Raw genomic sequence first — 55467 nt, 5'->3', positions numbered from 1 at the left:
TCAACCGGGTGCAAGAAGTACAAGAGGAACACATGTATCGCAAGGAACGGTTTAGCGGCCGCTTTCAACGCACTGTTCCCCTGCCGGCACCTGTCTCAGCAGAAGGGACCAAAGCCACATACAAACAAGGGATTTTGGAAATCCGCATGCCTAAGCAGGAACGGACCAACCGGAAGAGAATTGATGTGGAATTTCATTAAGACGTATAAATACCCATCCTATTATAGATTTTAAAAACCAATAGCGACCCTTTATCAACGGGTCGCTATTGGTAGTGAGAGGAATGTGAAAGCGAACATTATAAACATTATTAAGTGAACATTAATCGAGGATTTCCACTTTCACCCCAGTGACACGCCCCAATGATAAAAGATCACTGTCTGGCGCATCCTTGTAAATATCGATTTTTCGTCCCCGGATGGCTGCGCCAGTATCATCGGCCCGCCGTTTTTTAACCGTACCGTCCGGAAATGTGATTTTCACCCATGTTCCAAGCGGGATGATGTTTGGATCAACGGCGATGGTTACCCCGTCTTGGGTTGGGCGGCCACTCGCTGTGATGCCGTTAATGTTATACCAAGTTACTTCAAATCCTGTTAAGACGCGTGAATTGGAGGACTGGTTACTGCTTGTGTCTTGTTTAGAAGCAGCAGGTTGACTGCTGCCAGAATCACGGCTGCGGCTGGCCACTTGAACCTGGCGCTTTTCTTTTCTGGATTGAAGTTCACGTTGAAGCCGCTTGTTTTCTTGTTCTTTTTGCTGGTTGATCTGTTGAAGTTGCTGTATCTTTTCATTGGATTCTTCCAAATCTTTTTCCAGTTCTTTAATGGTGTTCTCCAGTTCTTGTTGGGTTTCTTCAAAACGTTTCTCTATAGATTGAAGTTCTTCTTTGAGATCGGCCAATTCAGACTCCATTTGGGTGTTTTCTTGCTCCAGTGAGGCTTTCTCGGTCTCCAGGGCTTCTTTTTCTTGTTGGATGGCCTTTATTTCTTCCGCATAGGACCGGGGAATCTCATACAGTGCATACAGTTGGAGACCGATGATGGTGAGCAAGATCAATCCGATCAACACCCATTTGGTGTTTGAACTCATGACATCACCTCTGGCTATTTTCTATCTCTAGCATTATAGCGGATCAAGAAGTGATGTCAATGATAAAAAAGGTTAATACAGTTAATAAATGGTAAATTAAGGCGGCCTGTCTACCAGGTAAACGCAAGCAGGCATCATGGATTTAAGTGTTTCTTCTGCTCAGGGTTTACGCTCCATAATTTTTTTATCTGGCTTCAAGAAAAATACTGTAACTGCCAGTCAAATCATCGTGCTGTCCCCAGTTAAGATGAAAAGTATATAGGTAGAGTCCTTTTTCACTAGGGAGCGTGAACTGGTTCCCCTTTATCGTTTTCCAGGTATGTGTGCCATTGTGCCACTGTTGCAGGCGTATAAGGGAATTTTGCGGGGCGTATTTAAATTTAATTTCTAGTGTTCCTCCTGCTTTAACAGGGGCAGGCTGAGTGTTTCCCAATTGTTCAGGGCGGATCTCACCCCTTAATACAGGCACTTTCTGACCATCAACCGTGATGGTGGGGATCTGACTTCGTTTCAGCTCAGTTTGGGATTCGGCAAAATATTCCATACCTTCATTCATGTTGTTCAGTGTACATCCTGTGAAAAGGGTCAGCATGACGAAGATAAAACACCAGCGTTTCATTCTTATCCACCTCGACCGTCTTTTGTTCCTGCTGTGTTTTTATAGGGTCCCACCGATCAGCTGTGATATACATGAACAGGTATAGTCTTGGATTAGAGATCTGTTTGCATGCCCGTGCGACGGATTTTAACATCATAAGTCACGTTAATGGTGGCATTCGGAAATTCCTTTTCCCAATCTAATTGTTGCCATGTTTTGTAGTGAAATGCTTTCAGTTTCAAACCCAGTCTGAGTGCATCCACGCCGTAATTTTTCTGCACTTTGCGGATCAGTTCCTGGGCCTGTTTTTCAAGCTGTTCCTCAGCCTTTTGGGCCACATTCTCCAACACAGCTGGATCATCCAACTTAACATCGGCGTTTTTCTCTTTCACCTCAGCCTCGATTTCCACATGATAATGGGCTCTGATCTGGCCTTTGTTGGTATTAATGGTGGTCCGTGTCCGTACGTTTTCCGGATTAAGCAGGACTGGACTCCTCAGCTCATTCTCGTCCAATGAGACAAGAACCTCTCCACCTGGTGCCTCGCCCTGGAGTTGTAACAAAATCCATGTTTCACTTTCGGTGAGGGTGCCGGTCATTTTTGTTCCTTTAAATAAAGCAACCCCTTTCCACGCAACATCGTTTTTATGGGCCATGACATAGTTGGTCATGGGGTCCAGTGTACGGGTTGAAAGGGAAATATAAAAGTCCCCCAGTGAAATGTCAGGTATTTCCCCCATCCGGGCTCCGTTTTCCATCATGAGCATAATGTACACGATTGGCACTTGCTCAAGATCGTTGTAGACACGTAAGACATCCTCTGCTTTTCCCTCAGAAATTAAAAGCCACAGAATGCGCCGCATTTGGGGATTGCGCCGGAAGCCATCGATGATTTCTTTCATCCCTTCCCGGGCTACTTCCTCACTGATGACAATTACGCGGGTGTGTCCAAAAAAAAGCTGTTGGTTCAAACGTTTTTCCAGGTTGTCCATAGCTTGGCCAATGGAGAAGCCGGTAGAACTCATCACATTGACTGATTCTGCACCCCCTCCTCCCCCGCCATCACTTACTCCACCCGCAATCCGGATGGGGACAGGGATCTGAATCGTCACCTTGTACTCTTGATTGGCGTGTTCCTCCTCCCTATTGCTTGGCTTATCAACAGCAATTGCTACGACTGAGACCCGTTCTTCAAGATCACGCCGGTCCCAGCAGCCGGTAGCTGAAAATAGAAGAATGACAGATAAAATGAGACAGAAAAGACGCTTCAATGGCCGCATGGTGTCACCTTCTTCATCAGTTTAGCGGGAGTTATTCTCATTGTTATTGTTGGTTTTGTTTTGGCTATTCTGGTCAGGGGTTCCGTTTCTTTGCTGGTCAGCATGATCTCCCGGTTGTTGGGAGTTCAGTTGATTATGCTGATTGTGTCCGTTCTGGGGAATAACATATGGCGGCGGAGACAGTCCGATTTTCCTGATGCGGGCCAAAATGGACAGCAGTATTGGCACAGCACCGCTGGCCATTAACCCCGCATAACCCGCATAAGTTTGCCACTCAAACACGATATGTACATTTTCAGGAAGAAGCGCAAGCCAGTATACAAGAGGAATAAAGAACAGCGCACAGATATGGGTTTTTCCTTTGCCGACAAATTTTTTGGCCAGAAAAGAAGCAGCATAGATCAGATTGGCAGAAGAGGTGAACACGGCGGCGACCCATACACCCAAAAAGGCGGACTCTACCCTTTCCAAAATCACACCTGGCACTTCTGTGACCCTCACCAGCTCAAATGTGGGCCAAAGGAGCTTTTGCAACTCTTCTACTCCAAAAGATCCCACAGCAACGATGACAATGGCGGTATAAATGAAGAAAGGGGTGAGAAAACCGCCCACATTGGCTGGCAGCGTTTTTTTCGTCACAAACGTATAACCCCCGAAAACGGTGATAATTTCATAGCCGAGATAGGCAAAGACAGAGATAAGGATGCCTTGCAGCAAATCCTTCATGTGTAAATCTGGCCAAAGGGGCAAAAAGTATTCTAATCTGAAGCTCTGGAGAGAGAATAAGATGATTAAAACAACAGGGATTACAATAAGGGGTAAAACTAACTCATTAACTCTAGCCACCACATCCACCTCATACAACGTTAACATGTAGGCAAGAAATAACATGGTTAAAATGATCACTTCCAGCGGGGTATTAACCAGAACAGTGGTCACTACTACTTCGCCAAAGGAACGTAGCACCACGGCCACCGTAAACAACCAGTATCCAATAAACCCTATAATTAAGGGGGCAGCCACGATTTTCCCCATTATATTTGAAGCGTTTTTGGGGCCTAAAATCTCCGGAGCATAGGAAGCCATACTTTTTAAGGGAAAACGAAAACTGAGACGGGTCCAGATGATCAACAGAGCCAAAGTGACCAATCCGCCCAGGATAGTGCTAAGCCAAGCCCCCTCCCGGGCCACTTCAGACAAGGAGCGGGGAAGAGTCAGGATCCCCACACCGATCAGTGTGCTGGCAATCAGGGAGCCAGATTCTCTGGGAGTGATCACAATTCTCTCTGTTTCTGTTTGGGAAGCTTTAGCCGTTGTTGGTTTGACCATTGTTCTGCGCAGTAGCATGCGGATCGCCACCTTGCTCCTCAATTGTAGGTTGACGGTAGATGTTCTTTTGGTTAAAGGGGGTGGGTCGTTTATTCAGGTTGTTTAAGGGGGAACGAATGACTGAGTCCTTAAAGTCTGACAGACGTGCTGGCGAAAACCCCGCCGTATAAGGAACATTAAAAGATTTTAAAGAGCAGAGATGGATGATGATCATAATGACAAAGACCATGATGCCGTACAACCCAAACGTCCCAGCTATAAACATCATCGGAAAGCGGAGCATGCGCAGGGCGATGGCGGCACTGTAGTTGGGAATAACAAAAGAGGAGATGGTCGTTAACCCCACCACAATCACCATGATCGGACTGACCAGTCCGGCTTGCACAGCTGCTTCGCCAATCACCAGCGCCCCCACAATCCCGATGGTTGGACCAATCAAGCCCGGCAGGCGGACACTGGCCTCCCTCAAAATTTCAACCGCTATCTCCATCAGGACAGCTTCTACAATAGCCGGAAAGGGAACAGTAGCCCTCCCGGCTGCCATGGCAATCACCAGTTTGGACGGAATCATCTCCGGGTGAAAAGAGGTAAAAGCGATGTACAGAGAAGGAAGCAAAAGGGCAAAAAAGAAGCTGAGCACACGAATGAAACGTACTAAGCTTCCAATAATAAACCGTTCATAGTAGTCTTCAGGACTGTGATAAAACTGGATAAGGATAGCCGGGACAATCAGTACAAAAGGGGATCCGTCGACGAGGATGACCACTTTCCCTTCCAGGAGGTGGGAAGCGGCTTTATCAGGCCGTTCCGTGTATTGCACCTGGGGGAAAGGAGACCAGGGATGATCTTCAATAAACTGCTCAATATATCCGCTCTCCAGGATCCCATCGAAGGTAATGTTCTCAATTCTGTTTTTCACCTCTTGCAAGGTGTTATTGTCCACCAAACCCTCGATATACATGAGGCCTACATCTGTTTGGGTGCGTTCCCCGATTTTATAATGAATCAGACGCAGTTGGGGATCCCTGATCCGCCGGCGAATTAAGGCTGTATTGACCCGCAATGTTTCGGTAAAACCATCGCGGGGGCCTCTGATCACTTGTTCGTTATTGGGCTCTTGAACCCCTCTTGTTGCCCAGCCTTTGGTATCCACAATTAAAGCCTGGTTGATCTGATCGAAAAATAAAACACTGTCCCCGCTTAATATACTTTGCACAATTTGTTTGAACTCTCGTGTTTCTTCTATTTCACTGGCATGAAGACCTACTTTTTTGACCCACTCAAATATTTGTTGATGATCTGTCAGCAGGTGATCAGGCAATCGGTTCACAATGTCTTCTGTCAAAGCAGCAATCACATATTCATCGGTGACAAAAGGATTGGTCAAGCCGTCAATGAAACACATGGCTGCTTTGAGATGCTGGTAACCCCCTATATACAACTCGCGAATCACAAGATCTTCAGTGTTTTGGAACAGCTCTTCCATTCGCTTGACGTTGATGTCCAAAGATTCGTGCACAGAGATCCCCTGCAATGGTTCCAGTTGCTGTTTCTCGTATTCCTGTTGCAGCCTTTTCTTCTTCAGCTCCGCTACGCTTAACGGTTTGATAAATTTCCTCTTCATCATCAGGTCTCCTCAAAGCATGGTAAAATGTAAGCAAGGAAATGAACAGGGGTTATTGACTTTAAATAGTTTTTGAAGTTGCAACCATTTTATGCGTCTTGGTTTTCGGCACTGAGATTGGGTACAAAGAGGAGATGGGATATGATGTGGACAAGCATCATCTTGGCAGGAGGAGCCAGCCGGCGGATGGGGCAGCCAAAAGCATTGCTGTCCATTGAAAATAAAACCATGGTTGAACGATTAGTGGATCTTTTACGACCTTTCTCATCCGTGGTGGTGATTGTTGTTCGTGAACAGGAGCAGGAGACCATATCCGCTCTCTTGCAGAAAGAAACGGCTGTGCATATCGTGACAGATGATCCGCGTTATAAAGGAGAAGGCCCATTAGCCGGCATGTACACGGGAATGAAAACAGCACCAGCGCAATCCTATTTTGTGTGTGCCTGTGATATGCCATGTTTGGATGGGGATTATCTGCAGGGATTAAAGCAGTTCATCCAGGATAAACCGGGCTATGAGGCTTATGTGCCGTTTGCGGGTGGGCAGTATCAACCGTTTGCAGCGGTATATGGGGAGCTGGCCGCAGAAATCGAGGGACTCTTGCAGCGTTCGAGGAAACGATGGATCGATTTGTTTTCTGTACTGAAAAACGGCTATTTGATCCCAGAAGAAGAATGGCGATCATGGACCAAACAGCCGGATCCTTTTTTTAATATGAACACGCCGGAGGACTATAAGAGGATGCGCTCAGGATGGGTGTAAATGTTCATTTGATTGCCACGGATGAAACCGACTGTGGTGATATTGAGCTCGTCCGCCATCCGTAGGGCCAATTCAGTCGGGGCGGATTTGGAGAGCAGGATTCCAATGCCCATCTTGGATACTTTTAACAACACTTCTGAAGATATTCGGCCGCTGAAGGTGATGATTTTATCCCGAACAGGAATGCGGTGCACCAAACAATGCCCGTATAATTTGTCCAAGGTGTTGTGTCGGCCGATATCCGTCCGTGTGATCAGAATGCCCTCTGTGGAACATAAAGCAGCATTGTGCACCCCGCCGGTTGTTTTAAAGGTCTTGCTTTGATTTTGCATCTCAGCCATTAAAGCCAGGCATGTCTCGGCCGTAATCTCAAGTTTGGTGACAACAGTTTTAGCTGTGCGCACATCATTGTAAAAATAAAATGACTGGCGGCTTTTCCCACAGCAGGAGCCGATAAAGCGCTTGGAATGGAGCGTCTGGGCAGACGAGGTGGGGTGATGCAATTCAACATAGGCCAGGCCTTGGTCATCATCGATATTGAGTGATTTGATTTCATCGTAGCGGCGGATGACACCTTCTGAAGCCAAAAACCCGACGGTCATTTCCTCCAGATGGGTTGGTGAGCACACCAAAGTGGCAAACTCTTCCCCGTTTAAGTAAATGGTTAAAGGAAATTCGGTGACAATCTGATCCTCATAAGAGACAAACTGCTGGTCCTTGTATTTCGTCAACCGCCAGGCAGTGGTAAGCTTTGGTGTGGTCATCTTTTACTCTCCTTTGCAGGCGATTTCAGTTAAACAGAAATTGACAACCAACTTTAAAAAACGAATCTTTAAAAAACAAAAAATATATTGTCATATATACGTTACCATGATAATATTGTGTCAGACAACGTGGTTTAATGTATTTGTCATCATGAAATGGAAAATAAATTTGGTTACGCATACACTCACTATTGGCTCTTTGGTAGCGAGGGAGAGGATTGTCATGGGTAAAACCAAACATACAGGACCGATCAAACTGGACACATCCCTGACCCCTTCCCTGTGGGTCAGCAAGGTGCCGCTGGGACTGGGCAAAATCAAACCGAAACATATTCGGGACACCCTTAAAGTGGTGTGGGAAAACCGGGATAACCTGCCTTATGCCTACAGGATCCTGACCCAAGGCGTGTGCGATGGCTGTGCCTTGGGGGTGGGGGGGTTATACGACCAGACCCTGACAGGGCCCCATTTGTGCACTACTCGCCTCAATTTGTTGCGGTTAAATACAATGCCGCCTTTGGACCCGTCCGTACTAGAGGATGTCGAGGCTTTAAGAAAGCTGGACAGCACTGCGTTGCGCAAGCTGGGCCGGATTCCGTTTCCCATGTCCAGAAAGCCGGGAGAAAATAAGTTTACCCGCCTCAGCTGGGATGAGGCCCTGAACCGCATTGCAGCCAAAATCAGAAGCATTAACCCCAAACAGCTGGCCTTTTACCTCACATCCCGCGGCATGACCAACGAGGTCTATTACACAGCAACCAAAGTAGCCCGTTTTTTGGGCACTAACAACATTGACAATGCTGCCCGCATTTGTCATTCGCCCAGCAAAACAGCCCTGAAACGCTCCTTGGGCATCGGGGCTTCCAGTTGCAGTTACAAGGATTGGATCGGTACTGATGTGCTGATCTTTTGGGGATCCGTCCCTTCCAATAACCAGCCTGTCTCCACCAAGTACATGTATGCCGCCAAGAAAAAAGGGACAAAAATCATTCTTGTCAACCCTTACAGAGAGCCGTCAATGGAACATTACTGGATACCGTCTATTCCCGAGAGCGCTTTGTTTGGGACAAAGCTTGTGGATGATGTTTATCAGGTGAACATTGGCGGCGACATTGCCTTTATGAACGGGGTGATGAAACACTGGTTTGAAATGGAAGAGAAAGGAGCAGGCTCAGCCATTGATCATGCCTTTGTGCGGGAGCATACCAACGGTTTCGACGAATTGAAAGCCCATGTGTTAAAACCAGATTGGGACTTGCTGGAGAAGTCGGCCGGTGTGTCCCGCGAACGGATGAAAGAGTTTGCCGAACTGTTAGCTAAGGCCAAGTCAGGCGTCTTTGTGTGGAGCATGGGCCTGACTCAGCACCGTTTTGGAACGGACAATGTGACCCAAGTGGTCAATCTGGCTTTGTTACGGGGATTTATAGGTCGGGAGCATTGCGGAGTCATGCCCATTCGCGGCCATAGCGGGGTCCAAGGAGCCGGCGAGATGGGGGCCGAACCTATGTCACTTCCAGGCGGCGTTCCTTTGGATGAGGAGAATATCAAGCGCATGGAAGAGATCTGGGGCTTTGAGATTCCAAGATGGCCAGGCGATATTGTGGGTGTCTCCCTGGAAAATGCCTTGCTGCCCGATGACCATGAGCGCAAAACCAAAGTGTTTTATACCAGCGGTGGCAATTTCTTAGAAACCATGCCTGACCCTGATTTTGTTAAGCAGTGCCTGGAGGCTGTCGAGTTACGGGTTCATCAGGATATTATTCTTAATACCTCCACACTGGTGGATGCCAAAGAAGAAGTGATCGTGCTGCCGGCCATGACACGCTTTGAGCAACCGGGGGGAGGCACTTCAACCAGTACGGAACGCATGGTTTACTTCAGCCCGGAAATCAAAGGCCCGCGCATTGAAGAGGCCAGAGCCGAGTGGCAGATTTATATCGATCTCGCTTCCCGGGTATATCCGGAAAAAGCGCACTTGATCCAGTTTAAGGATGCACAGGCCATCCGGGAGGAAATTGCCAAAGCCAACCCCAATTATGACGGTATTCAGCATTTGAAAAAACAAGGAGATGTTTTTCAATGGGGCGGGGCCTGGCTGTGTGAAGGCGGGGTTTGCCCCACCCCGGACGGGAGAGGCAATTTAATTCCCATAGAGATTCCGGAGTTGCGCAAGACAGAAGGACAATTCTACGTTACCACCCGGCGGGGCAAGCAGTTTAACTCTATGATTTTCAGTGAACGGGACCCGGCCACCGGCGGTGAACGCCACGACATCTTTATCAATCCGGAAGATGCCAAAAAGCTGAATATCGAAGAAGGTGAGGCCATTGTGGTCTATAACCAGTTTGGCCAGTTGCAAGGCCGGGCTAAATACGCAGATGTCCGCTCCGGTAATATTCAGGTTTACTGGCCGGAAGGCAATGTGCTCCTCGAAAAAGGAGTCTATGAAAAATTCGCGGGTGTGCCCGAATACAATGTGGCTGCCGTAGTGGAAAAAGCAGACACGTACTATGCTCATAAAGACACCCGTTATGTAGAGAAGCGTATTGAGGATCTGGAAACAGAAGTGAGTTAAACGAGCTGAGACGGACAAACTGCTGACATGGGTAGAGGGAACATAGTGCTGTAAAAACAAGAGCTCCACAAAACGCCCCATGCGTCATAGAGACGTACGGGGCGCTAACATAAGGAGAATTAACCTACATAAGAGGGCTCAACCTTGAATCAATGCTTCGATCCTGGCATTGCGGGCTTGTTGTTCTTCAGCTGAAGCCAGATCATATTTTTTTAATAAATGAAATGCTTCGTTTAAAGTCGCTTGATCCACATCGGAAGTTAAGAAGGCTTTGAACCGGCTGTACAAGTCCTCAGGTAAAAACGGCGCTTGTTCTTCCAGCTTTTTGTGCACATCCTCCAAAGAATGGTCCAGTTTACATTCACTCATCTGTGACACCCTCCCACTCTTTTTCTCTATCATAATATAAAAAATATTGAAAGAAAATATTAAATGTGAAATATAAATGGTGACCTAAGGTTGTCAATTTTTTTAATCATACCTTTCCAGAATATACGGAGGGGAGTTTGTATTCAACAATATAGACACCAAACTCCCCTTTTCCTAACTACTAGACACCATTCATTAAAAGAAGCCTCTGCGGACGAAGGGCCGGCGTGGGAAAAAAGGACGGCGGAAGAATGGTCTTCTAAATCCAACAAACGCAAACGGGAAAAAGGCAGCCGCAAAGGCAATAGCAGCAATCGCAGCAAGAGCTATCGCCACTGCAAAGAAAAAGCACCAAACTTCTTCTCCTTTTTCCTTTGATGTGGTTGTTATGGCGTGCTTAGCGTCAGGTGTCCCTTCCTCAACTTTCTGCTCAAGTGAGACACCGTGTCCGAAGGGGGTAATATAAACATGGGTAGGTGTAACCCTGACAACACGGCCGGTTATTCTTCTCCCATCTCTTGTCCGGATATACGCGATACGCCCTATATTAGCCCGGAAAAGGTGATAATAACGGTGGGCCATAAGCATCCCTCCCTTTAGTTAAGGTAAAAAGCAGATTCAAAATTAGTATATGTATTTTAATTCTTGAAAGATTGGACTTGTGTATATAGACTCTCAAAAAGATTATTTAAGGAAAAGGTTGTCCAATTATTAGTTCTACTTTCTTGGTACAGGCCATAAGATGTACTAATGGATGTGTGAATGAGTAAATATAAGGAGCGGTGCGTATGGATAGTGCGATTGCTTGGACAGACGGGATATTAGCGTTTCTATTGTGGGCCAGCGGTTTGTCTGTGTTGGTTATGTTGTTCAGGGATCAACCTCACTTAACGGAGTAGATGTTTCTACTCCGTTTGTTTGTTGTTGGCCGCTTGGGATTGGTTTTCCTCCAAATCATTAATTTGAACCCCTTCCTTGCCATCTCCATTGAACCACTTTTGAACCTCTTCAGCATCCGCTTCTGCCGTAAGGCCAATATTGAGTGTTCCGCTCAGTTCCTGGACCACCAATTCTTGAATCTTGTAATTGATGTTTTCAATATGGACCGGCTTGATATTTTCCAGCTTTTGTTTCAATTCCTCATTGTCTTTCTCTAGTTTATGAAGGCGTTCTTCCAGGTGTTGGATATATTCCGGGGGTAAATAAACGTACATGTGGACCACCTCAACGGATAGTGTTAGCCACAGCCATGTGACAGAGGCCAGCTTATACCATCAGGCTCATACTATAGCGTATGACAAAATAGGTGGGGGGTTGCACATGATTAAGCCATTTGACCAATTATGAACGTGCAAGGCAGGTGCCTCGTCCATATGAATTCCCCTGACATATCTATATAGTAAGCCTTAGACACAGACGAATGTCGATGTAGCTAGGCTAAATTTGAACTAATTTCGTCATTATATGCATGTGTACAATCCCATGGTGAATAAGTGTCATAAGATATATGACATAAGTGAATAAAATAAGGTTTTGTGAGGAGGATCAATTGTGCCGTGCACTCTGTATCGGTTGTGTTGCTCCTGCATCGGAAGAACGGTAAGGATATGGACTCGAGACGGTCGGGTATTGACGGGGCGTATATGTTGGGTGACGCCATCCAGCGTTCACCTCATTCCTGTTGGGAGGCCGGTTAATCAGGAGGATGAACAGGTTACGGTTCAGTATGCCCTAGCGGATAATACTCTGCAACGGGGAACCGAAATATGGCTTTTTGGTGGCCGAATTATTGTCCCCTTAATAGCAATAATGGGTTTAACGATTGTAGGCACAGCACCGTTTTGGGGAGTCCGTTTTAAGGGCCCTTATGATAAACCATACTGATAAGGATTAACACGTAGCCCCTTGTTAGCTCACCGTTTTAATACTTGAAAAGACCTTTTCCCAGGAGGTCTTTTTTTGTGGCTCATGATGATGGATAGAATAGTTATGTGTCAAGCGTCTTTGAAGAAGCGGTGAGAAAAATGTTTCAGCTCATCTAAGTCATCAATTTCTATCTTTGTGCCTTCCTCATAGGGAGACATAATCAACCCTGTTTTTTTAAATACAGTAGGAGAGCCACACTGGGCGCAAAACGCAGCCTGGGGATGATTGACCTTGTTGCAGGGATCCCCCAGAGGACCTCCGTCATTGGTACATTTGTTTTGTAAGGGAGCTCCACAATAAGTGCAATACTTATCTTTCTCATCCGGCTTGCGTCCACAGCGGATACAATTTTCCAGCTTCATGTGTTTACCTTCCACCTCTCACTCACCAATTGCATACGGGTTCATATGATAAGATATGAACACCATATGTGGAGGGTTCATGGCGATGGTATCGAATGACCTGGATCTCAATCAATGGAAGGCCTACGCACAAAGGTTGCTGGGCAGGGATTTTTTTACCGATTTTGTGCCTGATTTAAATCTGCAAAGTACTGAGCCTAGACATAATATTTACCGTAATGCTTCTGAGGTTATAGTGTTAATCAACATTCCCTATGTGCGGGATCTCTCTCAAATCAAATTAAATGTCCGGGAACAGGAACTCTTTATAAAAGGGAAAATTGATCTGGGTTATGAGCACATGGAGACGGTCCAGAACCAGATCTTTTCAGGCAGTTTCGAAAAAACAATTCCACTTCCTGCATTGGTCAATACTAAAAGAGTGAATGCCCAGTATCAACGGGGAATTTTGAAAGTACAGCTGTTCCCTAAGTTAAAAGGAGAGGGAACAGCTGTTAACATTCAAGACATTTAATATACGGCTATTTTACTTTATACAAGTCCTAAAAAATCCCACCAGGTGTGGGATTTTATCTATAGTTGGACTTGAGGCTGATCAACAAGATCAGGATCCTTGACCACATTTAAATCAAATTTTGTGACAGGTCTGTTAAAAGCGTTACCAAAAACTTCTTGTCCTCCAACCGATTGCCCATTTGCGCTAAATCCTTTAAAAATAGCATTACCAAAGTTGACGGTTCCATTAAAGGATACATTGTGAACGCTTATAAAGCAGATGCGGTTAAAATGGGTGAACAACTCTTTATCCCTCCTTGTGCTGGATACAATAGGACAGCGTATTAAGGCAACCCATCCGATTCGGATGTTGGCCCAGGGGATAGATCTTCATCATCTGCTGCCGGAAGCGGGGCTGCCACCTGTCCGGGGTCAGGCACTTCCCCCAGAGGCACCTCTTCATCCGCGCGTGTCTCAAACTGTCGATAATAGGCGGTGGCAGTGGCCCGGTTTTGGCAAATAATCGTTTTGCCAATGTTAAGTGAGCCAATATTCGTGATCGCATTCACTCTGATATTCGTAATCCTGATGTTCATCAGCGACAGTCCTTCCCTCAAGCTTCTCCGTTCCTAGGTTTACAATTGTTTTTGAGGCTGATCAATCAGGTCAGGATCTTTGACCAGATTTTTATCAAAGTTGGTGGCCGGCCCATTCACAGCATCCCCGATAACCCTTTGCCCGCCGACTGCTTTGGCGTTGGCCGAGTGCCCCTTATGGATAACATTGCCGAAGTTGACCGAACCGTTGCTGGAAACGTTGTTGATTCTGATTCCAAATATATTATTGATATGTGTCACTGGAATCACCCGAATCACCTTTTTGGCATGTTTGATTTATTGTATGTTTAAGGGTTTGACGCGTGAGTTGTTTTTCTTTGCTCTCTGCTTTCTAAGGTCGAATGAAAGACCGGGAGCCCATTCCCCCGGTTTGAGTAAGATTGGCTTATATTGCAAGACTTCATTTAGGCCTTGATAGGCCTTGACACTACATTCTATGCACAGAAGGGAGAGATGCCATCATTAAGGGAGCTAGTTCCTTTCAAAATTTTATAATAATGCCTGTCTTTTTGTGCGGTTCGCAGACTTGATGAAGGAATAAAAATTTAAAAAAAGCTCTTGTTTTTTTGACCTCTTTTTACTACAATGAAGGTATAGAACATAAAACATAGTTGTTTAATAGGAAAAGGAGGAATATCGATGTCCGGTCAAACTCTTGAAACGGTTCAAACCGCACCAAGTTTGCCTCGTATCGGAGATCCTGCTCCCCAGTTTGAGGCACCTACTACCCATGGTCCTGTAAAATTGGAAGATTACAAAGGATCCTGGCTGGTCTTGTTCTCCCATCCGGCTGACTTTACACCGGTTTGCACGACAGAATTTATTGCTTTTCAAGAGATTTATCCCCGTCTGAAAGCACTGAACACCGAACTGCTTGGTTTAAGTGTTGACAGCTTGCCGGCTCACATTGCCTGGGTGAGAAACATTGAGGAGAAAACAGGGGTCAAAATTGAATTCCCGGTCATTGCTGACTTGAGCCGTGAAGTAGCTACCAAATACGGCATGATCCATCCTAATGAAAGCACCACAGAGACGAACAGGGCTGTGTTTGTGATTGATGACAAACAAATCATTCGTGCACTGATCTATTATCCGCTGACCACCGGCCGCAACACGGAAGAAATCGTCAGACTGGTGGAAGCTTTACAAACCACAGATAAACATCAAGTATCCACTCCGGCCAACTGGAAAAAGGGCGACAAAGTGGTTGTGCCACCGCCTCAAACTCAAAATGCTGCTGAAGAACGCGTAAAAGATCCTAACCTTGAAGTGATTGACTGGTATTTGACTAAAAAAGAGCTGTAAGGAGGCAGGCTGATGCCTTGCACACAGCCTGAAAGTTTTCTTTCTTCAACTGAGATTAGGTTCTATTTGCAAACCCTTCTTGATCAACCCCTGACAGAAACGGAATTGTCGAAGCAGGTACAGCACCCCCTGTTTAAAGTGCGCAGTACGGTGCGTGAACTGGCTAGACTGGGGTATGTGCAACAGGAAGAACACGTTTCTCTGACGGAGAAAGGATTAACCTATTTACGGGAGGCACAGGAAACACAAGACACTTAATAGGTTCTTTTATTAGCCGTGCAAACCACTTGCACGGTTTTTTGTCTGTACTATAATGGAAGAGAGATTTTTGTGACTAGACCCAGGCAAGGAGGAAATAATGATGAAAATGATGGATGCCAATGAAATTATCAGCTACATCCAAAACAGTGAAAAAACAACCCCAGTTAAGGTACATATTAAGGGAAACCTGGAGGATATTAATTTTGGTGAAAAAACAAAAGCTTTCATCACCGGCAATGTAGGGGTTTTATTTGGCGAGTGGAAAGAGATCCAAGCTGCGATGGAAGCTAATAAAGACAAAATTGAAGATTATGTAGTGGAAAATGACCGCCGCAACTCCGCCATTCCACTGCTGGATTTAAAGCATATCCACGCCCGGATAGAGCCCGGCGCCATTATTCGCGACCAGGTTGAGATCGGTAAAAATGCTGTGATTATGATGGGGGCTGTCATTAATATCGGTGCTGTAATTGGTGAGGGCACGATGGTCGACATGAATGCAGTGATCGGCGGCCGGGGGACTATTGGAAAAAATTGTCATATTGGGGCAGGAGCAGTTATTGCCGGTGTCATTGAGCCTCCTTCAGCTAAGCCAGTCGTCATCGAAGATAATGTGGTCATTGGCGCCAATGCGGTCATTCTAGAAGGAGTGCGTGTAGGCAAAGGTTCCGTTGTAGCGGCCGGCGCCGTTGTCACTGAGGACGTCCCTGAAAATGTTGTCGTAGCCGGTACACCTGCCCGCATTATTAAGCAAATTGATGAGAAGACAAGGGCAAAAACTGAAATTAAACAGGAATTAAGACAACTGAAATAAGAGTAACGGAGCATGTCCACTCACCGCAGCCTTCCCTATTATTATTGAAGAGGGGGAAGGCCCTTATTTATATCATAGGTACCGTAAAGGAGTAGTTAGAGATGGATCTCACTCAATTTGTTCAGATACGGCGTGATCTCCATCAAATCCCAGAACCTGGATTTAAGGAATATAAAACTCAGCAGTACATCCTGGATTACTTGAGGCAATTACCCGGGGAGCACTTAGAGGCAAAAACGTGGAGAACAGGTGTTTTAGTTAAAATTAAAGGTAAACAGCCCCGGCAGACCATTGGTTACCGGGCCGATATGGATGGACTGCCCATTCAGGAGCAAACGACGTATAGTTTTAAGTCCAAACATCCAGGTTATATGCATGCCTGCGGCCATGATGTACATATGGCCATTGCTCTCGGTTTGGTCACCCATTTTGCCCGCCAACCGGTTGATGATAATGTACTGGTCATTTTTCAGCCGGCAGAAGAGGGGCCAGGGGGTGCCCAGCCCATGCTGGAGAGTCAGGAGTTTCAGTCCTGGAAACCAGATCTGATGCTCGCCCTGCATATTGCTCCTGACTACCCGGTGGGTACCATTGCCACCAAAGAGGGGATTTTGTTTGCCAATACCTCAGAATTGTTTATCGATTTTACCGGACGGGGCGGGCATGCCGCTTATCCCCATCTGGCCAATGACATGGTGGTGGCGGCCAGCCATTTTGTTACCCAGCTGCAGTCAGTGGTTTCCCGCAATATTGATCCCCTTGATTCGGCTGTCATTACCATTGGAAAAATTACCGGGGGAGAGAAACAAAACATTATCGCTGAAACTGCCCGGGTGGAAGGGACGATTCGGACCTTATCCATGCAATCGATGAATAAAGTGAAAGGGCGGATCGAAGCACTGCTTAAGGGCATTGAAGCGGGGTTTGAATGTTCAACGGCCCTTGACTATGGCGCCAATTATTGTCAGGTATACAATGATCCTGCCTTAACCCGCCAGTTTATGAACTGGGTCAACACTCAACAACATGTGCGGTTAATCGAGTGCCAAGAGGCGATGACAGGAGAAGATTTCGGCTACTTCCTGCAGGCCATTCCCGGATTTATGTTTTGGCTGGGTGTAGACAGCCCCTACGGCTTACACCATGCCCGGCTTGAGCCAAAGGAAGAAGCGATTGGTGTGGCGATCAAGCTGCTGATCGATTATATCACATGGAAGAGTGGGCAAGATGAAGCGGCAATAGAACAATAGGGGCAGGAAAATGAATAATGTTTAATGAATTAATTTTTAGGTTGTCAGCTTAAAGCAAGTATGCTACCCTATAATTTAGAATCTTACTACAACAGCATATTGCGGAACTCCACTAGGGGTGCTGTAAGGCTGAGAGAGGTATTAAACCTCAACCCTTGGAACCTGACCTAGGTAATACTAGCGTAGGGAAGTGGAGTCATGTCAGCGTCGCCTTGTTCGGCTGTGCCTGCACGGTCTGATAAGGAAGCACAGGCAAATCCATGTTTTATGCAGTGATTGATTTCTCTTCAATAACAGGCCGTTTGGGTAATCGCTTTATTGATCTGGTTCAATGTTCTGAATGCTGACTGACCACTCCTACCTAGGAGTGGTTTTTATTTTTCAGGAAAGGAGGCGTATCGATGTCGGACAGCTTGATTTTAAATGGACATATTGACGCCGCTGCAGTTGAACAAAGTGAATGAATCTTTGGATATTCACGAGCTCATCCAATTCATCAAAGTGATGGTCCAGTTTATTTATCAATGGTGCAGTACGCCGAAATCTGTAACGACGTGAAGGAGGAAGTGCGATGAAGTTTAGTGAGCGGTTATATCAAAAAGTGAAGCCTGTCTGGGAGAAAAACCACCAGCACCCCTTTGTGCAAGGGATCGGTGATGGCAGTTTAGAGAAGGATAAGTTTCGTTTCTATATGATCCAAGACTATCTTTATTTGATTGACTATGCCAAGTTGTTCGCCTTGGGGGCGGTCAAAGCTCACGATGTGGCCACTATGGGCCGTTTTGCCCGGCTGCTGGATGCCACTTTAAATATGGAAATGGACTTGCATCGCCAGTATGCCAAAAAGTTTGGCATCTCCGAACAAGAGCTGGAACAGGCCCAGCCAGCCCCAACGACTCTGGCCTATACCCATTATATGTTGCATGTGGCCCAAAACGGCACGCTGGCAGAGCTGGTGGCCAGCCTGTTGCCCTGCATGTGGAGCTACCACGAGATCGGCCAGGCACTCAATCAGATTCCGGGTGCCAGTGAACATGAATTCTATGGGGATTGGATCAAGATGTACGCCAGTGAGGAGTTCGGGGAATTGGCCCAATGGACCATTGATTTATTGGACGAAGAAGCGGAGGGCAAACCTGAGAGGGAACTGGAGCGTCTGGAAGAGATCTTCTTAAACACGTCCCGTTTTGAGTATCTCTTTTGGGAGATGGCCTATCACAAGGAGATGTGGCCGACTGATGATTAATCCTGAAGGCCTGGTTGAACAGGAGAAAGAGCAGTCGCTGCTTGTCTTTGACAATGTCTGTTTTAGTTACCCGTCACAAGATGCCTTGATGAGGAGACAATTCAATCTCCCAAAGATTTGGAAGGACGGCCGAATGGCTGCTGGAAGGTGGCTTGATAGAGGAGATTCCTCCCGTTGAGGAGATCTATTTCAACCTGGACAGTGAAAAATAACCAGTCAGAAACGAATACTCTCCTTAGAATAAACATGATATAATCATAGCACATGATGTCTCCATCGGCATATATATGTAAATAATTATTGCGGCTAAAGGAGAGTTATTCTGCATGAGTGATAAACAGGTACTGGGTTTGATTTACGGGGGAAAGTCAAGTGAACATGAAGTTTCATTGCGCACCGCTTTCTCCATCTTGCAGGCCATAGATTATGATAAATGGACAGTGATTCCGCTTTATATTCAGTTGGATGGCATGTGGGTGGAAGGGAGCAGTTTACAAAAGCCGCCTTCTGCTGTTGCCGAGCTCAGATTGGCCACTAATCGCCATCCGGACCTGTTAAAGCTGAAGGAAACGGTGGATGTTGTGTTCCCGGTCGTTCACGGTCCGTATGGGGAAGACGGCACTTTGCAGGGCTTGTTGGAGATGATCGACGTCCCTTATGTAGGATCAGGTGTGCTGGGTTCCAGTCTGGGAATGGATAAAGTGATGATGAAAAGAATGTTTGCTTTACACAATTTGCCTCACGGAGAATATTTGGCCTATACCCGTCAAGAGATTGACAAGAGGCTGGAGTCCATCTGTACAGAAATTGAAGCTCAGCTGGGTTATCCTGTCTTTGTTAAACCGGCCAACCTCGGCTCAAGTGTGGGCATCAACAAGGCTAAAAACGAGAAACAGCTGGTCAAAGCCCTGACCGAGGCAGCCGCGTTTGATCATAAAGTGATTGTGGAAGCATTTATTAATGGCCGGGAGCTGGAAATCGGTGTCCTGGGAAATGATGCAGACAAGTTGCAAACATCAGCGGTGGGCGAGATTGTCAGTACAGCCGAGTTTTATGACTATGAATCCAAATATAAAGATGGTGGAGCTGAGTTATTTATTCCGGCCAAAATCCCTGAGCGGGTGGCTAACGAAATGGCCCAGCTGGCCAAAGAAGCTTTCCTTGCTTTGGATTGTGCCGGTCTGGCCCGGGTTGACTTCTTTTGGGATGAAAAAGAAGATCAGTTATATTTGAACGAAATCAATACCATGCCTGGCTTCACGGAGTACAGCATGTATCCGCTGCTGTTCAAAAAAACGGGAGTCTCTTATCAGGAGTTAGTTGAAACATTAATTCAACTGGGGCTTGAACGCTTCAGGGAAAAAAAGAAGATCCGGGTTATTGCCCCAAGCTTGGAATAGGTAACTAAAAGCCGATTCCTGTCCCTGTGTCGTACAGCATGAATAGAGGGACGGGATCGGCCTTCTGCTTTTATGAGAGCAGTAACTCGATAATTTTTTCAAGCTTCATGCCCCGTGATGCTTTAAGCAGGATCACATGTTCTGGCGTCAGGTACGGTTTGAGCGCCTCAACGGCTTCTTCGTGAGTGGACACATGGGTCCCGCCCGCTGCTTTGGAGATCAGCGACGATTTTTCACCAACCGTAATCACAGTGAGCGGTTTGTTTTTTATATACTCGCCCACTTCCGTATGCAGCTTGTCAGACTGGTCTCCCAGTTCAAAGATGTCACCGAGCACAACGACTTTTTTCCGATTTGGATAGATATGCTCAAAAGTGTCAATGACCACTTTCATGGATGTCGGGCTGGCGTTATAGGCATCGTTGATCAGGATGCTGCCGTTAGGCCCGTCCATCGTTTGAAAGCGCATGTCCGAAACAGAAATGGACATCATCGTTTGTTGCAATGTCTCCAGGTTTATGCCTGACCGGTAGGCGATAAAGGCGGCAGGCAGCAGGTTGGAGATATTGTGTTCGCCAAACATGGGCATGAAACAGGAAACAGACTGGCCATCCACATGCAAATCAAAGAAACTGCCATGTTCTGAATAGGTGATGTTGGTGGCATAGATATCTGCTTCTTTCTTGATGCTGTAAGTGTACACCTTGCCCGAATACCGGGGGGCTTGGCTCATAACCAACGGATCGTCACCGTTAAGGACCACAAACCCATCTGGATCCGTATGAGGCAACAATTCTCCTTTGGCTTCAGCAATTTTTTCACGCAGGCCAAAAAATTCAATGTGGGCGTCCCCAACATTGGTAATCACACTGATGTTCGGCCGGGTCATGCGGGCCAAGAAATCGATCTCTCCAGCCCTGTTCATCCCCAGTTCCAGCACCGCTATCTCATGGTGTTTTTTAATATGCAACAGCGATAAGGGAACTCCCAAATCATTGTTAAAATTCTTATAAGTTTTATATACGTTAAACTTGGCGGATAACAGATGGGCAATCATATCTTTGGTTGTTGTTTTGCCGTTACTGCCAGTCACGGCAACAACTGGGAGGCTTAAGCGCCTGCGGTACCCTGCGGCCAGTGCCTGAAAGGCAGAACGTGTATCTTCGTTAAAAATAAAATTAACGCCTTGGTGTGTCTGACGAAGCTTGGGATCGTCCTGGGAGATGAGGACGGAAGTTGCGCCTTTTTGGATAGCGTCAGCAATAAATTGGTGCCCGTCCCGTGCTCCTCCTGTCAAAGCCACAAACAGAGCGTGATCTTCCAATTGTCTGGAATCGAAATGGACAAACTCCACTATTGCTTCCAAGTCTCCCTGTAGCAACTGGCTTCCAGATAGTTCCACAACGTCTTTAACTGTCAACATAGAGATTCCCCTTTACTTTTAGACTGGATCACTTTGGGTTCATTAACATTTTATATAATCATCATCCGATTTTGGAGTTTTTTTCTTTCTATTTTGGAACATGTTCCGTAAAATATAGTAGGATTAGGCAGGCTTTTTAGTAACTTTTCAGGTGGCAAAGGCATCGCCACCAGCTTGGGAGTGTTTTTGGCTACCGAACCGTTGATTGGTGTTGTGCTGGTGTTGATTTGGGGAGCTGCCCTGGTTTTTGCCAAATATATGTTTCTTTTTGCCATAATGGGAAGCATGATCGTTCCTATCACTTATTATAAGTTAACCCATGATCTCTTGGTCTTATTGCTATCATTCCTCATTTGCCTGCTTATTCTCCTCAGACACCGGGAAAATTTTAATGAAGCCTGACATGTTTAGCGGACTGACGTTAATGATTTTTATCCCAATTAATGTTAGAAGGTTTTTTAAGCAGGTGCTTGGCCGTGTAATGTTTTCAGGGCAATAGGGATTTCTTCTTCGTCAATGGTGCGGAAGTCTAGAACCAGGTGATCATCTATAATACGACCCACTACCGGAAACGGAGCAGTTCGCAGCCGCTTGCTGAAAGCTGCAACAGAAGCATCTTTGGCAGAGCTTAAGCGAACCCCCCACGATGGCAGGGTGACATCCGGCAGAGTGCCGCCTCCCACCTCCGACTCCACCTGAACCAGTTCAGCCGTAAAAATCGAGGTGTCCACTTGATTAATAAATTGTTCCGCTTTAGCTTTAATTTTCTCTTCAGGTTGCAAGATCATGCGCAAGGTGGGAATTTCTTCCTTAGCCCGTTCTGGATTGAGATAAGCCTTAAGCGTGGCATGCAGGGCTGCAAGGGTAAACTTGTCTACACGCAGAGAGCGCATCAGCTGATTTTTTTTCAAGCGTTTAATGTACTTGGCTTTACCGGCGATAATCCCTGCCTGGGGCCCCCCCAAAAGTTTGTCCCCGCTGAAAGAGACAAGGTCGACCCCTTCACGGAGCACATCTTGCACTGTTGGTTCATTACCGATGCCGTATGGCCGGAGATCGAAAAGTACACCGCTGCCCAAATCTTCAAAAACTGGCAGGTTGTGCTGGTGGGCCAATTGAACCAGCTCGTGTCCAGGCACAGAAGCAGTGAAACCTTTAATGACAAAATTGCTTGTATGTACTTTCATAATTAAGCCTGTCCGTTCACCAATGGCCCGTTCATAATCATACAGGTGAGTTTTGTTCGTTGTGCCCACTTCTACCAAACGGGCTCCGCTTTCACGCATGATCTCGAATACCCGGAAGGAACCGCCGATCTCCACCAGTTCCCCCCTGGAGACAATCACCTCTTTGTCTGTGGCCAATTCTTTTAAAACCAGATAAACAGCGGCTGCGTTATTGTTACATACCAGAGCCGCTTCTGCTCCAGTGAGTTGGCAGATTAGTTTTTCTACAATATTGTGACGGGATCCCCGGGTTCCTTCCGTTAAATTAAACTCTAAGCTAGAATAGTAGGTGGCCACTTCCGATAGAGCCAGCCGGGCTGCTTTGCTTAATTTTGCCCGTCCTAAATTGGTATGCAGCACCACTCCGGTTCCGTTGATGACCGGTTTTAACGGAGAGTGGAGCAACGCTTTGATGTTTTGTGCCAGAGTGTACAGGATCTCTTGCATGACAGGAAAATCTGCTGGTGGCTCCGTTGTTAATATTTGCTTTCGCACCTGTTCTACACTTTTTTGACAAAGATGTGTCAGTGTCTGTTGATCCAGCACCTGCCCTTCGTTTAGCCGCTCTACCTCAGGCAAGGCCAGCAAGTCATGAATGGCAGGAATTTGGCGTAATAATTGTTGTTGTACGGTTGTTAACATTATATCCTCCTTCCGGTTTGTACCCTGTGCTTGTAGATAAAGGTGTTTCTCAGATATATAAAAGGGCAATCTTTTCTGCAGTCGGTTATTATTATATAATATTGAGGATGTAAAGGAAAAAAGAAAAACTTCTGCCAGAAGAAAGGATGATTCCTGATGGCCAAAAAAGAAGTGAATCACAAGAAATACGAAAACATTCGTTTTGATATACAGGATGAGAGTGTGATTTTGGACGATATTTTGGAAACTATTCCATATGAGTATGTGGGTAAACGTACAGAGGTCACCATTCCAACGAGTGAATTCACTTCCGTTTGCCCTTGGTCAGGCTTACCGGATTTTGCCGAGCTTGAGATTACGTACATTCCCAGGGAAACCTTAATTGAGCTGAAATCACTCAAATATTATCTGACTTCTTTCCGCAATGTGGGGATTTATCAAGAGCATGCCACACAACGCATTTTACATGATCTGGTTAAGGTCTGTGATCCGTTGATGATGAGAGTGGAAGCCTATTGGAATGCCCGCGGGGGATTAGGCACGCGGACGGTTGCCGAATATATTGCCCCTGATGCGGAAGGAACGGAGCAAATATAAGGAGGCTAAGGATGAATTCGAAAGAGATACGCCAAGCTCTGGAACAAAGAGGGCGTGAGCGGGGCTGGAAAACCCGCTGGGACAGGGAAAAAGAGAAGCTTGAGATTCACTTTGATGAGGGGCATGCTCCGTTTGTTGTGTCTGTTCCCCGGTTGATCAGCCGAATTAAGCAGGAGCGATTGGATCCACAGAAAGTGATGGATGATATTGTCCGTCAAATTGAAATTGTGGTAGAAGCAGCCAAACAACGGGAAACTTTGTCATTGTCAGGAAGAGACAGGCATGTTTATCCTGTGATGCGCAGCACCTCCTTTCCACTGGAGACATCCGATGGAAAAGCGCTGGTTTATGATGAGCATACGGCTGAGTCACGTATATACTATGCCTTGGATTTAGGCCAGAGTTATACATTGATTGACCAGGAACTGTTAGTACGGGCGAATTGGTCTCACCAGGAATTGAGAGAAAAAGCTTTGTTTAATCTGCGGGGATTACAACAAGAAGCCAAGCTGGATGAAGTGGCCGGAAACCGGTTTTATTTTATCAGCCCTGGTGACGGCTACGGTGCCAGCCGTATTTTAAACCAATCACTGCTGCAAACATACAGACAGCAGGCAAAAGGAGACTTCTGCCTGGCCATTCCCCACCAGGATGTGTTGGTTATGGCGGATATCTGCAATGATGACGGATATGACATTTTGCAGCAGTTGACGTTGTCTTTTTACAGACAAGGGGATATGCCCATTACCATGCTGCCCTTTCAGTATAAAGACGGAGAACTGGAACCCATTTTCATTTTAGCCAGACGGAAACCGGTAAATGGAAAAGGGAAATAAAGCGGCGGCCATCTATATTAGCCATCCAATATTAGCCACTCAATGATTGGCTGGCGATAGTTTTAGGTCTAAAGATCTATTTTTAGTTTAAAAACGGCTATCTTCTTGTGAACACTTAAGTTGTGGATGATTTTGTTCACAGCTTTTTCCTTTTTCTATAAAGGTGTTTGTGTGATTGAATCACAAGTTATGCACAAGTTAATCACACTTGATTGTGGATAACAGGAACACTTGTTCTATCATTCCCCCTGTGTTATAATCAATGCCAATGAACTTGTCCGAGGTGAACGTACCATGCAACGTTTAAGTGACCGAGGATTGATTGAGGCTTACCAAAAAGCAAAAGAGATAAAGTGCTCCGAGGACTTCCTAGCTATGCTGCTGGAGGAGATCAAACGGCGCAACCTGCTTCCGCTCGTTAAGTATCAGGGAATGGGGATATATCCTTCTCCATCATCCTTTTCGGTAAAAAGACGGTCAAATAAAACCGGTATTCATTTTGGTTAAACGGAACCTGGTGAATAGAAAAAAAGCAACGGGCAGCCTTTGTGTCGGGCTGCCTATTTTTATGTCTGTCCAGATAGTGGGGAGCCATTCACATTGGTTTTTTTGGTCTTAGGGGTGTTTTTACATTGTTTAAATTTAAACTTTGTCTTAAAGACGTGAATACGGAAAGGAGCAGTGACAATGAGTAAGCTTGGACGTTCAGTAGTCTATTTCTTAATTTTTAGTGTGATGTTAAGTACTTTTGGTTTAGGGGCTGCAGCCAGTCAGAGCGGACAAGCCTCGCCAGCTACACTGGCCTCATTATATGGTGATATTGACCTTTCTTCTTCAGCCCCTACCACTGTAATTGTGGAACTTGAAGAAGAATCGATCGTAGAAGCTAAACATAAAGGGAAAAAGCAAAGCAAAGAGCGGCTGGCAAAAGTGCGTGGCCAAGTCATAAAAGAACTGACAACTAAAGTGCCAGATGCAAAAGTGAATAGGGAATATGATTTTCTCTTTTCCGGTTTTTCGGTTGAATTGCCGGCCAAAAACATACCTGCGCTCCTGTCTGCCCGCGGTGTCAAAGCGGTATACCCCAACGTGGAATACACGGTGGATGTTGTTGAAACAGGGGTTGCCCTGGCGGAGGAAGTAAGTCCGGAAATGAAAGATAGTGCCCCTTACATTGGCTCCAACCGGGTGTGGGAAGAACTGGGGGTGACCGGTAAAGGCGTAACCGTGGCCATCATTGACACAGGGGTAGATTATACCCATCCGGATCTGGCCCATGCTTTTGGTGAGTACAAGGGCTGGGATTTTGTGGACAATGATGATGATCCCCAGGAAACTCCACCGGGTGATCCACGGGGAGGGGCTACCAATCACGGAACCCATGTGGCCGGTACAGTAGCAGCTAACGGTCAGATTAAGGGTGTGGCACCCGACGCCAAGTTATTAGCCTACCGTGTACTGGGTCCTGGTGGAAGAGGAACCACGGAGAATGTGCTCGCTGGCATTGAACAGGCTGTACAAGACGGAGCGGATATTATGAACCTTTCCTTGGGCAATACCTTGAACAATCCGGACTACGCGACCAGTATTGCCCTTGACTGGGCCATGGCTGAGGGCGTAGTGGCGGTGACTTCCAACGGGAACAGCGGCCCCAACAATTGGACTGTGGGCTCACCGGGTACCTCCCGTCAGGCCATTTCGGTCGGGGCTACGCGCCTGCCATATAACACTTATGCCGCAGAGCTGTTTACCTCTTCAGGTGTATCCTACCCCTCTGCCAAAGTGATGGGGTTTAGCGATGAGGAAGCCTTGCTCGCTCTGGATGGACAAACGTATGAATTTGTCGATGTGGGCTTGGGACTTGCCCAGGATTTTGAAGGCAAGAATGTCCAAGGAAAGATCGCGCTGATCCAACGGGGAGAGATCCCGTTTGTGGATAAGGCCCAGAATGCAAAGCATGCCGGTGCGGTGGGTGCCATTATTTACAATCATGTTCCGGGGGAAATTCCCTTTGAGATTCCCGGCATGGCTGTACCCACCATTAAATTAAGTCTGGAAGACGGTCAAAAGATGCTGAATGAATTAGAAAAGGGAAATCATACCGTTCAGTTTTCCATTGAGTTCGTGAAAACTGTGGGTGAAACCGTCGCTGATTTCTCCTCCCGGGGACCGGTCATGCACACGTGGATGATTAAACCTGATGTATCGGCGCCAGGGGTGAATATTTTGAGTACCATTCCGACCCATAATCCCGAAGACCCCCATGGTTATGCCGCTCTGCAAGGAACAAGCATGGCCAGCCCCCATGTGGCGGGAGCTGCTGCCCTGCTGCTGGAAAAGCATCCGGACTGGACCGTTGAGCAGGTGAAGGCGGCTCTGATGAATACTGCTGAGGAGCTGTTTGCCCCTGATGGTACACGCTATCCGCACAATACACAAGGAGCAGGCAGCATCCGGGTGTGGGATGCCATTCAAACTGAGGTGTTGCTTCTGCCTGGCAGCCACTCGTTTGGCGTGGTGTATAAGGAAAATGAAACGGAAGTGAAGCGGACCCAAGTACAGATCTTAAATTTGACGGATAAGAGAACACGGTATGAAGTGGAAGCTGCTTTTGACGGGAATCCTGAAGGCTTAAAGGTCCGTGCTTCCCGTAATTTAAATGTGAGGCCCAATGGGTCCCAAACCCTCCAGGTCATAGTGGAGGCGGACCCGGCTAAACTGCAGGCAGGTTACTATGAGGGAACCATTACCCTTAAAGGCAGCGGACAGGAGCTGGTGGTGCCAACCATCCTCTTTGTTCAGGAGCCTGATTATCCGCGGATTACCCACTTCTATTTCGATGGGGACAGGGAATAGGGATACAGCTTAATCGTCTATCTTCCCGGCGGAGCAGAGGAACTGACCTTCCTTGTCTACGAATGGACGGGTTCTGCGGTAGGAGATTACATCGGGACAATTGGCACTTACACGGAAGTACCCAAAGAGTTTAGTGAGTACCATTGGGACGGGACAATTGGGGGCCAACCACTTGAGAGTGGACAGTATGCTATTTTTGCTCTGGCGACCAAAGCTGGTCAAACAACCCAGCTCGGATTGCTTGCCGAGTTAAAGTCATTAAAAGTAATTAAAGGATAAAAAAAGCCCCTGTGTCAGCAGGGGCCTTACCATGGAGGAACGCGAGTCTAATGGAGGATAGCGTTACCTTAATGGAATCTCACACGGGATTAGCAGTAGGGTTTGGTAACGGGTACGAAACAGAAACAGCCTACAATGATCAGCAGAATGAACAGGACAACGATCAAGGTAAATGGAGAAGCAAAGGGACTAATTGGAGCAGACATACGATAACCTCCTTGTGATGTTTGAGCGCGCTCTATAATACGGTATGCATCAGACTGCCCTAAGGCATGGACAGGTGTACCGGGACAAATGTGGAGTTTTTGTTCATCGGCATGATTGTATGGTGCTGAAACGGGCTAAACAGTAACACATTCCACAGGGGACTCATGCAGAGTCCTTTTTGCACTTTACAGAGAGTGTTAGAATTAACTAAGATAGATGGAAACAGGATAGTGGGTGAGGGAAATGGGAGATAAAATTATTATTGTTGAGGGCAAAACAGATAAGGAAAGACTGCTGGATATTATTGATGAATCGATTCAGGTCATCTGCACGCACGGTACCCTGGATAAGGAGTGGCTGGAAGAATGGATCGACGTGTTGGAAGGGGAGGAAGTTTATATCTTGGTTGATGCCGATTCGGCCGGCATCAAGCTCAGACAGCAGTTGAAAAGGGCGATTCCTAATGCCCGCCATTTATACACGCGGAAAATGTACAGGGAAGTGGCCAGTACTCCGCTGGAATATTTGGTCAAAATCCTGGATGATGCTCACTTTACCATACATGAAAAATACCATCCCTTGCTGCGGCAAATCTGAGCAAGTCTTGCCCAACCCAACGCGCCCAATGATTGACACATACTATGAGGAGAATATTGATTGACACATACGAGGAGGAGGATGAAGCAAGTATGCAACGGCTTCATAACCAGTTAAGACGAATAGATGGAAAAGGATATAAAGCATACAAAGATCTTCAAGGGAGTTACCGTTTTGACCGCTTTCGTTTACATATTGATCATGTTCAGGGTGACCCTTTTGCCAGCCCTTCCCGGATTCGGATAGAAATGTCCCAATCAGACCTGCCTCTCAAGGCGGAATGGTTTAATACATCTTCCCGCCAGACGGCAGTGGAAGATTTCCTAGCCCGCGAAACTGCGCGTGCCATCCGTCAGGTGAATCCACTGCGCAGAGGAACAGGAAAAAGCGGAATGATAGCTGTTGATGAACCTGGTCAAGAAATTTTAAAACGAACGGCTGTCCGCATCTTTGAAGATAAGGTGGAATTGCGTCTGTCAGTTGGGCTGCCAGCACAAGGAAGGCGCATCCTGGCCAAGGAGGCGGAGCGCATCTTTTTTGTTTATCTCCCGTCCATTGTGGAGCGGGCTTTTTTCTCCTTTGATGAAATGCGCCTGGTTAAGCATGTTCAACTCAGTGACCAACAGGAAGCTATCCGGGCTTATCTCAAAGAACATGGATTGGTGGCTTTTGTGGCGAACGGCGCCATATTGCCCCGGGAGAGCGGGGTTAGCAACCGACCCATGTCCAAGGAGCAAGCCGTACCGTTTAAATCTCCGCCATCAATGGAAGTAGAAATCTCCCTTCCCCACGGGCGGACAGTGCGGGGTATGGCCATACCCCGTGGCATCACTTTGATTGTCGGTGGGGGGTACCATGGAAAAAGCACGCTTCTCAAAGCGTTGGAAAGGGGTGTTTACAATCATATCGAAGGGGATGGCCGGGAGTTTGTCATTACTGATGCCAGCGCCTGCAAAGTGAGGGCAGAAGACGGCCGGCGGGTGGAGAAAGTCAATATTTCTCCTTTTATATCCAATTTGCCGTTTGGTAAAGATACAACCCGCTTCTCCACCGACGATGCCAGCGGAAGCACGTCCCAGGCGGCCAATATTATGGAGTTGTTGGAGATGGGGGCCAAGGTATTGTTGATCGATGAAGATACCAGTGCCACTAATTTTATGATCAGGGATGCGCGGATGCAGCGCCTTGTGCATAAAGGGAAGGAACCGATTACCCCCTTTGTGGACAAGGTGAGACAACTCTATGAAGAGCTGGGGGTATCTACAATTTTGGTTGTTGGAGGGTCAGGGGATTATTTTGATCAAGCCGATCATGTGATTATGATGGATGAATACCAGCCTTATGATGTGACCCAGCAGGCTAAAACAATCGCCGAAACTTTGCGTAACAACCGGCAGCAAGAAGGAGGGTCCTCTTTCGGCCGGATCACAGAGCGGGCACCCCGTCCCGACAGTTTTAATCCTCGCAAGGGAAAGAAAGAGAAAGTGGATGCCAAAGGCTTGCATCATATACAGTTTGGAAAAGAGACGATTGATTTAACTTTTGTGGAACAACTGGTGGATCCCAGCCAAACAAGGGCAATAGCCAATATGATCCATATGCTGGCTAAAAAATGGGTGGACGGAAAGAGGACGTTGCCGGAAATTATTAATGAGTTGTACAAGCAGGTGGGGGAAAAAGGACTGGACGTGATTTCCCCCTTTTATGGACAGCATCCTGGCGATCTGGCGTTGCCGCGCCCATTTGAGTTAGCGGCTGCCATCAACCGCTTGCGCAGCTTGCACATTAACTGTTAAACCCGTTAATGGTTTTGGGGTAAAATTTAAATTAGCGTGGTTGAAAAAGAGGTACAGTTAGGTGGAACACTTTTGCAAAAGGGGATATAATGAACAACAGAGGCCCTTGTGCAAGACAAGAGCCTTTATTATGATGGTATAGGATGGTATATAATGGAAAGTATGATTCAGGTTTCTCACTTGTCAAAAGCGTACGGTGATCTTCAAGCTGTGGACAATGTCAGTTTTGATGTCAAAGAGGGGGAAATTTTTGGCTTATTGGGTCCTAATGGTGCAGGTAAGACGACAACTCTGGAAATAATGGAAGGGTTGCGGGAGCCAGACGCTGGAGAGGTGCTGATCAACGGGATTTCTGTTCAGAAAGAACCGGCGCGGATCCGTCCTTTGATCGGTGTTCAATTACAATCCACCTCCCTCTTTGATTTGCTGAAGGTAGAGGAGATCTTGACACTCTATGCCAGTTTTTATTCACAACGGCTGCCTGTGGAGAAGATCTTGAAACAGTTGAATCTTGAGGACAAGCGCCACAGTTTAGTTAAAACGTTATCCGGGGGGCAGAAACAACGCTTGGCTATCGGCATCGCTTTAATTCACGATCCCCGGGTTGTGTTTTTGGATGAGCCTACCACCGGGCTGGATCCCCAAAACCGCCGATCTTTATGGGATATTATTTTAAGCCTTAAATCGGCGGGGAAGACCATCATTCTGACCACCCATTATATGGAGGAAGCCCATATCTTGTGTGACCGCTTAGCCATCATGGACAGAGGAAAAGTGAAGGCTTTGGGCACTCCTGACAAATTGATCTCTTCCTTGGCAATGGAGCATGCTGTACAATTTACAAATCCTCAAAATGAAGAAGATTTTTCCGGTTTGAGGGGTGTGACCAAGGTTTCAACGGTTAATGATCAGGTGATTTTATACACGACTAAGCTGCAAGACACGTTAACCGATTTAATCCGTTGGGCTGATGCACAGGGTCAGACCCTGCTCAATCTCGAGACACGCCAGGCAACCTTGGAGGATGTTTTTTTACATTTAACTGGGAGGAGCTTACGAGAGAAATGAGAGGTTATTGGCAACTAACACTTGCCCAGTTAAAGCTATTTGCTCGCAACAAAACGGTTATTTTTTGGACTACGTTTTTTCCTTTGTTTTTGATGGTCACTTTGGGGCTTTTTTTGGGTGGGGGAGGCTCAACAACGATCAAAGCGGCCTGGGTCGACCAGGATGAGAGCGCCTATTCACTGTTGCTAGAGGAGCATTTTAGGGCATTGGATGCACTCCGTTTGGAAGAGTGGGCTGATGTTGAAGAAGCCAATATGGCGCTGGAAAAAGGGGATCTGTCCTTTATCATTGTTGTGCCTCCTGGATATGGGCGGGCTGTTGAGCACGGGGGCAACCCGGAACCGCTGCAAATCTATTATGATGAAGTGGACCAAAGCCTGGCAGAACTTGGTTTTGCCCTGATCGATCAGGTCCTAGACCAGCAAAATAAGGAATTGGTTCATTTTGAAGAAATTGTCACCTATGAGAAACAGGGGGTTCGCGCCGCTGAGCTGACCTATCTTGATTTTTTGGTCCCTGGGATTGTGGCCTTGATGATTTTATCGAGCAATATGAACGGTGTAGCCGCCCAGATTGCCTCATGGCGGGAACGGCATATTTTACGCCGCTTTAAAATTGCAGGGGTCTCCTCTGCCACATTTATTGCTGCCCAAATTACGGCTCGCATGACTTTGAACGGTACACAGGCCTTGTTGGTGCTCTTAGTGGGCATTTATGTGTTGGGGGCCAAAATGAACGGCAGTTGGTTGGTGCTTCTGTTTTATATTATGTTGGGGACTTTGGTGTTTATGTCTATTGGGTTTATCATCGCAGGGTTGTCCAAAACCCCTGAACATGCTGCGCCCATTGCGGGATTTTTGTCTTTTCCTATGTTCTTTTTAGGCGGCATTTTCTTTCCCATCACCAATATACCCGAATTTTTGCAACCGTTGGTCTACGCCATTCCCATATCCCACTTGTCAGACTGTTTAAGACAGGTCATGAACTTGGGTTACGGAATCGGAGATTTGTGGTGGTCAACGCTGATATTGACAGTTTGGTTTATGACCAGTTTTGCTGTGAGTGCCTGGGTCTTTAAATGGGAGTAAGGAAACATAGAGATCATCCTCCAGCTGCCTTAAAAATAAAGAAGGAGAGTAGTCAAACACTTCCTAAGAGCGGGACACATATCATGTAGGTGATCATCTCGCTGAGGAGGGTGTATATGGTTTACATGGAGCATGATGTCTATGATGAATATTTAAGGGAGCTCCTGGAGTGGACGGAGCATGTTCAACAGGTCCTGCAAACTGGTGACGCTGACAACGAAAATGATCACTTCCGCCGCAGTGAGGAGCAACATTTCGCGGAATCCATAAAGGAGCTGATCAAAGAGATACAAGAGACCCAGCTTTCGCCGGATAAAAACCTAAACCAGGATGGCGTGTTCGGGTTGTATCAACGGGCCCTGAAGGTATATGAGTCCTTTGAAGAAACCTGGGGTGAACAAGCCATTTTTGCAGCAGAACAACCTGAAGTTCAGGGACAGACTATGGCTGCTCCCCTTATTAACAATGAACAGGAAACTGATTCGGAACGCAATGAGCAGACAGCTTTAGTGTCTGGCAGTCAGCCTGTTCCAATTGGCGGTCATCGTTTGCCACCCTTGCCTTACGCTTACAATGCACTAGAACCGTATATATCCCAAGAAATCATGCGCTTGCACCACCGGAAACACCATCAAAGCTATGTTGACGGCTTAAACCGTGCTGAGAAGAAAATGGCAGAAGCCCGCAGAACCGGCAATTTTGAGCTGATTCGTCATTGGGAGCGGGAAGCAGCATTTAACGGATCAGGCCATTATTTGCATACCATTTTTTGGAATAATATGTCTCCCAACGGCGGAGGGGAACCAAGTGGAGAATTGGCTAAACAAATTAAACAGGACTTTGGCAGCTTCCGGCAGTTTAAAAAACATTTCAGCGAAGCGGCCAAGGAAGTGGAGGGGGTTGGCTGGGCCCTTCTAGTCTGGTCACCACGGTCTCACCGTCTGGAAATTTTAGCTGCAGAAAAACATCAGCATTTTGCCCAGTGGGATGTTATTCCTCTCCTTGTGTTAGATGTCTGGGAGCATGCTTACTATCTTCAGTATAAAGACAACCGTGGAGAATACGTAGACCAGTGGTGGAATGTTGTCAATTGGTCAGATGTGGCTGCACGTTTTCAGGAAGCCCGCAAGTTACGCTGGATGCCTTATTAAACGGTTACACTTTTAAGATGAAGAAGGGTGGTCTTCTTCATCTTCTTTTATTATGACGAACGTATACAAGGGGATATGTTCATACAGCCATTCCACATCTTCATTGTACATACGGATGCACCCGGAGCTGATATGTCGGCCAATGGAGGAGGGATCATTGGTCCCATGAATGCCGTATTTGTACCCGTTGGTTTGCCCTACATTAAGCCCCATCCATCTTGTCCCCAAGGGATTCTTTGGAGAGCCGCCGTCAATATTTTTAGGCAGATACCATGGATTTTTGACTTTGGTTACAATTTGGTAAACACCAGTAGGCGTGGTTTCCCTTGCCTTACCTGTTGCCACTTTGAAACTGAAAATGATATGATTATTTAGATAAACGTTCATGATATTTCGTTTTTTGATGACTTCCAGATATACCCCCTCATATTCCTCTATGAGAGGATTTTCTTCGGCGTGATGGTCTACAGCAGGTAAAAAAAGCCATACTAAACAAAGGATGCATAAGAAGAAGCACTGCTTGCCAAAAATGCTCGCTTGCATAATGTCCTCCTAACCTGACATATTTTAAGCTATGTAAAAATAATCACGTTGACGAAAGGGGTTGGTGTATCATGAACGATATTGCCAAGTGGCTGATCATCGGCGGTGTTATTTTAATCGGGATCGGTTTATTTTGGCAGCTGTTTGGACGCCTGTTGCCGTTAGGACGCTTGCCGGGAGACATCGTGGTTGAGAAAGAAAACGTGCGTTTTTACTTTCCCATTGTCACGATGCTGCTTATTAGTATTATCCTCTCTGTTTTACTCTCTATAGCAGGTCGTTTTTTCCGTTAAAGGAGTTGTCGTGTATTGAAGGAAGAGGTGTTGGACAAGATTAAACAATTAAGCGGGCGCCAGGTACAGATCCTGGGCCATGAGCAGGCAGTCAAGGCTGCCGTGTTGGTCCCTCTCCTTCACCAAGAAGGGGGGCTTCACATTCTTTTTGAAAAGCGGGCAGCACACTTGAAACGGCAACCGGGAGACATTTGTTTTCCCGGAGGACGGGTGGAAAAAGGGGATGCTGCTCCAAGTCAAGCAGCGCTGCGTGAAACGTGCGAAGAACTGGGTATCAGCAAGCAAGATGTGGCCATTTTGGCCCCGTTAGATGTGCTGGTGACCCATTATCACAACCATATTTACCCTTTTGTCGGTATAATTGATGAACGGGCAGTTCTTCGCCCTGATCCCAATGAAGTGGAAGAAGTTTTTTCTGTCCCTATGGCTTATTTTTTACAAACATCACCTAAACGGTACGATGTGACACTCAAAATAGAGCCGCCGAAGGACTTTCCGTATGAACTCATTGTGAATGGAAAGAATTACAAATGGCGCCAAAGTTATATTCCGGAGTATTTTTATCGATATGACGGTCATGTGATTTGGGGAATGACAGCCCGGATTTTGTATCATTTTGTGCAGCTGCTTAAGCAGGAAGGAATCGATTAGGAGAGGTTTCTTAAAACGCCGTTGTGTGGTCAAACGAAGGCAGTAAGTCCGATGAAACATACAATAAACTGCCCTCTGCCAATTTTTGTATAAGATTAAAGCAATGGCAGAGGGTTTTTAAATTTAAATGATGTTATATAAAAGGCTTTAAAGGTCAATTTCAATGACGGACTTGATCTCAGGCAAGTCGCTGAGCTGATCAAGCACTTCTTTGGAGACCGGTTTGTCGACCGTGAGCATCATGATGGCATCGCCACCTACATCGGAGCGTCCCACTTGCATCGTGGCAATGTTAACATCATGGCTGCCAAGCAGGGTGCCTACCCGGCCAATGACACCAGGACGGTCATAGTGGCGCACATAAATGAGGTGGCCCGTGGGCTCCACATCAATGGAATATTGATCCACTTTAACGATGCGGGCCCCATAGCCATTTAACAAGGTTCCTGCCACACGCTTCGTTTCCTGGGTGGTCACTAGCCTTACCTCTATAAGGTTAGTAAAGCCACCGCTTGAGGAGGTTTTTTGTTCGTTGATTTGCACTTCCCGTTGTTTGGCCAAATAGGGGGCATTAACCTGATTCACCTGCAAACCAAGGTGATAGGAGAGCACCCCTTTGATGACATTGCGTGTTAAGGGTCCCACATCCAGGTCAGTCAACTCACCGGCATAGGAAATATGGATTTCCTTGACCGCACCGACAGCTGCCTGAGCCACAAATGAACCTAGGCGCTCGCTGAGCAGGAAATAAGGCTCCACTTTCTTGAAAATGTGTGCCGGGATGGATGGCAAGTTTACGGCGTTTTTCACGGGCTGGTCCTCAAGGGCTTTTAACACTTCGTGGCAGACATCGATGGCAACGTTTTTCTGGGCTTCTTTGGTGCTGGCCCCCAGATGGGGAGTGGCAATGACCTGATCCAGTTCAAGCAGGCGGTGGTGGGTAGCCGGCTCTTCCTCAAACACATCCAGTGCTGCGCCAGCCACTTTGCCAGTAATGATCGCTTCATATAGCGCATCTTCATCGATAATACCGCCTCTGGCGCAGTTTAAAATGTACACACCGTCTTTCATCAGTTTAAACTGGTCATGGCTGATCATGTGCCGGGTTTCCTTAAGCAGAGGGGTATGGACAGTTATGAAATCAGCCTGTTTAAGCACATCATTCAGCTGGCCGTAATGGACCCCCAGTTTCTCCGCCTTTTCAGGAGTCAAATAGGGATCATATGCAATCACTGTCATGTTAAAAGCTTTAGCCCGTTTGGCCACTTCGGTTCCAATGCGCCCCAGTCCGATAATTCCCAGGGTTTTCCCGTTCAGTTCAACCCCCACGAAAGCTTTCCGGTCCCAGATGTGCTGCTTGAGTTTAAGGTAAGCTTGTGGAATACGGCGGGCCAGGGCCATTAGCATGGAAAAGGTATGTTCGGCAGTCGAAATCGTATTGCCATCGGGGGCATTGACGACCATGATCCCTTTAGCTGTGGCTGAAGGAAGATCAATATTGTCCACACCTACGCCTGCCCGGCCGATCACTTTCAGTCGGTCTGCCCGTTCGATGACCTTTGCGGTCACCTGCGTTTGGCTGCGCACAATCAAAGCATCATATTGGCCGATGACGTTGGCCAGCTCTTCTTCACTCAGGCCTGTCTGTTGCACTACTTCTACATGTGCAGCCTCTCGCAAGATCTTTAATCCTTCTTCGCTTACCGGATCGCTGACAAGCACTTTATAGGTCATGAATCAGAACCTCCTCTGCTGCTTGTGTTCCTTGGCCTAGCTTGATTTCCATTCCTAACTGCTTAAGCCCCACTTCAATGGCGGCAATGGTTTGCAAAACATCTAACGGGGAGCAGTAGCCCATATGTCCAACCCGGAAAATTTCCCCTTTTAATTTTTGCTGGCCGCCTGCCAATGTCAGCCCAAACTTTTTTCTCAGCAAGGACCGGAGGTCATCAGCTCTAAACTGGCTGGGCCGGACGGCGGTCACAGTGGGTGATGCGTCCTTATCCGAAGTTAAAAGGGGTAAGGACAAGGCTTTAAAAGCTTGCCTGGTCATTTCTTTCAGCACTTGGTGACGCTTGATGACCTGCTCCAATCCCTCTTCTTCGATTAAGTTGAGTGCCTGTTCCAAACCCATGACAAGGGATACAGCAGGTGTAAAAGGTGTGGCATGATCACTTAAACTCTGTTGATAACGGCTGAGATCAAGGTAAAAGCGGGGACGCCGGTTATGTTGCACCTTATGCCAACCTTTTTCACTAATCGCTGCGAAAGCCAATCCGGCAGGCAACATTAAGGCTTTTTGGGAACCTGTAACCAGAATGTCAATTCCCCATTCATCCATTTTCGTCTCAACGGCGCCTAAACAAGAGACGGCATCGACGATAAACAGGGCGTCCGAGTTTTGCTGAATCACTTTGGCCAGTTCCCAGATGGGATTAAGCACTGCTGTAGATGTTTCACAGTAAGTTGCAAAGACAGCTTTGATGTGGGGGTGCTGGCGAAGGAAGTTTTCCACCTCTTCCACATCAAAGGCACGCCCCCATTCACTTTCAATCACATAGGTGTCTAGGCCATAAGTTTGGCACATTTTGCGGAAACGGTCACCAAAGGCCCCGGTAACCAGCACAAGGGCTGCTTCACCTTCATCCAGAGCATTGACCACAGCGGCTTCCAGGGCCAGGGTGCCACTGCCGGTCAAAATCAGGACGTCCTGCTTTGTCCCGAACAAAGGTTTCAAGCGGGGAGCTACTCTGGACAGCAGTTCTTGAAATGATGCACTGCGATGCCCCACCATAGGCTGGCTCATGGCCCGTTGTACACTGGGCGGAATGGGCGTGGGGCCAGGGATGCGTAACAGTTGGTAATCGGGTAACATTTGAGTTTCTCTCCTTTCCTATCTCTCACCTTGGTCATGCAGCTTGGTCATGCAGATTGAAAGCGTTTAAATAAAAAACCTTTCACCCCTTTGGTTAAGGGACGAAAGGCTTGTGCACACCTTCGCGGTACCACCCTCATTCGCATGCACCTCACGATACATGCCTCGGCTGGTAAGATACCAGACGCAGATAACGGTGCTGTGCCGGATAGACCTACTACCAGCGGGTTAGGTTACCAGCGGGTTCGGCCTATCGACTCCGGAGTGCTCAGATATAGACAGGTACCACCGATTCGCAGCAACCATCGGCTCTCTGCAGATACCCTGTGTCTATATCAATCTCCTTCATTGTCTTGTGTGATATTTTTTAACGATGTAAATTTTAATACTAAATTTATCACGGTACCGCAAGAAAAGTCAATTACTTTTTTTGATTTTTTTCTGACAACTTCTTACAAGGGTGTTCAGTGGCAGCCGTCCTGGCCAAAATGAAAGTTCCGGCTGCTAATGAGCCGGAACAGAGTGTGAAATCAAGCAAAACGAGAGCTTATTGATTGTTGTAGCGGGCCAGGGCGTCATCGATCAGTTCGTTTGCTTTTTCGACCCCTTCCCAGCCCACGATGTTGGTTTTTTTGTTTTCCAGGTCTTTGTATACTTTAAAGAAATGCTCAATTTCTTTTAAAATGTGGCTGGGTACATCGTCCAGCGACTTCACCTCATCCCAGCGCGGATCATCGGCAGGTACAGCAAGGAGTTTTTCGTCTTCACCTTTGTCATCAGACATGATCAGCACCCCGATGACACGGGAGCGGATGACGCAGCCGGGAAAGGTTGGGAAAGTGGTCAGGACCAAGATATCCAGGGGATCGCCGTCGCGGGCCAAGGTGTTTTCCAAATAGCCATACTCGGTGGGATAATGCATGGGAGAGTACAACACACGGTCTAGGCGGAAAACCCCTCGCTCCTTATCGTACTCATATTTGTTTTGGCTTCCAGTCGGAATTTCAATAAAGGCATCCACTATTCGATTCTCTGCCATTTGTTGAGCCCCTTTCTGTCTTTATCGTTTGTTATGTAGGATAAGTTCATTATAACAAGGAGAAATTGGAATGAAAAGTTTTACTTCTGACCGCTTTGTCCAGAACATGGTAAAATATTAGAGCAGGCTTTGGGATGGAGAGGGTGTGAGTGGGTGAAAGGATTGGATGTGCTGCTCTTGTATATGCTCCAGCAGCTAAACGGAGAACGGACGGTGTCCAGTTGTTATCATATTTTAACGGGCCGCAAAAGCACACAAGCCATCCAAGATGCTGAATTATTCGGATTTAGTGCTTTCTATGGGCTGCTTCAGGACTTAAGCCGCCACGATTATGACCGGACTGTGTCCTGTTTAAGTTTAGCAGGTTACCTATCCAGGCAAGAAAAAGACCGTTTTCTTGTGACTAAGGCTGCGCGGTCAGGGTTAAAGCAGCAATTGACCAATCTCCGTTTTTTTGAGCGCGCCTTCAAATGGAAACAAACCGGGCGAACAATGCAGGACATCCGCCGCTTTTGGGGCAGGTTTCAACTGTTGGGTCAGGTGATTTCCTATTATTTGGCTGGTGCTGCCCGTTACCAGCCAGCAATCAGTGATATGCACATTCAAATTTGGGTTAAATCATTCTGGAAAGGCATCAAAGATAAACACCATTTTGCCAGGGAGTGGGTGCATTCGCTCACCCAACATTTGTCTGAGTTCGATGATGATCTGCTGGCCCATTTGCTTTTGGACCGCTTGAGCGGGTACAAGGTGGCGGGGTATACATATAAACAGCTGGAACACCGCTACGGGATTCCGGAGGTGTTCGTGCGGATTTATACCTTGCAGGCGGCGGCCACATTGTATATGCTCAGTCAAAAGAGAGCCACTCTTTTTACCCGGCTGACTGAGGAGAACCGGCGGGAAGAGGCCGGCCTGATGCAGTCGGCTCTTGAAACCTATCGGCTGCTTCGGCGTGGGCATACACTGGAGGAGATAGCAAACTTGAGAGGGTTAAAACAAAGCACAATTGAGGATCATGTGATCGATATTGCCATTCACAATCCTGATTTTGACTACAGGCAATTTATTTCTGATGATGTGATGAAGGCGGTCAGGCAGGTCAGTAAACGGCTGCAAACCAAAAGGATACGCCCTATTAAAGAACATTTGCCTGACGATATCTCCTACTTTCAGATTCGCCTTGCTTTGGTAAAGGGAGAGGAGCATGAAACAGGGGAGCCACAGGGAAACGATGAACTACGGGGAGGAAAAGGTTAATCTTGAACAGCTTTTGCAGGTTCATTTCGGATACCGGTCATTTCGTCATGGCCAGCGTGAGATTATCTGCTCAGTTCTGAGCGGGAACGATACACTGGTTGTTAAATCGACCGGAGGAGGAAAATCATTATGTTACCAGCTTCCTTCCTTTGTGTTGTCCGGCTTAACGGTGGTGATCACACCGTTAATTTCATTGATGGAAGATCAACTGCGTGAAGCCCGGCTGCAAGGGCGCAAAGATGTGATGGCGCTGCACAGCGGGCTATCCTTGTCTGAACGTCAGCTGATCCTAAGGGATCTTCACCGCTATCGTTTGCTGTATGTATCCCCGGAAGGGATTCAAAACCACCAACTTCTACACCATTTAAAACAGCTGCATATAGCCCTGTTTGTGGTGGATGAGGCTCACTGCATATCCCAGTGGGGGCATGATTTTCGTACTGATTATTTGAAGCTGGCCGATGTAAGGGAGGTGCTTGGACGGCCACCCTGTTTGGCACTCACCGCCACAGCGACCAGGGAAGTGGTGGAGGATATCTGTCGCTGTTTAAGACTGGTCGACCCTCAGACTTTTATTTACAGTGTTGACCGGCCCAATATTGCCATCTATGTAGAAAAGGTGAATGGAGAAGCGGAGAAACTGGCCAAAATCGAGAACTTTTTGCAAAAACGGCATGATCCCGGGATGATTTATTTTTCTTCCCGCCAAAAAGCGGAAGAGGTCTGCCAGACGTTGATCTCCAGAGGGATTCATGATGTGGCCTATTATCACGGGGGAATGAGCAGTGATGAGCGGCAGAAGATCCAACATCAATTCCTCCAGGGTGACTTGCGGCTGATTTGCGCCACCAGTGCCTTTGGGATGGGGATTAATAAGCCTGACATCCGCTTTGTCATTCATTATCATTTTCCACCTAACTTGGAAAGCTATGTGCAGGAAATGGGCCGTGCCAGCCGTGATGGAGAGAGAGGGCTCTCTTACGTGCTTGTCCAAGAAGGAGATAAACAGATTCCCTATCATTTTGTTGAGCAGGAATATCTGCAGGAATCCCATTTGCAGCGCCTGTTCACACTTTTTGACTATTATTTTGGAAAAGACCTTCTTGTGCCTTTTGTTAAACTGTGTGAACAAGTGGGTTGTTCAGCCCAAGCGCTGGAGACGGCCCTGTTTTATCTGGAACAGCTGGAGGTGTGCCGTTTCCAGCGGTTTAAAGAACAGCAGCCTGTCGCTGTTACAGGACAAGTAACACCTGAGCTCAGGGAGCAGATAAGAAAGACATTGGAGGTCTTAAGGCGACATAAGCTGAAAAAGATTCAGCATATGTATCACTGGCTAAATCTGAAGCGTCCCAATTGCAGGCGCCGGTTTATCCTGGACTATTTTGCCCACCCCCATCAGCAATCCTTTAGAGAACAAAGTATTAAGCCTGAGAGCTGTTGTGATCATTGCGGCCTCGCCTCTGACGTGATTTGGACGGACGTGGAAAATCCATGTCGCACGTCCCGGGCTCATGCGTTAACCTGGCAAGAAAAAGTCAGGCGGCTGTGGCCAGTCGAAGGAGCAGATTAACATGAACAAGCGCGATATGTTGGAACAAATGGACAACCGCACATTATATCTTAATCTTGTCCTAACCCAGGGCATTCTGCTGGTGGCCGGACTCATCCTCTATCACTTTTTTCTGCGGCGGAAGGTTTTCTTGACTGATCTGTTTCATACTGAGCGGCTTTTGTTTGCGGTTGCAGCAGGCCTAGGATTTGCTGCCATTGTGCTGCTCATTGATTTCGTGTTAATGAGATTTGTGCCCAAATCATACTTTGATGATGGCGGTGTTAATGAGCGTTTATTCCGAGACGTCAATGTATGGCAAATCGCCTTGATCGCAGTAGGTGTTGCCTTGGTTGAGGAATGGTTGTTCAGGGCCGTCCTTCAAAATTTATTGGGCTGGTTTTGGGCCAGCTTAATGTTTGCGCTTATCCATTTTCGCTATTTTAATCAATGGCTGTATGCCTTGCTGGTCATTGTGATCAGTTTTGGGTTTGGCGGGTTATATGAGTGGACCGGAAGTTTTTGGGCTGTATTTACGGCCCACTTTGCCATTGATTTTACATTGGGCGTCATGTTGCGTTACCGTCTGTTTCACAAAGAATAACGGGTGTCGAAAAAAAGAGGATTTTGGGCAGCAGTGCCGAATGTTAAAGGGGCAAAATACAACTGATTGTGAATGGCAGTAACCACATAAAGGGTGTTATATACAATGGAAGTCAAAAGGCAGCATTCATCTTTTGAAGGGATAAGCAAGCCACATCAGGGATATACTCAACCAAAAGAATCAAGTTCACTTCCTCCGCGGCATACCAAACACGGGCGGAGGCGCAAACAAACAAAAACCAGACGTGTGCATTCACCGTTTTTACAGATTCTGCTGTTTACGTTTTTGGCCCTTATCATGGCCATGATTATACTCTCCTACTGGAAGTTGTCCTGATGATAAAACAAAAGCCATTTTGTGAGGTGAATGGTGATGGACGTACTCAAAGCTATTCGTACCCGGCGCAGTATTGGCAAGGTGAAACCGGACCTGGTGGAGAAGGACAAGATTGAAAAAATATTGGAGGCGGCCAGCTGGGCTCCCAATCACCATATGACCGAACCATGGAAATTTTTCGTGCTGACTGGAGAAGGCAGGCGTCCTTTGGGGCGCATACTGGCTGAGATTGCCAAAGAGGGAATGGAGGATCCAGACACACCCCAAAACCGGGAGAAACTAAAACGGGCAGAAGCAAAAGCCTTCCGGGCCCCGGTCATCATTGCTGTTGCTTGTACGCCAGCAGTTGCGAAACCCAATGTCGAGAAAATAGAAGAACAAGCAGCTGTCAGTGCGGCGATCCAAAATATGCTTCTCACCGCTCATGCTTTAGGACTGGGTGCGATATGGCGCACCGGAAAACCTGCTTATCATCCGAAAATGAAGGCATTGTTCGGTTTAAAGGAAGAAGATGAACTGATGGGCTTTATTTATCTCGGTTACCCCGATATTGAACCACCGCTACGGACTAGAACGCCTGTGGAAAAGAAAACAATCTGGATCGAAAACGATCAACCCTATGCTTAAAATTTAGGGAGTTGTTGCATTTATTCTTGCAATTTAAGCACCAGCATTCCCTCTCCATAAGCAAATTAGGGAAAAATCTTGGGGCGTCTCGTCTTCCTTGTCAGCTAAATTTTTCTTACAATAAAATTGTCCGAAACGAACTTCCCATCCATAGCAAAACACCCTTGAGGAAAGGCGATTGCTGCCTTAAGCCCTTTTTATTGCCTGACGTCGAATAAATAAGATAAGTTAAATCTAACTATGAACGAACAGTAATCAAAGGAGGGGTCAACGAATGGAAATCGGCATTTACACATTTGGAGAACGGACGGTTGATCCGGAAACCGGTCAATTGATTAGCCCGGGGGAACGGCTGCAAAACTTGATGGAGGAAATTGAACTAGCCGATCAAGTCGGACTGGATGTGTTCGGCATTGGTGAACATCATCGTCCCGACTACACCGTATCGGCTCCAGCGGTAGTGCTTGCCGCTGCCGGGACCCGCACCAAACGCATTCGGTTGACCAGTGCAGTAAACGTCTTAAGCTCTGACGATCCGGTGAGGGTGTTTCAACAATTTGCCACCTTGGACCTGCTCACTCAAGGCCGCGCTGAAATCATGGTCGGCCGCGGTTCGTTTATCGAATCCTTTCCCCTTTTTGGCTACGACCTGAAAGATTATGACGAGCTTTTTGAAGAAAAGCTTGATCTGCTGCTCAAGCTGCGAGAATCCGAACGGGTCACATGGGCGGGAAAGCATCGTCCGTCGCTGGACAATCTAGGGATCTATCCGCGGCCTCTGCAAAATCCGCTTCCGGTTTGGATAGCCGTTGGAGGAACCCCGGAGTCGGCCGTCCGTGCAGGCATGCTCGGTCTTCCGATGGCACTGGGCATCATCGGTGGTCTGCCCGAACGGTTCGCCCCCTTTGCTCAATTACACCGGGAGGCAGCGCAAAAGGCGGGGCACGAAACGCCACGCCTCAGTATCAATTCACATGGTTTTCTCGCCGATTCGTCGCGGGAAGCAGCTGACATTGCATTTCCAGCGTTTAAAACGATGATGGATCGGCTGGGACGGGAACGCGGTTGGCCGCCATTGACCCGGGAGCAGTTCGAATTCTCTCTTTCCTTACGGGGCGCCAATTTTGTCGGCAGCCCTGAGCAGGTGATCGAAAAAATCTTGTTCCAGCATGAAATTTTCGGCCACGATCGCTTCCTTCTGCAATTGACCGTCGGCACGCTGCCGCACAAAAAAGTGTTGCGTGCCATCGAACTGCTGGGTACTAAAGTGGCACCGGCCGTCAAGCGGGAAATTGCCCGCAAAAATCGTAAACCGTAACCGATATCCACTAAAAGAAGCTAGCAGCAAGAAAAGGTTTCGGCTGGGCAACAACGGGTGCTGAATCAATTTAATCGGTGGACCATTTCATACTTGTTTCCGCAAGGATCCTGAAAATAAACCGCATAATAAGTCGGACTGATCGGGAACTGCCAGGGACCGCTGTCGATGGTGCCCCCATATCGAACAACAAACTCTGCAATCCCGTCCACCTCCTCCCGGTCATGCGCCCAAAACCCGATCAAATTCTCGTTTGGCTTATGATTGTATAGCGAAATAAGGAACGCTCGGAAGCTCTCCCTCCGCTGCAAACACTTTCCATTTTTCCGAATGGAAAGTGCGGGTAAAATCCCAATATGCCCTTCAGCTCAAAAGTGTGCCGTCTCGAGCCCGGCTCCGCCAGCGTCTAGATGGGCTGGCCCAGATCAGAAAGTGGCGGAATATCCTGCTGGATGAAATGGTCCGGTTACCCAGAAAGGCAGGTCTTGAGCCCAGTGNCCTTTTGATAACACCGATACCCACAAAGAAGGCGTGAGCCGGACCTACAAAGGCTGTGATGGCTATGCCCCCTTATTGGCCTATATTGGCCGGGAAGGGTACGGGTTGTATGCCGAGTTGCGCGAAGGGCGCACCCATGTCCAGAAAGAGGTGGACCAAAAACTGCGGGAGATGATTCCTCGGGCCAAAAGCATGACAGAGAAACCCTTGTTGTTACGGATGGATGCCGGCAACGATGCCCTGAACAACCTGGCCGTTTGTCAGGAAGAAGGGGTGCATTTTATCATTAAACGCAACCTGCGCCGGGAATCCCCCGAAGCCTAGCTGGCCATTGCTCAGGATCAGGGAAAAGCCACGGTGATCCGGGAGGGGTGCACACGCTATACGGGTAAAATCCGTGTGACCGATCCGGGATTGCCCCAACCGGTCTATCAGGTGTTTGATGTGCGGGAAACGACGATCGCCAAAGATGGCCAGATTCTTTTAATCCCAGAGATCACGGTGGATGTTTATTGGACGGATCTGGATGAGGACGTGGCCGATATCTCTTATGTCTGGGGCTGTTTACCTATACCCTGCTGCTACCCTGCTGCGGATCATCAGTCAGGAGAGTTTGCGGGTGAATGACAGCCCCCTGCGCAAAAAAGTGCAGCGGCGCCGGATCCGGACGGTGATCCAGACGTTGATCACCCTGGCAGCAAAAATGGTGACACATGCCCGCCGGCAATATCTGTATATTGGATCACGGGCTTGGTTAACACCGTTTAAACGGCTCTATCAGGCTTTTGCCTAAACCTCGCCCAGACATTTGACCTGTCACTCAAACGCCCTGTGACCAGGGCATCTTTGGCATGCCATCGAAATCTGCTGGGCGGGGGATGGGCTGGAATATATAGGTATTTAAGGTGATAATCAAATATTTTGTGATCATTTTAATGTCTATAAGTCATCATGTGGCAAATATTTAAACCAATCCCGTCCATATGTCACGGATTCAGGAAGACATTAAAAATGCCAAAAACTGGACCTATTGTGAAGAGGATGATTGTTTTATTTGCCCGAATGGAAGGAGAGTAACGTTTAAAAAATACAAAAACAAAAAGAATCCATCTGGCTATGAACAAAGCTTCAAAATATACGAATGTGAAGATTGTACCGATTGCCCATTGAAAGCGAAATGCACAAAAGCGAAGGGAAATCGTCAAGTTCACTGGAATCCCATCTTCGAAGAAATGAAAGCAGAAGAAATGAAAGCAAAGGCCAAAACAGCCCTTGAATGTGAAGAGAAAGCCGCCATCTACGCTCGACGCAAAGTCGAGGCAGAATTAGTGTGTTCGGTCACATCAAGGGCAATCGGTCGTTCCGCAGATTTTCTTTGCGGGGCCTCGACAAGGTACATGTCGAGTTTGGGATTGTGGCATTAGCCCACAACATACTGAAAGTAGCCGGCATCCGCCAGCTACTTTCAGATAAAAATCGAAAAAATATAAAAGCAAGTGGAGAGAAACGAATTGTTTTTCTCCACTTGCTTCATTTTAAGGACTTATCGGACAGCCACGTGAGAAGGGGGGTTGGATGAGCTGTTATTTTGTCATTGATTAATAAGCGACGTGGCCTAAGAAGCACCCACATCCAACGATGATGAGCAGAATGAACAACACTACAATCAACGCAAATGAGCTCCAAGGAGATACAGGATAAGCACCACTCATGCTGGAAAACCTCCTCATCAGGATTTGGTGAGATCTCACATACATAGCATATGTAGATGATAAAAATGTGTTTGGACATTTTCTCCAGGGTAAACGCTGATTTTTGGATATACTACTGAGACAAAGGACAAATATCCATCAAGAGGTGACGATCTTGACGAACAAGCCAAACAATAACAAAAGCCAATATGAACGCTTGAGTGAATTCAATAATTCCATGGTTAACTTTAACATTCCTTTGATCCAGATGGGTGAGTGGATGGATGTGCATCGCTCCTACGGATACCCCTTGGGCACTGAGGAGGCCAATCTGCAACAGACCGCTGGAGATCAAGACAAAAGCGACCTTCAGTAATGGGAGGTCGCTTTATCATGTGTTAGTTTTTATGACTTATTGCATTTGATTCTGATAAGGAAGTTGGGCAGTATAGTTGGAAAATTGTTGGTACGTATTGTCAATTTGCATTTGATCGGCAGCTTGCAGCTTGTACCATCCTTTTTTAAACATCAAGTTATATAAGTTGCGATGACACTCCTGAGTTTGATTTAAGATGGTTTTCAAATCTTGATGTAGTTGATCGTGACTCGCTTCCCATGTGGCTGTATTAATACTTTGACACAGATATTTTTCCGTGGCTAAACAATCATTCATACGGTCACGATCATTCATTTGGGGGCCTTTAGGCTGGTTGGAGGAAGGATTGGCAATCACATTGGGATCTTGTTTGGTCACCATGTCGTATCAGCTCCTTATTGCATTGATTGTTGATTTTGGGACGGTTGCGGTATGCTTTGCATAACCTGGGTGTTGTTATGTTGGCAGTGACGAAGTAGCATCTGATAGTGGCGCATGTGCATCTGACCTGCTTGGTCGAGAGCGGCTTTGATCTCAGGATCGATACATTCCTGGGCAAAATGGTGGCATTTTTTCGTCGCCGTCAGCTGCCAGGACAATTGATCGGTCAAATAAGCCAGATCTTTGGAGGTTATGACTTGTGGCGGACGAGGCATCAGAGGTTGTTGCTGGTTAACTGGTTGTTGTTGCTGCTGCATCATTTCACACTCCTTTGATTGGTTGCGGTTTCGTTTATAATTTATCCCCTGGCCACCACTTTTATCCTCCATTTGTTCAACAAAGTAAGAATAACACCACATCGGAAGAAAAAGGGTATCAACCCAGCTTTTTAGGCCCATACTGATCTATAACCCGGGCTAGTTTGGATCCTGTTTTTGCGAGGAGGAGCAACACATGCCTGCCATTATATCCGTCCATTGTCAAACCCCTCCTTACCGCGTGTCTCAGCGGGAAGTTGTTGATTCCGTCAAAACCTTGTTTAAAGATGATTATGCTGACCTGGAGCGTTATTTAAAGGTGTTTGAAAATGCTAACATTGACCAGCGCTATTTTAGTGCCCCTTTAAACTGGTTTAGCACGGAGCGCTCTTTTCAGGAAAAGAATGACCGGTTTATCCGTGAGGCGTGCCGCCTGGGTGTGGCGGCGATTAATAAGTGCCTGTCTGACCCGAGGTTTTTAAAGAGGAAGATCCAGCCCGGAGAGATTAGTGCGATTATTTTCATTTCCAGCTCAGGGTTAGCCACTCCTACGATTGAGGCCCGAATCATGAATCTCCTTCCTTTCTCCCCTCATACGGTACGCCTCCCGATTTGGGGCTTGGGCTGTGCAGGGGGAGCTGCTGGCATAGCCAGAGCCTGTGATTATTGTCTGGCTCATCCAGAACAGAGTGTATTGGTACTCAGTGTAGAGTTATGCAGTTTAACATTCCAACACCAGGATAAATCTAAAAGCAATCTGGTAGGTACCTCCTTATTTGCGGATGGGGCGGCTTGTGTTTTGGTAGCAGGTGATCAATCTCCGTTGCTTAAGCTATCCTTTTTGAGATCTGTTCCATGGATTGTAGGCTCACAATCTTCCTTTAAGCCCCACTCCGAAGATGTGATGGGCTGGGAGATTAAGAACGAGGGGTTTTATGTGGTCTTTTCCAAGAGCATTCCCTTTGTCATTAAAGATTGGCTGAGGCCTAATGTGGAACAGTTTTTGGCCCGTCATCGTTTACAATTGGAACGGTGTCAACATTGGATTGTCCATCCCGGTGGGCAAAAAGTGTTGGAGGCCTACAGTGTGGCGTTGGGCATTCCCTTGTCACGTTTATCGACAGCACAATACGTCTTAAAAAATTATGGCAACATGTCATCAGCCACGGTTTTATTTGTGTTGGAACACTTTCTGCGGCAAGAGATCGAATGGGGTGACTATGGACTGCTGACGGCCCTTGGTCCCGGATTCAGCTCCGAGATGGTCTTGCTCCAATGGCAAGAAGGGAGGGGGCGCGCTTGACCTTTTTTTGGGGGGTTATCAGCTTCGTTATCGCGCAACGGTTGCTTGAATTAGGCATTGCTGCACGGAATGGGCAGTGGATGAAGAGCCAAGGAGCCTATGAAGTTGGCCGCGAGCATTACAAGTACATGGTATTAGTGCATGTGGGTTTCTTTTTGTCCCTTATATTAGAAGTTCAGCTCTGGCGTAAAGGGTTGCCGCCGTGGTGGGCTTGGCTGTTTGCAGTATTTGTTTTGGCTCAAGTGTTGCGTGTGTGGTGTATTGCATCGCTTGGTAAGTTCTGGAATACACGTATTTTTGTACTCCCTGGCGTTAAGCTGGTGACCAGCGGCCCCTACCGCTTTGTCCGTCATCCCAATTATGCAGTGGTTTTAGTGGAGTTTGTCACTCTTCCGTTGATGTTTGAAGCTTACTTCACCGCTGGCCTGTTTACCCTATTAAAAATCATGCTGCTTGCTGTGCGCATTCCACTGGAAGAAAAAGCTTTGCAAGAAGCGACCAATTATGCACAAGTCTTTGGCGCTAAATCCCGATTAATACCATGATATGGTTAAAAGTCATGGCGATGTTTGCTATAATGAGTTTAACCTGATAAGGGAGTGAACACTGTGCCAAGCCGTGTCGCATTAATTACCGGGGGTGCCAGTGGATTGGGGGTACAAACGGCCCAGCATCTTGCCGCACAAGGGATCCATGTCATGATTAACTATCGTCAAAGCCGCGATAAAGCCCTCGCACTCCAGCAGCGTATTATCGAGCAGGGTGTCCGCTGTGGGCTGGTGCAGGGGGATGTATCCCGCAAAGAAGATTGCCGCCGTATGGTTCGCCAGACAGTAGACCAACTGGGCAGCCTTGACATTTTAATTAATAACGCAGGCCCCTATATTTTTGAGCGGAAAAAACTTGTTGCCTATACGGACGAGGAATGGGAATTAATGATCAATGGCAATTTGTCGGCTGCGTTTTATTTATGCCGTGAAGCGATACCGCACATGCGCCAAAAAAAGTGGGGCAGGATTATTAATTTGGGGTTCAGCCACGCCCATGAAGCAACAGGCTGGATGCACCGGGCCGCTTTTGCAGCTGCCAAGGTTGGGCTTGTTTCGCTGACTAAAAGCTTAGCCATGGAAGAGAGCGAATACGGGATTACCGTTAATATGGTCTGTCCAGGAGATATTGTTGGCCCGCATAAGGAGCAAACGATTAAACAAGTGAGACAGGAACGATCCTTTAATTTGGCGCCCATTGGGCGGCCGGGATCTGGAGAGGATATTGCCCGGGTGATCGCTTTTCTCGTGCAGGAAGATTCCGACTTCATTACCGGCAGTATTATCGATATCAATGGCGGGTTGAATGTTCAAGCCAAGCAGTTGACACGAAACAAAAAAGAAGGGAAACCAAGATGAGGATGGTCCTATGGGGAGAGGAAGATTGCGTCTCTTTTCGGGGAGCTTACCACCATCGGGTTGAACTTAAACTGTTCCCCAAAGAATTTCATGAGGCCGGGCATGTTGTGGCCTTAGCTTTGTATCAAAACCAATTGGTGTTTACCCGCCACAAAAGACGGGGGATAGAATGGCCGGGCGGTAAGGTGGAAAAAGGAGAAAGCCCGCTGGAGGCCGTGGTGCGGGAATTAAAAGAGGAGACTGGCGGGGTAGCCAGGAGCGTGTGGCTTGTGGGGCAGTACACCGTGTTTCCTGCTGGTGAAACCCCCTTTGTTAAAAATATTTATGTGGCTGTCATCAGTCACTTAGTACAACACTATGTGACAGGTGAGGATACATATGGCCCGGTGTTGTGTGACCCAAATATTCACCCCTCTGAAGAACAGGGGTATTCTCCCCTCGTGTGTGATGGAGTGTTTGACCGTGTTCGGCAAACGGTTTTAAAAATCCGTTCTGTTTATTGACTAAAAAATCTCGTTTTGCTCAATGAAAAAAGTGATAAATTTCATATGGGCGGGCATAAAGTGAAATAGGCTTGTTTTGTTCTACCTGGGACAAAACAGACAAGGAGGATATTCTGGTGCAGCACTGGACAAACTGGGGGCTGTTGCTGTTGGCCTGGCTCCTCAGTTCAGCAGCAATCAGTGTCTGGCCGAGATTAAGTGAATTGGACCTGGCCTTACTGGAGGACTTTATGTCCGCCTTGATTTTCCGGCCGTTCCACTATCTGAGCGGCTTTTTCCTGCTCGTCTGCTTTCTGTGTATCGCCCTCGTCTTGTGGCGCAAGATCATCTATGAATGCAAAGTCGCGTTGCTTTTCCGCCAATGGCCAATCCAGATGACGCTCCTGGCTGGTTTATTAACCATTGCCCATGTGCGGGTGTTGTTTTCCTTTGGCCATCTGGCTGTAATCTTAACAGCTGGTTTTGGTATATATGAATTCGTTGCCAATTATCTAAGGAAAAAAAAGGAAGTTATCGTGCTCAAAGACTGATTTTCCAACAACAGCGGAAGTCATATCCTGTTCCCTATTTGGGCAGGTTGTGATAAAGTATAAATAAAGACAGATGGTTCAGCCTAATTGACAAAGGAAGCGATCAGCAATGAACATAAAGCAATAGTGGTTCATATAGTATATAAAGGGAAGGTAAGGGGGTTCAGCTATGAAATTAGAGCGCCTCAACCAGGATAAGATACGCATATTCCTCACTTTTGATGATCTCATGGAGCGAGGAATTAACAAGGAAGATATTTGGCAAGATATCCCCAAGATTCATGAGCTGTTTCATGATATGATGAATCAGGCATACCAGGAACTGGACTTTGAAGTGAACGGACCCGTAGCTGTTGAGGTTTATTCCTTACCTGCACAGGGAATGGTGGTTATTGTCACCCGCGGACGCGGTGCGGTGGATGCGGTTCGAGACGAAGAACATGAAGATATGCAAGATTATTATGAACTCGAAGTCACGTTAGATGAAAGTGACGATATTTTGTTTGTCTTCAACGAATTGGATGATTGCATACAAGTGGCTCATAAATTGGCGCCATTCCTTGAAGGAGATGGAACGCTGTACAAATATAATGACCGTTATTATTTACTGTTTGAAGATTTGGTCGTTGAGGATGAAGTTTATGAACTGTTCATTGCCTTGTTATCTGAATTTGGTGAGCCATCCACTCAAAGTAAATACGTTTTAAACGAATATGGTACGGTCATCATAAAAGAGCGGGCCGTTGAAACGATATGCCGTTATTTTAAACCCTGAAGCAATTCCCCCTTCTCACAGCCGTGAAAGGGGGTTTCACATGGGCTGGGAAAATGTCCGGCTTTTTTTGTTAAAAAATCTTTAAAGGTATCTGCGGAAGGTGTATACTATTTGGTGAATATTGACCATGACGATGAGGTGGGAGTACAAAATGGGAGATAAAGCTGAAGAATCCAAAAACGCACAGGAAAGTATGAATCTGTTACAATCAACACAAATGGTCATTAAGGAAGCCTTGGATAAGCTGGGTTATCCCGAGCAAGTATATGAGCTGCTCAAAGAGCCCATCCGCATGCTCACCGTCCGCATTCCGGTGAGGATGGATGACGGCTCTGTGAAAGTGTTTACCGGATACCGGGCTCAGCACAACGATGCTGTAGGACCGACCAAAGGGGGCATCCGCTTCCATCCTGATGTTACTGAGGATGAGGTGAAAGCGCTTTCTATCTGGATGAGTTTGAAAGCAGGCATTGTTGATTTGCCCTATGGAGGCGGAAAGGGCGGAATTGTTTGTGATCCCCGTAAAATGTCTTTCCGTGAACTGGAACGCTTAAGCAGAGGCTATGTGCGGGCCATCAGCCAAATCGTAGGCCCGACAAAAGATATCCCGGCTCCAGATGTATTTACGAATTCCCAAATTATGGCTTGGATGATGGATGAATACTCCCGGATCAAGGAATTTGACTCTCCAGGCTTTATCACTGGGAAGCCCCTTGTACTTGGCGGCTCTCACGGCAGAGAGTCAGCTACTGCTAAAGGGGTCACCATCTGTATTCGGGAGGCTGCTAAGAAAAAAGGCATCCGCCTTGAAGATTCCAGAGTAGTGATTCAAGGTTTTGGCAATGCTGGGGGATATCTAGCTAAGTTTATGCATGACGCCGGGGCCAAAGTGATCGGCATTTCAGATGCCCATGGTGCTTTATATAATCCCGAAGGCCTGGATATTGATTATTTATTGGATCGCAGGGACTCGTTTGGCACGGTGACTAACTTATTTAAAGATACGATTACAAACCAAGAGCTGCTTGAACTGGACTGCGACATTCTCGTTCCAGCAGCCATTGAGAACCAAATCACGGCTAAAAATGCCCACAACATCAAAGCCAAAATTGTGGTGGAGGCAGCTAACGGCCCGACCACCCTGGAAGCCACCAAGATTTTAACTGAAAGGGGCATTTTGATTGTGCCGGATGTATTGGCCAGTGCCGGAGGCGTAACGGTCTCCTATTTCGAATGGGTGCAAAACAATCAGGGCTATTATTGGTCTGAAGAAGAAGTGGAGAAGCGTTTGGAAGAGAAGATGGTCAAAGCATTTGAGAATGTGTATCAGACGGCTAGGACTCGCAAGGTTGACATGCGTCTGGCTGCCTATATGGTCGGAGTACGCAAGATGGCTGAAGCATCCCGCTTCAGAGGCTGGGTGTAGCTGAACGAAAAAGAGTACACATAGGGCTGTTCCAACTTAAGCTAGTTTGGGACAGCCCTTTTTGCTTGTTTTCCTGACAAACCCATTTGCTGGTAAAGGAATAGGAAGGAAGGAGCATTATTTCTTAGCGGAGAAAGATCTCTTGCAGTTCCTCCCGGTCAGTGGTCAGCTCCAAGGCTACCATTAATTTAAGACGGGCTTTGGGACCGTTTAATCCGTTGGAAAAAATCACGCCCATCTCTTTTAATTGTTTGCCTCCTCCTTTATAGCCGTATAACCCTTCAACAATTCCGTTAAAGCAACGGGAAACCATGACAATGGGAATTCCCTGCTGAATCAGCTTTTCCACAGCTGGGAGAACGGTTACAGGCAAATTACCTTGCCCGAAAGCTTCAAAGACCAGACCGTCAACACCAGAGCGGGCGATTTGTTCCACCCAATCCGCTTCCATTCCGGCTACAGCTTTCAGCAATATCACCTTTTTGGACAGTTTGTTGACGTCATAACGATCTCTGCGGATCGGCTTGTGATGAAAATAAATGCCATGTTTGGTTGTGATGCCAATGGGACCATATTGGGGGGATTGAAACGTACTAATGTTGCTGGTATGGGTTTTGGTCACATTTTTGGCCGTGTGGATTTCATCATTAAAGACCACCAAGACCCCTTTGCCTTTGGCCTCCTCATGGGCAGCCACACGAACTGATTGAACCAGATTAAGGGGACCGTCTGCGCTTAATTCATTGCTGGAGCGCATGGCACCTGTGACAATAACCGGTTGGTGGCCGTCATGAAGTAAATCAAGCATGTACGCTGTTTCCTCCAGTGTGTCTGTCCCATGTGTCACCACGACACCGTCCCAGCCGTTTGATTTGAGTTCTGCTTTTATTTTTTGAGCGAGTTCCAACATCAGTTGGGGTGTTATATGGGGAGAAGGGAGGTTAAGATAATGGTCCACTTTGATGTGCGCATATGGTTCTAAAACGGTATGCACATCGTTTAAGGGATGTTCATCCGTGGGAACAACAGCTCCGCTTGTTTGATCTTGTGACATGGCGATGGTACCGCCCGTATGGATGATAAGGATCCTCTTCTTGGACATTTTCGTATCCTCCGCAGTGTAATTTATAACATTTATATTGTGTCATTTACATCTTTCATTATAGCACAGCCCCATTAGTTCCAAAGTTTATGGTCTGACCAGGTGTGAGTCAAGTATTTCCGGGCAGAGTTTTTTATCCCCATCATGGATGTAAGCGGATTCATTGTTTGAGGGTACTCTCTTGGTCATTTCTTATCCTGTTTTAAAAACCAACCAATCCCTTCAGCGC

At 47.0% G+C, this 55467-nt stretch carries 64 protein-coding genes, 1 pseudogene, 1 riboswitch and 1 other annotated feature (1 of these 67 only partly in view); of the genes and pseudogenes, 40 read left to right on the top strand and 25 right to left on the bottom strand.

Annotation, left to right across the window (positions count from 1 at the left end; translation table 11 throughout):
* On the top strand, window positions 1–200 hold the final stretch of the coding sequence (locus tag IEW48_RS05695) for an Hsp20/alpha crystallin family protein (RefSeq protein WP_188622970.1). Its footprint begins 229 nt before the window's first position; the window shows 200 of its 429 coding nt (coding positions 230–429); its start codon lies beyond the left edge, outside the window; its stop codon occupies window positions 198–200.
* Window positions 201–321: 121 nt separating this feature from the next.
* Here the strand turns inward: IEW48_RS05695 and IEW48_RS05690 are convergent, their stop codons facing one another.
* The 5 genes from IEW48_RS05690 to IEW48_RS05670 form a co-directional block, all read right to left on the bottom strand.
* Complete coding sequence (locus IEW48_RS05690) at window positions 322–1092, bottom strand: 3D domain-containing protein (RefSeq protein ID WP_188622969.1); 771 nt, start codon at window positions 1090–1092, stop codon at window positions 322–324.
* A 184-nt stretch (window positions 1093–1276) separates the two neighbouring features.
* On the bottom strand, window positions 1277–1711 hold the full coding sequence (locus IEW48_RS05685; RefSeq protein WP_188622968.1) for a hypothetical protein: 435 nt from the start codon (window positions 1709–1711) through the stop codon (window positions 1277–1279).
* Window positions 1712–1803: 92 nt separating this feature from the next.
* Entirely contained in the window at window positions 1804–2970 is a 1167-nt protein-coding gene (locus IEW48_RS05680) for a Ger(x)C family spore germination protein (RefSeq protein WP_188622967.1), read from the bottom strand.
* A 21-nt stretch (window positions 2971–2991) separates the two neighbouring features.
* Entirely contained in the window at window positions 2992–4317 is a 1326-nt protein-coding gene (locus IEW48_RS05675) for a GerAB/ArcD/ProY family transporter (RefSeq protein WP_188622966.1), read from the bottom strand.
* Window positions 4277–5926: a spore germination protein gene (locus IEW48_RS05670; protein WP_188622965.1), complete on the bottom strand. Its 1650-nt coding sequence runs from the start codon at window positions 5924–5926 to the stop codon at window positions 4277–4279. The genes IEW48_RS05675 and IEW48_RS05670 overlap by 41 nt, the downstream gene beginning before the upstream one ends.
* Before the next feature lie 138 nt (window positions 5927–6064).
* Between IEW48_RS05670 and IEW48_RS05665 the strand changes: the two genes are divergently transcribed.
* Window positions 6065–6685 carry a molybdenum cofactor guanylyltransferase gene (locus IEW48_RS05665; protein WP_188622964.1) on the top strand — a complete coding sequence of 207 codons (621 nt, stop codon included), beginning with the start codon at window positions 6065–6067 and terminating at the stop codon, window positions 6683–6685.
* Here the strand turns inward: IEW48_RS05665 and fdhD are convergent.
* Entirely contained in the window at window positions 6655–7449 is a 795-nt protein-coding gene (gene fdhD, locus IEW48_RS05660) for a formate dehydrogenase accessory sulfurtransferase FdhD (RefSeq protein WP_188622963.1), read from the bottom strand. The genes IEW48_RS05665 and fdhD overlap by 31 nt on opposite strands.
* A gap of 223 nt (window positions 7450–7672) precedes the next feature.
* Between fdhD and IEW48_RS05655 the strand changes: the two genes are divergently transcribed.
* Window positions 7673–10024, top strand: a complete 2352-nt coding sequence (locus IEW48_RS05655; RefSeq protein ID WP_188622962.1) for an FdhF/YdeP family oxidoreductase — start codon at window positions 7673–7675, stop codon at window positions 10022–10024.
* Window positions 10025–10162: 138 nt separating this feature from the next.
* On the opposite strand, the gene IEW48_RS05650 is transcribed toward IEW48_RS05655, so the two are convergent.
* From IEW48_RS05650 to IEW48_RS05635, 4 genes are all read right to left on the bottom strand, one after another.
* On the bottom strand, window positions 10163–10393 hold the full coding sequence (locus IEW48_RS05650) for a group-specific protein (protein ID WP_188622961.1): 231 nt from the start codon (window positions 10391–10393) through the stop codon (window positions 10163–10165).
* Window positions 10394–10588: 195 nt separating this feature from the next.
* A complete protein-coding gene (locus tag IEW48_RS05645; RefSeq protein ID WP_188622960.1) occupies window positions 10589–10975 on the bottom strand; it encodes a hypothetical protein in 387 nt (128 codons plus the stop codon).
* 323 nt (window positions 10976–11298) lie between these two features.
* Window positions 11299–11607: a spore germination protein GerPC gene (gerPC, locus tag IEW48_RS05640; protein ID WP_188622959.1), complete on the bottom strand. Its 309-nt coding sequence runs from the start codon at window positions 11605–11607 to the stop codon at window positions 11299–11301.
* A gap of 780 nt (window positions 11608–12387) precedes the next feature.
* Window positions 12388–12681 carry a zinc ribbon domain-containing protein gene (locus IEW48_RS05635; RefSeq protein ID WP_188622958.1) on the bottom strand — a complete coding sequence of 98 codons (294 nt, stop codon included), beginning with the start codon at window positions 12679–12681 and terminating at the stop codon, window positions 12388–12390.
* 85 nt (window positions 12682–12766) lie between these two features.
* Here IEW48_RS05635 and IEW48_RS05630 point away from each other — a divergent pair, with 85 nt between their 5' ends.
* Entirely contained in the window at window positions 12767–13195 is a 429-nt protein-coding gene (locus IEW48_RS05630) for an Hsp20/alpha crystallin family protein (protein ID WP_188622957.1), read from the top strand.
* A gap of 59 nt (window positions 13196–13254) precedes the next feature.
* Here the strand turns inward: IEW48_RS05630 and IEW48_RS05625 are convergent, their stop codons facing one another.
* From IEW48_RS05625 to IEW48_RS05615, 3 genes are read right to left on the bottom strand one after another with little or no spacing between them, the layout of a single operon-like run.
* Window positions 13255–13479 (bottom strand): spore germination protein, encoded by a 225-nt coding sequence (locus tag IEW48_RS05625; RefSeq protein WP_188622956.1) that lies wholly within the window; start codon window positions 13477–13479, stop codon window positions 13255–13257.
* Window positions 13480–13520: 41 nt separating this feature from the next.
* On the bottom strand, window positions 13521–13772 hold the full coding sequence (locus tag IEW48_RS05620; protein WP_188622955.1) for a hypothetical protein: 252 nt from the start codon (window positions 13770–13772) through the stop codon (window positions 13521–13523).
* Window positions 13773–13811: 39 nt separating this feature from the next.
* A complete protein-coding gene (locus IEW48_RS05615; RefSeq protein ID WP_229703959.1) occupies window positions 13812–14033 on the bottom strand; it encodes a spore germination protein in 222 nt (73 codons plus the stop codon).
* A gap of 399 nt (window positions 14034–14432) precedes the next feature.
* Here IEW48_RS05615 and IEW48_RS05610 point away from each other — a divergent pair, with 399 nt between their 5' ends.
* The 6 genes from IEW48_RS05610 to IEW48_RS05585 all read left to right on the top strand — a co-directional run bounded on the left by IEW48_RS05610 (window position 14433) and on the right by IEW48_RS05585 (window position 20069).
* Complete coding sequence (locus tag IEW48_RS05610) at window positions 14433–15098, top strand: peroxiredoxin (RefSeq protein ID WP_188622953.1); 666 nt, start codon at window positions 14433–14435, stop codon at window positions 15096–15098.
* Between the two features lie 12 nt (window positions 15099–15110).
* The gene (locus IEW48_RS05605; RefSeq protein ID WP_188622952.1) at window positions 15111–15356 is read left to right on the top strand and encodes a helix-turn-helix domain-containing protein; all 246 of its coding nucleotides are present in this window, start codon (window positions 15111–15113) and stop codon (window positions 15354–15356) included.
* Between the two features lie 103 nt (window positions 15357–15459).
* Window positions 15460–16173 carry a 2,3,4,5-tetrahydropyridine-2,6-dicarboxylate N-acetyltransferase gene (gene dapD / locus IEW48_RS05600; protein ID WP_188622951.1) on the top strand — a complete coding sequence of 238 codons (714 nt, stop codon included), beginning with the start codon at window positions 15460–15462 and terminating at the stop codon, window positions 16171–16173.
* Between the two features lie 101 nt (window positions 16174–16274).
* Entirely contained in the window at window positions 16275–17423 is a 1149-nt protein-coding gene (locus tag IEW48_RS05595; protein ID WP_188622950.1) for an N-acetyldiaminopimelate deacetylase, read from the top strand.
* Window positions 17424–17527: 104 nt separating this feature from the next.
* A riboswitch (TPP riboswitch) is annotated at window positions 17528–17629 on the top strand.
* 365 nt (window positions 17630–17994) lie between these two features.
* Window positions 17995–18669 carry a thiaminase II gene (tenA, locus tag IEW48_RS05590; RefSeq protein WP_188622949.1) on the top strand — a complete coding sequence of 225 codons (675 nt, stop codon included), beginning with the start codon at window positions 17995–17997 and terminating at the stop codon, window positions 18667–18669.
* 326 nt (window positions 18670–18995) lie between these two features.
* Window positions 18996–20069 carry a D-alanine--D-alanine ligase gene (locus IEW48_RS05585; protein ID WP_188622948.1) on the top strand — a complete coding sequence of 358 codons (1074 nt, stop codon included), beginning with the start codon at window positions 18996–18998 and terminating at the stop codon, window positions 20067–20069.
* A 70-nt stretch (window positions 20070–20139) separates the two neighbouring features.
* On the opposite strand, the gene IEW48_RS05580 is transcribed toward IEW48_RS05585, so the two are convergent.
* On the bottom strand, window positions 20140–21492 hold the full coding sequence (locus tag IEW48_RS05580; protein ID WP_188622947.1) for a UDP-N-acetylmuramoyl-tripeptide--D-alanyl-D-alanine ligase: 1353 nt from the start codon (window positions 21490–21492) through the stop codon (window positions 20140–20142).
* 114 nt (window positions 21493–21606) lie between these two features.
* Here IEW48_RS05580 and IEW48_RS05575 point away from each other — a divergent pair, with 114 nt between their 5' ends.
* A complete protein-coding gene (locus IEW48_RS05575; RefSeq protein WP_268236542.1) occupies window positions 21607–21894 on the top strand; it encodes a glycerol-3-phosphate acyltransferase in 288 nt (95 codons plus the stop codon).
* Window positions 21895–21950: 56 nt separating this feature from the next.
* On the opposite strand, the gene selA is transcribed toward IEW48_RS05575, so the two are convergent.
* Window positions 21951–23360, bottom strand: coding sequence for an L-seryl-tRNA(Sec) selenium transferase (selA, locus tag IEW48_RS05570; protein WP_188622945.1), 1410 nt, complete (start codon window positions 23358–23360; stop codon window positions 21951–21953).
* A gap of 156 nt (window positions 23361–23516) precedes the next feature.
* Between selA and queF the strand changes: the two genes are divergently transcribed.
* From queF to IEW48_RS17000, 4 genes and pseudogenes are all read left to right on the top strand, one after another.
* Window positions 23517–23957 (top strand): preQ(1) synthase, encoded by a 441-nt coding sequence (gene queF, locus IEW48_RS05565; protein WP_229703957.1) that lies wholly within the window; start codon window positions 23517–23519, stop codon window positions 23955–23957.
* Between the two features lie 11 nt (window positions 23958–23968).
* Window positions 23969–24793: a DUF1444 family protein gene (locus IEW48_RS05560; RefSeq protein ID WP_188622944.1), complete on the top strand. Its 825-nt coding sequence runs from the start codon at window positions 23969–23971 to the stop codon at window positions 24791–24793.
* Between the two features lie 294 nt (window positions 24794–25087).
* A complete protein-coding gene (locus IEW48_RS17510; RefSeq protein WP_188622943.1) occupies window positions 25088–25300 on the top strand; it encodes a sporulation histidine kinase inhibitor Sda in 213 nt (70 codons plus the stop codon).
* Between the two features lie 180 nt (window positions 25301–25480).
* Window positions 25481–27928 (top strand): annotated as a pseudogene (locus tag IEW48_RS17000) (S8 family serine peptidase).
* Window positions 27929–28017: 89 nt separating this feature from the next.
* Here the strand turns inward: IEW48_RS17000 and IEW48_RS05545 are convergent.
* Entirely contained in the window at window positions 28018–28134 is a 117-nt protein-coding gene (locus IEW48_RS05545; RefSeq protein ID WP_188622941.1) for a YjcZ family sporulation protein, read from the bottom strand.
* Window positions 28135–28378: 244 nt separating this feature from the next.
* Between IEW48_RS05545 and IEW48_RS05540 the strand changes: the two genes are divergently transcribed.
* The 5 genes from IEW48_RS05540 to IEW48_RS05520 all read left to right on the top strand — a co-directional run bounded on the left by IEW48_RS05540 (window position 28379) and on the right by IEW48_RS05520 (window position 33835).
* Complete coding sequence (locus IEW48_RS05540) at window positions 28379–28732, top strand: toprim domain-containing protein (protein WP_188622940.1); 354 nt, start codon at window positions 28379–28381, stop codon at window positions 28730–28732.
* Window positions 28733–28824: 92 nt separating this feature from the next.
* Window positions 28825–30528: an ABC-ATPase domain-containing protein gene (locus IEW48_RS05535; protein WP_188622939.1), complete on the top strand. Its 1704-nt coding sequence runs from the start codon at window positions 28825–28827 to the stop codon at window positions 30526–30528.
* 153 nt (window positions 30529–30681) lie between these two features.
* Window positions 30682–31596: an ABC transporter ATP-binding protein gene (locus tag IEW48_RS05530; RefSeq protein WP_188622938.1), complete on the top strand. Its 915-nt coding sequence runs from the start codon at window positions 30682–30684 to the stop codon at window positions 31594–31596.
* Entirely contained in the window at window positions 31593–32684 is a 1092-nt protein-coding gene (locus IEW48_RS05525; protein WP_188622937.1) for an ABC transporter permease, read from the top strand. The genes IEW48_RS05530 and IEW48_RS05525 overlap by 4 nt, the downstream gene beginning before the upstream one ends.
* A 116-nt stretch (window positions 32685–32800) precedes the next feature.
* The gene (locus tag IEW48_RS05520) at window positions 32801–33835 is read left to right on the top strand and encodes a superoxide dismutase (protein WP_188622936.1); all 1035 of its coding nucleotides are present in this window, start codon (window positions 32801–32803) and stop codon (window positions 33833–33835) included.
* 12 nt (window positions 33836–33847) lie between these two features.
* Here the strand turns inward: IEW48_RS05520 and IEW48_RS05515 are convergent, their stop codons facing one another.
* Window positions 33848–34378, bottom strand: a complete 531-nt coding sequence (locus tag IEW48_RS05515) for a L,D-transpeptidase (RefSeq protein WP_188622935.1) — start codon at window positions 34376–34378, stop codon at window positions 33848–33850.
* Window positions 34379–34449: 71 nt separating this feature from the next.
* On the opposite strand from IEW48_RS05515, the gene IEW48_RS05510 reads away from it, so the two are divergent.
* Both IEW48_RS05510 and IEW48_RS05505 read left to right on the top strand, forming a co-directional pair.
* Window positions 34450–34671, top strand: a complete 222-nt coding sequence (locus IEW48_RS05510; RefSeq protein ID WP_188622934.1) for a DUF2905 domain-containing protein — start codon at window positions 34450–34452, stop codon at window positions 34669–34671.
* 15 nt (window positions 34672–34686) lie between these two features.
* Window positions 34687–35322 (top strand): NUDIX hydrolase, encoded by a 636-nt coding sequence (locus IEW48_RS05505; protein WP_229703956.1) that lies wholly within the window; start codon window positions 34687–34689, stop codon window positions 35320–35322.
* 147 nt (window positions 35323–35469) lie between these two features.
* Here the strand turns inward: IEW48_RS05505 and serA are convergent, their stop codons facing one another.
* The 3 genes from serA to IEW48_RS05490 form a co-directional block, all read right to left on the bottom strand.
* On the bottom strand, window positions 35470–37056 hold the full coding sequence (gene serA, locus IEW48_RS05500; RefSeq protein ID WP_188622933.1) for a phosphoglycerate dehydrogenase: 1587 nt from the start codon (window positions 37054–37056) through the stop codon (window positions 35470–35472).
* Window positions 37046–38197 (bottom strand): pyridoxal-phosphate-dependent aminotransferase family protein, encoded by a 1152-nt coding sequence (locus IEW48_RS05495; RefSeq protein ID WP_188622932.1) that lies wholly within the window; start codon window positions 38195–38197, stop codon window positions 37046–37048. Before IEW48_RS05495 ends, serA begins: the two co-directional genes overlap by 11 nt.
* Window positions 38198–38291: 94 nt before the next feature.
* Window positions 38292–38555, bottom strand: a binding site (T-box leader).
* 189 nt (window positions 38556–38744) lie between these two features.
* Window positions 38745–39236 (bottom strand): inorganic diphosphatase, encoded by a 492-nt coding sequence (locus tag IEW48_RS05490; protein WP_188622931.1) that lies wholly within the window; start codon window positions 39234–39236, stop codon window positions 38745–38747.
* A gap of 153 nt (window positions 39237–39389) precedes the next feature.
* Between IEW48_RS05490 and IEW48_RS05485 the strand changes: the two genes are divergently transcribed.
* The 5 genes from IEW48_RS05485 (at window position 39390) to IEW48_RS05465 (ending at window position 44930) form a co-directional block, all read left to right on the top strand.
* Entirely contained in the window at window positions 39390–40496 is a 1107-nt protein-coding gene (locus IEW48_RS05485) for a YpbB family protein (protein WP_188622930.1), read from the top strand.
* Window positions 40444–42066 (top strand): RecQ family ATP-dependent DNA helicase, encoded by a 1623-nt coding sequence (locus IEW48_RS05480; protein ID WP_188622929.1) that lies wholly within the window; start codon window positions 40444–40446, stop codon window positions 42064–42066. Before IEW48_RS05485 ends, IEW48_RS05480 begins: the two co-directional genes overlap by 53 nt.
* A gap of 1 nt (window position 42067) precedes the next feature.
* Complete coding sequence (locus IEW48_RS05475) at window positions 42068–42649, top strand: CPBP family intramembrane glutamic endopeptidase (RefSeq protein WP_188622928.1); 582 nt, start codon at window positions 42068–42070, stop codon at window positions 42647–42649.
* A gap of 372 nt (window positions 42650–43021) precedes the next feature.
* Entirely contained in the window at window positions 43022–43612 is a 591-nt protein-coding gene (locus tag IEW48_RS05470; protein WP_188622927.1) for a nitroreductase family protein, read from the top strand.
* Between the two features lie 274 nt (window positions 43613–43886).
* Complete coding sequence (locus IEW48_RS05465; RefSeq protein ID WP_188622926.1) at window positions 43887–44930, top strand: LLM class flavin-dependent oxidoreductase; 1044 nt, start codon at window positions 43887–43889, stop codon at window positions 44928–44930.
* Window positions 44931–44995: 65 nt separating this feature from the next.
* On the opposite strand, the gene IEW48_RS16995 is transcribed toward IEW48_RS05465, so the two are convergent.
* On the bottom strand, window positions 44996–45142 hold the full coding sequence (locus tag IEW48_RS16995) for a VOC family protein (RefSeq protein ID WP_229703955.1): 147 nt from the start codon (window positions 45140–45142) through the stop codon (window positions 44996–44998).
* A 319-nt stretch (window positions 45143–45461) separates the two neighbouring features.
* Here IEW48_RS16995 and IEW48_RS05455 point away from each other — a divergent pair, with 319 nt between their 5' ends.
* From IEW48_RS05455 to IEW48_RS17630, 5 genes are all read left to right on the top strand, one after another.
* Window positions 45462–45752, top strand: coding sequence for a transposase (locus IEW48_RS05455; RefSeq protein ID WP_188622925.1), 291 nt, complete (start codon window positions 45462–45464; stop codon window positions 45750–45752).
* A gap of 33 nt (window positions 45753–45785) precedes the next feature.
* A complete protein-coding gene (locus IEW48_RS05450; protein ID WP_188622924.1) occupies window positions 45786–46055 on the top strand; it encodes a hypothetical protein in 270 nt (89 codons plus the stop codon).
* Complete coding sequence (locus IEW48_RS05445) at window positions 46048–46221, top strand: hypothetical protein (RefSeq protein WP_188622923.1); 174 nt, start codon at window positions 46048–46050, stop codon at window positions 46219–46221. The genes IEW48_RS05450 and IEW48_RS05445 overlap by 8 nt, the downstream gene beginning before the upstream one ends.
* 190 nt (window positions 46222–46411) lie before the next feature.
* A complete protein-coding gene (locus IEW48_RS05440) occupies window positions 46412–46852 on the top strand; it encodes a transposase (protein WP_188622922.1) in 441 nt (146 codons plus the stop codon).
* Entirely contained in the window at window positions 46759–47007 is a 249-nt protein-coding gene (locus tag IEW48_RS17630) for a transposase (RefSeq protein WP_188622921.1), read from the top strand. The genes IEW48_RS05440 and IEW48_RS17630 overlap by 94 nt, the downstream gene beginning before the upstream one ends.
* 19 nt (window positions 47008–47026) lie before the next feature.
* Here IEW48_RS17630 and IEW48_RS05430 read toward each other — a convergent pair whose 3' ends face one another.
* Window positions 47027–47140 carry a YjcZ family sporulation protein gene (locus IEW48_RS05430; RefSeq protein ID WP_188622920.1) on the bottom strand — a complete coding sequence of 38 codons (114 nt, stop codon included), beginning with the start codon at window positions 47138–47140 and terminating at the stop codon, window positions 47027–47029.
* Between the two features lie 154 nt (window positions 47141–47294).
* On the opposite strand from IEW48_RS05430, the gene IEW48_RS05425 reads away from it, so the two are divergent.
* A complete protein-coding gene (locus IEW48_RS05425) occupies window positions 47295–47495 on the top strand; it encodes a hypothetical protein (RefSeq protein ID WP_188622919.1) in 201 nt (66 codons plus the stop codon).
* Window positions 47496–47531: 36 nt separating this feature from the next.
* Here the strand turns inward: IEW48_RS05425 and IEW48_RS05420 are convergent, their stop codons facing one another.
* Window positions 47532–47876: a spore coat protein gene (locus IEW48_RS05420; RefSeq protein WP_188622918.1), complete on the bottom strand. Its 345-nt coding sequence runs from the start codon at window positions 47874–47876 to the stop codon at window positions 47532–47534.
* Between the two features lie 14 nt (window positions 47877–47890).
* A complete protein-coding gene (locus IEW48_RS05415) occupies window positions 47891–48196 on the bottom strand; it encodes a hypothetical protein (protein WP_371874827.1) in 306 nt (101 codons plus the stop codon).
* A gap of 193 nt (window positions 48197–48389) precedes the next feature.
* Here IEW48_RS05415 and IEW48_RS05410 point away from each other — a divergent pair, with 193 nt between their 5' ends.
* From IEW48_RS05410 to IEW48_RS05380, 7 genes are all read left to right on the top strand, one after another.
* Window positions 48390–49496 (top strand): type III polyketide synthase, encoded by a 1107-nt coding sequence (locus tag IEW48_RS05410; RefSeq protein WP_188622916.1) that lies wholly within the window; start codon window positions 48390–48392, stop codon window positions 49494–49496.
* Window positions 49469–50041 carry an isoprenylcysteine carboxyl methyltransferase family protein gene (locus IEW48_RS05405; protein ID WP_188622915.1) on the top strand — a complete coding sequence of 191 codons (573 nt, stop codon included), beginning with the start codon at window positions 49469–49471 and terminating at the stop codon, window positions 50039–50041. The genes IEW48_RS05410 and IEW48_RS05405 overlap by 28 nt, the downstream gene beginning before the upstream one ends.
* Window positions 50042–50104: 63 nt before the next feature.
* The gene (locus IEW48_RS05400; RefSeq protein ID WP_188622914.1) at window positions 50105–50902 is read left to right on the top strand and encodes an SDR family oxidoreductase; all 798 of its coding nucleotides are present in this window, start codon (window positions 50105–50107) and stop codon (window positions 50900–50902) included.
* The gene (locus IEW48_RS05395) at window positions 50899–51405 is read left to right on the top strand and encodes an NUDIX domain-containing protein (protein ID WP_188622913.1); all 507 of its coding nucleotides are present in this window, start codon (window positions 50899–50901) and stop codon (window positions 51403–51405) included. The genes IEW48_RS05400 and IEW48_RS05395 overlap by 4 nt, the downstream gene beginning before the upstream one ends.
* 116 nt (window positions 51406–51521) lie before the next feature.
* Entirely contained in the window at window positions 51522–51935 is a 414-nt protein-coding gene (locus IEW48_RS05390; RefSeq protein WP_188622912.1) for a hypothetical protein, read from the top strand.
* A gap of 169 nt (window positions 51936–52104) precedes the next feature.
* Window positions 52105–52710: a genetic competence negative regulator gene (locus IEW48_RS05385; RefSeq protein WP_188622911.1), complete on the top strand. Its 606-nt coding sequence runs from the start codon at window positions 52105–52107 to the stop codon at window positions 52708–52710.
* Window positions 52711–52861: 151 nt separating this feature from the next.
* Window positions 52862–54136, top strand: a complete 1275-nt coding sequence (locus tag IEW48_RS05380; protein WP_188622910.1) for a Glu/Leu/Phe/Val family dehydrogenase — start codon at window positions 52862–52864, stop codon at window positions 54134–54136.
* A gap of 124 nt (window positions 54137–54260) precedes the next feature.
* Here IEW48_RS05380 and IEW48_RS05375 read toward each other — a convergent pair whose 3' ends face one another.
* Window positions 54261–55238: an asparaginase gene (locus tag IEW48_RS05375; protein WP_188622909.1), complete on the bottom strand. Its 978-nt coding sequence runs from the start codon at window positions 55236–55238 to the stop codon at window positions 54261–54263.
* Between the last annotated feature and the right edge of the window lie 229 nt (window positions 55239–55467).

The sequence above is a fragment of the Caldalkalibacillus thermarum genome (assembly GCF_014644735.1).
GTDB classification, from domain to species: domain Bacteria; phylum Bacillota; class Bacilli; order Caldalkalibacillales; family Caldalkalibacillaceae; genus Caldalkalibacillus; species Caldalkalibacillus thermarum.
Note: the sequence above shows the minus strand (reverse complement) of the source record. Positions and strands in the feature narration are given on the sequence as shown.

What these genes read in the sequence shown, in the direction of transcription:
- IEW48_RS05690 (WP_188622969.1), bottom strand. Translation starts at nt 1,092, where the DNA reads ATGAGTTCAAACACCAAATGGGTGTTGATCGGATTGATCTTGCTCACC.
- IEW48_RS05685 (WP_188622968.1), bottom strand. Translation starts at nt 1,711, where the DNA reads ATGAAACGCTGGTGTTTTATCTTCGTCATGCTGACCCTTTTCACAGGA.
- IEW48_RS05680 (WP_188622967.1), bottom strand. Translation starts at nt 2,970, where the DNA reads ATGCGGCCATTGAAGCGTCTTTTCTGTCTCATTTTATCTGTCATTCTT.
- IEW48_RS05675 (WP_188622966.1), bottom strand. Translation starts at nt 4,317, where the DNA reads ATGCTACTGCGCAGAACAATGGTCAAACCAACAACGGCTAAAGCTTCC.
- IEW48_RS05670 (WP_188622965.1), bottom strand. Translation starts at nt 5,926, where the DNA reads ATGATGAAGAGGAAATTTATCAAACCGTTAAGCGTAGCGGAGCTGAAG.
- IEW48_RS05665 (WP_188622964.1), top strand. Translation starts at nt 6,065, where the DNA reads ATGATGTGGACAAGCATCATCTTGGCAGGAGGAGCCAGCCGGCGGATG.
- fdhD (WP_188622963.1), bottom strand. Translation starts at nt 7,449, where the DNA reads ATGACCACACCAAAGCTTACCACTGCCTGGCGGTTGACGAAATACAAG.
- IEW48_RS05655 (WP_188622962.1), top strand. Translation starts at nt 7,673, where the DNA reads ATGGGTAAAACCAAACATACAGGACCGATCAAACTGGACACATCCCTG.
- IEW48_RS05650 (WP_188622961.1), bottom strand. Translation starts at nt 10,393, where the DNA reads ATGAGTGAATGTAAACTGGACCATTCTTTGGAGGATGTGCACAAAAAG.
- IEW48_RS05645 (WP_188622960.1), bottom strand. Translation starts at nt 10,975, where the DNA reads ATGGCCCACCGTTATTATCACCTTTTCCGGGCTAATATAGGGCGTATC.
- gerPC (WP_188622959.1), bottom strand. Translation starts at nt 11,607, where the DNA reads ATGTACGTTTATTTACCCCCGGAATATATCCAACACCTGGAAGAACGC.
- IEW48_RS05635 (WP_188622958.1), bottom strand. Translation starts at nt 12,681, where the DNA reads ATGAAGCTGGAAAATTGTATCCGCTGTGGACGCAAGCCGGATGAGAAA.
- IEW48_RS05630 (WP_188622957.1), top strand. Translation starts at nt 12,767, where the DNA reads ATGGTATCGAATGACCTGGATCTCAATCAATGGAAGGCCTACGCACAA.
- IEW48_RS05620 (WP_188622955.1), bottom strand. Translation starts at nt 13,772, where the DNA reads ATGAACATCAGGATTACGAATATCAGAGTGAATGCGATCACGAATATT.
- IEW48_RS05610 (WP_188622953.1), top strand. Translation starts at nt 14,433, where the DNA reads ATGTCCGGTCAAACTCTTGAAACGGTTCAAACCGCACCAAGTTTGCCT.
- IEW48_RS05605 (WP_188622952.1), top strand. Translation starts at nt 15,111, where the DNA reads ATGCCTTGCACACAGCCTGAAAGTTTTCTTTCTTCAACTGAGATTAGG.
- dapD (WP_188622951.1), top strand. Translation starts at nt 15,460, where the DNA reads ATGAAAATGATGGATGCCAATGAAATTATCAGCTACATCCAAAACAGT.
- IEW48_RS05595 (WP_188622950.1), top strand. Translation starts at nt 16,275, where the DNA reads ATGGATCTCACTCAATTTGTTCAGATACGGCGTGATCTCCATCAAATC.
- tenA (WP_188622949.1), top strand. Translation starts at nt 17,995, where the DNA reads ATGAAGTTTAGTGAGCGGTTATATCAAAAAGTGAAGCCTGTCTGGGAG.
- IEW48_RS05585 (WP_188622948.1), top strand. Translation starts at nt 18,996, where the DNA reads ATGAGTGATAAACAGGTACTGGGTTTGATTTACGGGGGAAAGTCAAGT.
- IEW48_RS05580 (WP_188622947.1), bottom strand. Translation starts at nt 21,492, where the DNA reads ATGTTGACAGTTAAAGACGTTGTGGAACTATCTGGAAGCCAGTTGCTA.
- selA (WP_188622945.1), bottom strand. Translation starts at nt 23,360, where the DNA reads ATGTTAACAACCGTACAACAACAATTATTACGCCAAATTCCTGCCATT.
- queF (WP_229703957.1), top strand. Translation starts at nt 23,517, where the DNA reads ATGGCCAAAAAAGAAGTGAATCACAAGAAATACGAAAACATTCGTTTT.
- IEW48_RS05560 (WP_188622944.1), top strand. Translation starts at nt 23,969, where the DNA reads ATGAATTCGAAAGAGATACGCCAAGCTCTGGAACAAAGAGGGCGTGAG.
- IEW48_RS17510 (WP_188622943.1), top strand. Translation starts at nt 25,088, where the DNA reads ATGCAACGTTTAAGTGACCGAGGATTGATTGAGGCTTACCAAAAAGCA.
- IEW48_RS05545 (WP_188622941.1), bottom strand. Translation starts at nt 28,134, where the DNA reads ATGTCTGCTCCAATTAGTCCCTTTGCTTCTCCATTTACCTTGATCGTT.
- IEW48_RS05540 (WP_188622940.1), top strand. Translation starts at nt 28,379, where the DNA reads ATGGGAGATAAAATTATTATTGTTGAGGGCAAAACAGATAAGGAAAGA.
- IEW48_RS05535 (WP_188622939.1), top strand. Translation starts at nt 28,825, where the DNA reads ATGCAACGGCTTCATAACCAGTTAAGACGAATAGATGGAAAAGGATAT.
- IEW48_RS05530 (WP_188622938.1), top strand. Translation starts at nt 30,682, where the DNA reads ATGGAAAGTATGATTCAGGTTTCTCACTTGTCAAAAGCGTACGGTGAT.
- IEW48_RS05525 (WP_188622937.1), top strand. Translation starts at nt 31,593, where the DNA reads ATGAGAGGTTATTGGCAACTAACACTTGCCCAGTTAAAGCTATTTGCT.
- IEW48_RS05520 (WP_188622936.1), top strand. Translation starts at nt 32,801, where the DNA reads ATGGTTTACATGGAGCATGATGTCTATGATGAATATTTAAGGGAGCTC.
- IEW48_RS05515 (WP_188622935.1), bottom strand. Translation starts at nt 34,378, where the DNA reads ATGCAAGCGAGCATTTTTGGCAAGCAGTGCTTCTTCTTATGCATCCTT.
- IEW48_RS05510 (WP_188622934.1), top strand. Translation starts at nt 34,450, where the DNA reads ATGAACGATATTGCCAAGTGGCTGATCATCGGCGGTGTTATTTTAATC.
- serA (WP_188622933.1), bottom strand. Translation starts at nt 37,056, where the DNA reads ATGACCTATAAAGTGCTTGTCAGCGATCCGGTAAGCGAAGAAGGATTA.
- IEW48_RS05495 (WP_188622932.1), bottom strand. Translation starts at nt 38,197, where the DNA reads ATGTTACCCGATTACCAACTGTTACGCATCCCTGGCCCCACGCCCATT.
- IEW48_RS05490 (WP_188622931.1), bottom strand. Translation starts at nt 39,236, where the DNA reads ATGGCAGAGAATCGAATAGTGGATGCCTTTATTGAAATTCCGACTGGA.
- IEW48_RS05480 (WP_188622929.1), top strand. Translation starts at nt 40,444, where the DNA reads ATGAAACAGGGGAGCCACAGGGAAACGATGAACTACGGGGAGGAAAAG.
- IEW48_RS05475 (WP_188622928.1), top strand. Translation starts at nt 42,068, where the DNA reads ATGAACAAGCGCGATATGTTGGAACAAATGGACAACCGCACATTATAT.
- IEW48_RS05470 (WP_188622927.1), top strand. Translation starts at nt 43,022, where the DNA reads ATGGACGTACTCAAAGCTATTCGTACCCGGCGCAGTATTGGCAAGGTG.
- IEW48_RS05465 (WP_188622926.1), top strand. Translation starts at nt 43,887, where the DNA reads ATGGAAATCGGCATTTACACATTTGGAGAACGGACGGTTGATCCGGAA.
- IEW48_RS05440 (WP_188622922.1), top strand. Translation starts at nt 46,412, where the DNA reads ATGTCACGGATTCAGGAAGACATTAAAAATGCCAAAAACTGGACCTAT.
- IEW48_RS05430 (WP_188622920.1), bottom strand. Translation starts at nt 47,140, where the DNA reads ATGAGTGGTGCTTATCCTGTATCTCCTTGGAGCTCATTTGCGTTGATT.
- IEW48_RS05420 (WP_188622918.1), bottom strand. Translation starts at nt 47,876, where the DNA reads ATGGTGACCAAACAAGATCCCAATGTGATTGCCAATCCTTCCTCCAAC.
- IEW48_RS05415 (WP_371874827.1), bottom strand. Translation starts at nt 48,196, where the DNA reads ATGATGCAGCAGCAACAACAACCAGTTAACCAGCAACAACCTCTGATG.
- IEW48_RS05410 (WP_188622916.1), top strand. Translation starts at nt 48,390, where the DNA reads ATGCCTGCCATTATATCCGTCCATTGTCAAACCCCTCCTTACCGCGTG.
- IEW48_RS05405 (WP_188622915.1), top strand. Translation starts at nt 49,469, where the DNA reads ATGGCAAGAAGGGAGGGGGCGCGCTTGACCTTTTTTTGGGGGGTTATC.
- IEW48_RS05395 (WP_188622913.1), top strand. Translation starts at nt 50,899, where the DNA reads ATGAGGATGGTCCTATGGGGAGAGGAAGATTGCGTCTCTTTTCGGGGA.
- IEW48_RS05385 (WP_188622911.1), top strand. Translation starts at nt 52,105, where the DNA reads ATGAAATTAGAGCGCCTCAACCAGGATAAGATACGCATATTCCTCACT.
- IEW48_RS05380 (WP_188622910.1), top strand. Translation starts at nt 52,862, where the DNA reads ATGGGAGATAAAGCTGAAGAATCCAAAAACGCACAGGAAAGTATGAAT.
- IEW48_RS05375 (WP_188622909.1), bottom strand. Translation starts at nt 55,238, where the DNA reads ATGTCCAAGAAGAGGATCCTTATCATCCATACGGGCGGTACCATCGCC.